The 57671-nt window shown below is 49.2% G+C and carries 55 protein-coding genes (2 of these 55 cut by a window edge); 36 read left to right on the top strand and 19 right to left on the bottom strand.

The genetic code is table 11. The annotated features are described in order from the left end of the window. The 3 genes from Undi14_RS12485 to mfd form a co-directional block, all read right to left on the bottom strand. Positions 1–552: the 5' portion of a phosphotransferase gene (locus tag Undi14_RS12485; protein WP_186885396.1), read on the bottom strand. Its footprint begins 522 nt before the window's first position; 552 of the gene's 1074 nt are visible here — the first part of the coding sequence; the start codon lies at positions 550–552; the stop codon falls past the left edge of the window. 313 nt (positions 553–865) lie between these two features. Continuing rightward, positions 866–1726 carry a phosphoserine phosphatase SerB gene (gene serB / locus Undi14_RS12480; RefSeq protein ID WP_200180602.1) on the bottom strand — a complete coding sequence of 287 codons (861 nt, stop codon included), beginning with the start codon at positions 1724–1726 and terminating at the stop codon, positions 866–868. 35 nt (positions 1727–1761) lie between these two features. After that, a complete protein-coding gene (gene mfd, locus Undi14_RS12475; protein ID WP_200180601.1) occupies positions 1762–5193 on the bottom strand; it encodes a transcription-repair coupling factor in 3432 nt (1143 codons plus the stop codon). A 117-nt stretch (positions 5194–5310) separates the two neighbouring features. On the opposite strand from mfd, the gene ispD reads away from it, so the two are divergent. From ispD to Undi14_RS12460, 3 genes are all read left to right on the top strand, one after another. Continuing rightward, positions 5311–6018, top strand: coding sequence for a 2-C-methyl-D-erythritol 4-phosphate cytidylyltransferase (ispD, locus tag Undi14_RS12470; protein WP_200180599.1), 708 nt, complete (start codon positions 5311–5313; stop codon positions 6016–6018). A 161-nt stretch (positions 6019–6179) separates the two neighbouring features. After that, a complete protein-coding gene (gene ispF, locus Undi14_RS12465; RefSeq protein ID WP_234030581.1) occupies positions 6180–6683 on the top strand; it encodes a 2-C-methyl-D-erythritol 2,4-cyclodiphosphate synthase in 504 nt (167 codons plus the stop codon). 49 nt (positions 6684–6732) lie between these two features. Continuing rightward, the gene (locus Undi14_RS12460; protein ID WP_186885391.1) at positions 6733–7005 is read left to right on the top strand and encodes a DUF4404 family protein; all 273 of its coding nucleotides are present in this window, start codon (positions 6733–6735) and stop codon (positions 7003–7005) included. A 111-nt stretch (positions 7006–7116) separates the two neighbouring features. On the opposite strand, the gene Undi14_RS12455 is transcribed toward Undi14_RS12460, so the two are convergent. After that, a complete protein-coding gene (locus Undi14_RS12455) occupies positions 7117–7692 on the bottom strand; it encodes an SAM-dependent methyltransferase (protein WP_200180597.1) in 576 nt (191 codons plus the stop codon). A gap of 22 nt (positions 7693–7714) precedes the next feature. Here Undi14_RS12455 and Undi14_RS18260 point away from each other — a divergent pair, with 22 nt between their 5' ends. From Undi14_RS18260 to Undi14_RS12425, 7 genes are all read left to right on the top strand, one after another. Beyond that, positions 7715–7948 (top strand): hypothetical protein, encoded by a 234-nt coding sequence (locus Undi14_RS18260; RefSeq protein ID WP_234030580.1) that lies wholly within the window; start codon positions 7715–7717, stop codon positions 7946–7948. Positions 7949–8032: 84 nt separating this feature from the next. Further along, positions 8033–8512, top strand: coding sequence for a peptidylprolyl isomerase (locus tag Undi14_RS12450; RefSeq protein ID WP_186885389.1), 480 nt, complete (start codon positions 8033–8035; stop codon positions 8510–8512). A 307-nt stretch (positions 8513–8819) separates the two neighbouring features. Further along, positions 8820–9098, top strand: a complete 279-nt coding sequence (locus Undi14_RS12445) for a DnaJ domain-containing protein (RefSeq protein ID WP_200180594.1) — start codon at positions 8820–8822, stop codon at positions 9096–9098. After that, on the top strand, positions 9095–9694 hold the full coding sequence (locus tag Undi14_RS12440) for a hypothetical protein (protein WP_200180593.1): 600 nt from the start codon (positions 9095–9097) through the stop codon (positions 9692–9694). The genes Undi14_RS12445 and Undi14_RS12440 overlap by 4 nt, the downstream gene beginning before the upstream one ends. Before the next feature lie 9 nt (positions 9695–9703). Continuing rightward, positions 9704–10462, top strand: a complete 759-nt coding sequence (locus Undi14_RS12435) for a hypothetical protein (protein WP_200180592.1) — start codon at positions 9704–9706, stop codon at positions 10460–10462. Between the two features lie 142 nt (positions 10463–10604). Beyond that, positions 10605–11828, top strand: a complete 1224-nt coding sequence (locus Undi14_RS12430; protein ID WP_200180591.1) for a hypothetical protein — start codon at positions 10605–10607, stop codon at positions 11826–11828. Between the two features lie 63 nt (positions 11829–11891). Continuing rightward, positions 11892–12686, top strand: coding sequence for a HEPN domain-containing protein (locus Undi14_RS12425; protein WP_186897358.1), 795 nt, complete (start codon positions 11892–11894; stop codon positions 12684–12686). Positions 12687–12856: 170 nt separating this feature from the next. On the opposite strand, the gene Undi14_RS12420 is transcribed toward Undi14_RS12425, so the two are convergent. The 3 genes from Undi14_RS12420 to Undi14_RS12410 all read right to left on the bottom strand — a co-directional run bounded on the left by Undi14_RS12420 (position 12857) and on the right by Undi14_RS12410 (position 15748). Beyond that, positions 12857–14014 (bottom strand): iron-containing alcohol dehydrogenase, encoded by a 1158-nt coding sequence (locus Undi14_RS12420; RefSeq protein WP_200180590.1) that lies wholly within the window; start codon positions 14012–14014, stop codon positions 12857–12859. Between the two features lie 63 nt (positions 14015–14077). Then, positions 14078–14830, bottom strand: coding sequence for an SAM-dependent methyltransferase (locus Undi14_RS12415; protein WP_200180589.1), 753 nt, complete (start codon positions 14828–14830; stop codon positions 14078–14080). A gap of 300 nt (positions 14831–15130) precedes the next feature. After that, positions 15131–15748, bottom strand: coding sequence for a Maf family nucleotide pyrophosphatase (locus Undi14_RS12410; RefSeq protein WP_234030579.1), 618 nt, complete (start codon positions 15746–15748; stop codon positions 15131–15133). Between the two features lie 187 nt (positions 15749–15935). Here Undi14_RS12410 and Undi14_RS12405 point away from each other — a divergent pair, with 187 nt between their 5' ends. The 16 genes from Undi14_RS12405 to Undi14_RS12330 all read left to right on the top strand — a co-directional run bounded on the left by Undi14_RS12405 (position 15936) and on the right by Undi14_RS12330 (position 28696). After that, positions 15936–16460: a DUF177 domain-containing protein gene (locus Undi14_RS12405; RefSeq protein ID WP_200180584.1), complete on the top strand. Its 525-nt coding sequence runs from the start codon at positions 15936–15938 to the stop codon at positions 16458–16460. 138 nt (positions 16461–16598) lie between these two features. After that, positions 16599–16781 carry a 50S ribosomal protein L32 gene (rpmF, locus tag Undi14_RS12400; RefSeq protein WP_162018712.1) on the top strand — a complete coding sequence of 61 codons (183 nt, stop codon included), beginning with the start codon at positions 16599–16601 and terminating at the stop codon, positions 16779–16781. A 245-nt stretch (positions 16782–17026) separates the two neighbouring features. Next, positions 17027–18097, top strand: a complete 1071-nt coding sequence (plsX, locus tag Undi14_RS12395; protein WP_186885379.1) for a phosphate acyltransferase PlsX — start codon at positions 17027–17029, stop codon at positions 18095–18097. Between the two features lie 4 nt (positions 18098–18101). Further along, positions 18102–19088 carry a beta-ketoacyl-ACP synthase III gene (locus Undi14_RS12390; RefSeq protein WP_234030578.1) on the top strand — a complete coding sequence of 329 codons (987 nt, stop codon included), beginning with the start codon at positions 18102–18104 and terminating at the stop codon, positions 19086–19088. 33 nt (positions 19089–19121) lie between these two features. After that, on the top strand, positions 19122–20054 hold the full coding sequence (fabD, locus tag Undi14_RS12385; protein WP_200180582.1) for an ACP S-malonyltransferase: 933 nt from the start codon (positions 19122–19124) through the stop codon (positions 20052–20054). After that, the gene (gene fabG / locus Undi14_RS12380; protein WP_186885377.1) at positions 20051–20803 is read left to right on the top strand and encodes a 3-oxoacyl-ACP reductase FabG; all 753 of its coding nucleotides are present in this window, start codon (positions 20051–20053) and stop codon (positions 20801–20803) included. Before fabD ends, fabG begins: the two co-directional genes overlap by 4 nt. A gap of 149 nt (positions 20804–20952) precedes the next feature. After that, positions 20953–21192: an acyl carrier protein gene (gene acpP / locus Undi14_RS12375; protein WP_008449912.1), complete on the top strand. Its 240-nt coding sequence runs from the start codon at positions 20953–20955 to the stop codon at positions 21190–21192. A 35-nt stretch (positions 21193–21227) separates the two neighbouring features. Continuing rightward, entirely contained in the window at positions 21228–22469 is a 1242-nt protein-coding gene (fabF, locus tag Undi14_RS12370; RefSeq protein WP_186885376.1) for a beta-ketoacyl-ACP synthase II, read from the top strand. A gap of 61 nt (positions 22470–22530) precedes the next feature. Continuing rightward, positions 22531–23010 (top strand): protein YgfX, encoded by a 480-nt coding sequence (locus tag Undi14_RS12365; RefSeq protein WP_200180580.1) that lies wholly within the window; start codon positions 22531–22533, stop codon positions 23008–23010. 93 nt (positions 23011–23103) lie between these two features. After that, on the top strand, positions 23104–23706 hold the full coding sequence (gene rpoE, locus Undi14_RS12360; protein WP_186885374.1) for an RNA polymerase sigma factor RpoE: 603 nt from the start codon (positions 23104–23106) through the stop codon (positions 23704–23706). Between the two features lie 45 nt (positions 23707–23751). After that, entirely contained in the window at positions 23752–24423 is a 672-nt protein-coding gene (locus Undi14_RS12355) for a sigma-E factor negative regulatory protein (RefSeq protein WP_200180579.1), read from the top strand. 5 nt (positions 24424–24428) lie between these two features. Further along, a complete protein-coding gene (locus Undi14_RS12350; protein ID WP_234030577.1) occupies positions 24429–25424 on the top strand; it encodes a MucB/RseB C-terminal domain-containing protein in 996 nt (331 codons plus the stop codon). A gap of 24 nt (positions 25425–25448) precedes the next feature. Continuing rightward, entirely contained in the window at positions 25449–26924 is a 1476-nt protein-coding gene (locus tag Undi14_RS12345) for a DegQ family serine endoprotease (protein ID WP_200180578.1), read from the top strand. Between the two features lie 44 nt (positions 26925–26968). Next, positions 26969–27313: a glutaredoxin family protein gene (locus Undi14_RS12340; protein WP_370589948.1), complete on the top strand. Its 345-nt coding sequence runs from the start codon at positions 26969–26971 to the stop codon at positions 27311–27313. Position 27314: 1 nt separating this feature from the next. Further along, positions 27315–27911, top strand: a complete 597-nt coding sequence (gene rnhB / locus Undi14_RS12335; protein WP_200180576.1) for a ribonuclease HII — start codon at positions 27315–27317, stop codon at positions 27909–27911. Continuing rightward, positions 27908–28696 (top strand): RNA methyltransferase, encoded by a 789-nt coding sequence (locus Undi14_RS12330; protein ID WP_200180575.1) that lies wholly within the window; start codon positions 27908–27910, stop codon positions 28694–28696. Before rnhB ends, Undi14_RS12330 begins: the two co-directional genes overlap by 4 nt. A gap of 75 nt (positions 28697–28771) precedes the next feature. Here the strand turns inward: Undi14_RS12330 and Undi14_RS12325 are convergent, their stop codons facing one another. Beyond that, positions 28772–29620 carry a pyruvate, water dikinase regulatory protein gene (locus Undi14_RS12325; RefSeq protein ID WP_186885369.1) on the bottom strand — a complete coding sequence of 283 codons (849 nt, stop codon included), beginning with the start codon at positions 29618–29620 and terminating at the stop codon, positions 28772–28774. A gap of 211 nt (positions 29621–29831) precedes the next feature. On the opposite strand from Undi14_RS12325, the gene ppsA reads away from it, so the two are divergent. From ppsA to Undi14_RS12310, 3 genes are all read left to right on the top strand, one after another. Further along, complete coding sequence (gene ppsA / locus Undi14_RS12320; RefSeq protein ID WP_200180573.1) at positions 29832–32249, top strand: phosphoenolpyruvate synthase; 2418 nt, start codon at positions 29832–29834, stop codon at positions 32247–32249. Between the two features lie 349 nt (positions 32250–32598). Beyond that, positions 32599–33033 carry an NfeD family protein gene (locus tag Undi14_RS12315; RefSeq protein WP_200180571.1) on the top strand — a complete coding sequence of 145 codons (435 nt, stop codon included), beginning with the start codon at positions 32599–32601 and terminating at the stop codon, positions 33031–33033. A gap of 59 nt (positions 33034–33092) precedes the next feature. Continuing rightward, positions 33093–34040 carry an SPFH domain-containing protein gene (locus Undi14_RS12310; protein ID WP_186885366.1) on the top strand — a complete coding sequence of 316 codons (948 nt, stop codon included), beginning with the start codon at positions 33093–33095 and terminating at the stop codon, positions 34038–34040. Positions 34041–34170: 130 nt separating this feature from the next. Here Undi14_RS12310 and Undi14_RS12305 read toward each other — a convergent pair whose 3' ends face one another. Beyond that, positions 34171–35283, bottom strand: coding sequence for an NADH:flavin oxidoreductase/NADH oxidase (locus Undi14_RS12305; RefSeq protein ID WP_200180569.1), 1113 nt, complete (start codon positions 35281–35283; stop codon positions 34171–34173). A gap of 500 nt (positions 35284–35783) precedes the next feature. On the opposite strand from Undi14_RS12305, the gene Undi14_RS12300 reads away from it, so the two are divergent. Further along, entirely contained in the window at positions 35784–36422 is a 639-nt protein-coding gene (locus Undi14_RS12300) for an NAD(P)H-dependent oxidoreductase (protein WP_186897371.1), read from the top strand. Between the two features lie 171 nt (positions 36423–36593). Here the strand turns inward: Undi14_RS12300 and Undi14_RS12295 are convergent, their stop codons facing one another. Continuing rightward, entirely contained in the window at positions 36594–37181 is a 588-nt protein-coding gene (locus Undi14_RS12295) for a hypothetical protein (protein ID WP_200180567.1), read from the bottom strand. 320 nt (positions 37182–37501) lie between these two features. On the opposite strand from Undi14_RS12295, the gene Undi14_RS12290 reads away from it, so the two are divergent. Continuing rightward, positions 37502–38359, top strand: a complete 858-nt coding sequence (locus Undi14_RS12290) for a zinc-dependent peptidase (protein WP_234030576.1) — start codon at positions 37502–37504, stop codon at positions 38357–38359. Between the two features lie 94 nt (positions 38360–38453). Here the strand turns inward: Undi14_RS12290 and Undi14_RS12285 are convergent, their stop codons facing one another. The 7 genes from Undi14_RS12285 to dapC form a co-directional block, all read right to left on the bottom strand. Continuing rightward, on the bottom strand, positions 38454–40442 hold the full coding sequence (locus tag Undi14_RS12285) for an ATP-binding cassette domain-containing protein (RefSeq protein WP_200180566.1): 1989 nt from the start codon (positions 40440–40442) through the stop codon (positions 38454–38456). A gap of 164 nt (positions 40443–40606) precedes the next feature. Next, complete coding sequence (gene prmB / locus Undi14_RS12280; RefSeq protein WP_234030575.1) at positions 40607–41542, bottom strand: 50S ribosomal protein L3 N(5)-glutamine methyltransferase; 936 nt, start codon at positions 41540–41542, stop codon at positions 40607–40609. 83 nt (positions 41543–41625) lie between these two features. After that, complete coding sequence (dapE, locus tag Undi14_RS12275; RefSeq protein ID WP_200180565.1) at positions 41626–42753, bottom strand: succinyl-diaminopimelate desuccinylase; 1128 nt, start codon at positions 42751–42753, stop codon at positions 41626–41628. A 2-nt stretch (positions 42754–42755) separates the two neighbouring features. Then, positions 42756–43142: an arsenate reductase gene (locus tag Undi14_RS12270; RefSeq protein ID WP_200180564.1), complete on the bottom strand. Its 387-nt coding sequence runs from the start codon at positions 43140–43142 to the stop codon at positions 42756–42758. 16 nt (positions 43143–43158) lie between these two features. Further along, positions 43159–44301: a PilT/PilU family type 4a pilus ATPase gene (locus Undi14_RS12265; RefSeq protein ID WP_234030574.1), complete on the bottom strand. Its 1143-nt coding sequence runs from the start codon at positions 44299–44301 to the stop codon at positions 43159–43161. Between the two features lie 113 nt (positions 44302–44414). Continuing rightward, positions 44415–45242 carry a 2,3,4,5-tetrahydropyridine-2,6-dicarboxylate N-succinyltransferase gene (dapD, locus tag Undi14_RS12260; RefSeq protein ID WP_200180563.1) on the bottom strand — a complete coding sequence of 276 codons (828 nt, stop codon included), beginning with the start codon at positions 45240–45242 and terminating at the stop codon, positions 44415–44417. Positions 45243–45325: 83 nt separating this feature from the next. Continuing rightward, positions 45326–46552, bottom strand: coding sequence for a succinyldiaminopimelate transaminase (gene dapC / locus Undi14_RS12255; RefSeq protein WP_200180561.1), 1227 nt, complete (start codon positions 46550–46552; stop codon positions 45326–45328). Between the two features lie 394 nt (positions 46553–46946). On the opposite strand from dapC, the gene smc reads away from it, so the two are divergent. The 5 genes from smc to def all read left to right on the top strand — a co-directional run bounded on the left by smc (position 46947) and on the right by def (position 55488). Next, on the top strand, positions 46947–50471 hold the full coding sequence (smc, locus tag Undi14_RS12250) for a chromosome segregation protein SMC (protein WP_200180559.1): 3525 nt from the start codon (positions 46947–46949) through the stop codon (positions 50469–50471). Beyond that, positions 50468–51562, top strand: coding sequence for a cell division protein ZipA C-terminal FtsZ-binding domain-containing protein (locus Undi14_RS12245; protein WP_186885356.1), 1095 nt, complete (start codon positions 50468–50470; stop codon positions 51560–51562). Before smc ends, Undi14_RS12245 begins: the two co-directional genes overlap by 4 nt. 17 nt (positions 51563–51579) lie before the next feature. Further along, positions 51580–53958 carry an NAD-dependent DNA ligase LigA gene (ligA, locus tag Undi14_RS12240; protein WP_200180556.1) on the top strand — a complete coding sequence of 793 codons (2379 nt, stop codon included), beginning with the start codon at positions 51580–51582 and terminating at the stop codon, positions 53956–53958. Between the two features lies 1 nt (position 53959). Continuing rightward, a complete protein-coding gene (galU, locus tag Undi14_RS12235; protein ID WP_200180554.1) occupies positions 53960–54835 on the top strand; it encodes a UTP--glucose-1-phosphate uridylyltransferase GalU in 876 nt (291 codons plus the stop codon). A gap of 119 nt (positions 54836–54954) precedes the next feature. Beyond that, positions 54955–55488 (top strand): peptide deformylase, encoded by a 534-nt coding sequence (def, locus tag Undi14_RS12230; RefSeq protein WP_200180552.1) that lies wholly within the window; start codon positions 54955–54957, stop codon positions 55486–55488. Positions 55489–55631: 143 nt separating this feature from the next. On the opposite strand, the gene Undi14_RS12225 is transcribed toward def, so the two are convergent. Further along, the gene (locus Undi14_RS12225) at positions 55632–56378 is read right to left on the bottom strand and encodes a pseudouridine synthase (protein ID WP_186885352.1); all 747 of its coding nucleotides are present in this window, start codon (positions 56376–56378) and stop codon (positions 55632–55634) included. Between the two features lie 60 nt (positions 56379–56438). Beyond that, positions 56439–57671 carry the 3' end of a [protein-PII] uridylyltransferase gene (locus Undi14_RS12220; protein WP_200180551.1) on the bottom strand. Its footprint extends 1320 nt past the window's final position, so 1233 of the gene's 2553 nt are visible here — the last part of the coding sequence; the start codon falls outside the window, past its right edge; the stop codon is at positions 56439–56441.

Below are 57671 nucleotides of genomic sequence, written 5' to 3'. Positions count from 1 at the left end.
TTTCGTCCAACGATCTATCTGGCGCGCAAAGTAATTGCCTGGCTTACCGTAATCCGCCAGACCGATAGCGGCATAGTCTATGGTGTGCAGCTGCGCTATGACGCGATTCATTTCATCATAAATTTCACCGCGTTGCGCTGGTGTCATGCCTGGCAGAGACTGATCCCACAACACACGGCCATCGACAAATTCCATGATGTAGAAAGCGCGGCCAATCACGTCTTCATCGGCGCACAGTGCGTATTGTCTGGCAGCCGGAAAGCCGGCTTTATTCAGCGCATTCATGACCTTGAATTCGCGTTCTATCGCGTGTGCAGATGGCAGTAACTTGGCAACAGGGCCAGGTTTGGCGCGCATCACATAACGTTGATTACCCGCGCTGAGTTTGAAGGTAGGGTTAGACTGGCCGCCTTTGAATTGTTCTACCACCAGTTGGTCTGCTAATGAGGCATCGAAGCCTTCGACATGTTGCCGCATATAGTCAGCAAGTGCGCCTATATCGAATTTCTGGCGATCAGCAACCGGCATGGTGCCCATGAATTCTTCAAACATCAATGTCTCCTGGCGGATATAAATTGTTATGTGATCTTAACCCCGGATAAACTTCGGAGCAGACGGTCAAAACTATTTTAACCTAAGTAATCGAACGTTCGTACTATTTTTTATTTCAGTTTTATTGCGGAAGAAAACAGACACCCAGAGAGCGCATCTCGGCATGTTGTTGTGACAGGTTCGGTGTGCTGTGTTGTGTTTCGGAACGCATAAGGGCTTCAAACTCTGTGTCTGAAGCCCTTATTCGTGAAAGCGTGAAAAATGAAATGGAGGGAGCCGCCGATGGGAAACTTATAGCGAGTTCAAAACGCGTTCAGAATAAATTCAACACACCATCCAGTCCGACAAAGTTCAATGCGACATCGGCTTGTGCGCGGACCACGGGTTTGGCGCGAAAGGCCACGGACATACCTGATATTTTCATCATTTTTAAATCGTTAGCACCGTCGCCCATCACGATGGCTTGATCTGGTGTGACGCCCATTTCTGCACAGACGCGTTCAACGGTTCTTTTCTTTTCATCTGCATCGACGATGCCACCGACGACTTTGCCCGTTAGTTTGCCATTCTCTATTTCGAGGACATTGGCATGGGTATGATCGAGCTGCAGGCGAGATTTCATGCGATCGGTGAAGAAAGTAAAACCGCCAGAGACCAGCAGGGTTTTCAATCCAGCCTGTTGAATCGCTTTCAGCATCTTGTCTGCCCCCGGCGATAGTTGCAAACGTTCATCGTAGACGCGTTGCAATGCTGAGGCATCCAGTCCTTTGAGTAGCGCGACCCGGCGCGTCAGGCTTTCGCAGAATTCAAGTTCACCGCGCATGGCAGCTTCGGTGATTTCTGCGACTTGTGGTTTCAGACCTTGCATATCCGCGATTTCATCGATGCATTCGATGGTGATCAGCGTCGAATCCATGTCCATCGCCACCAATTTAAAGTCACTGAGGGCGCGGGCTTGTTTTTGCGCGGTCACATCCAGCTCAGCGTCGAAGCATTGCTGCTGTATCAGCGCCCATGCCGTATCGTCAAGGCTGACGCCATTAAGACGCAGCGCGTAGTCATTTAACTGGCTGGATGTCGTTGCCTTGCTGTGATCGATAATTTCTTGCAGTAAAGCCTGATGCGGCCCATGAATGGGATGCACGCCTTGTATGGTCAATTGTGTGATGGTCATGAACGGATCGATAAGTAGGAAAATCTAGGTGATAATCAATGCAGCGCTTTAAGCGTGGTCTTGATTTGTGCAACCCGGCTCGCGAGGTCAGGCATGTTGGCAGTGATGCGCAGTTTGTCCTGACCATTCAAGCGGATGTGTTTGTTCTTTTGTACCAGCTCGATGATGCGCATCGCATCGATCGGTGGCTGCGGTTCAAATTGCAAAGTCGCCGCTTCGTTATGGGCATCAATCTTGATGATGCCCAGCGGCTTGGCGGCGACCCGCAGTCTATGGGTTTCCAGCAAAGACTTAACCTGTTCCGGCAGCTTGCCGAAACGATCGATCATTTCTTCCTGTATATCATCGATCGCACTGGCTTTGCTGCAATTGGCCAGACGTTTGTATATCGACAGCCGTTCGTGAACATCGCCGCAGAAGTCGTTTGGCAATAAGGCCGGGATATGCAGATTGATTTCGGTGGTTGACGATAAAGGTGCGGCAAGATCAGGTTCTTTGCCATTCTTCAGCGCACGTACCGCTTCATTGAGCATGTCGGAATACATCTGGAAGCCAATCTCATGCATTTCACCTGATTGATTATCACCCAGCACTTCACCCGCACCACGGATTTCCAGATCGTGCATCGCCAAGTAAAAGCCACTGCCGAGTTCTTCCATTTGCTGAATTGCTTCCAGCCGTCGGTTTGCCTGTTTGGTCAGTCCTTGCACATCATGTACCAGCAGATACGCATAGGCCTGATGATGCGAGCGGCCAACACGTCCTCGTAACTGGTGCAACTGTGCGAGGCCAAATTTATCGGCTCGATGCATGATGATGGTATTCGCGGTCGGCACATCGATACCGGTTTCGATAATTGTCGTACACAGAAGGATGTTATGCCGTTGCGCTACGAAATCGCGCATAACTTTTTCCAGATCACGTTCATGCATCTGACCATGTGCCACCACCACGCGTGCCTCTGGCAACAGTGCTTCCAGCATGGCCTTGCGGTTTTCTATCGTTTCCACCTCGTTGTGCAGGAAGTAAACCTGACCGCCGCGTTTCAATTCGCGCAGACAAGCTTCGCGAATCACTGAATCATCTTCGCTACGCACAAAAGTTTTGATCGCCAGACGTTTTTGCGGTGCGGTCGCAATAATCGAAAAATCACGTAAACCTTCGAGTGCCATGCCCAGCGTGCGCGGAATCGGTGTCGCGGTCAGTGTCAGCACGTCGACTTCGGCCCGCAGTGACTTCAGAGCTTCTTTCTGACGTACGCCAAATCGATGTTCCTCATCGATGATCACCAGGCCGAGCCGGGAAAATTTCACGTCATCCGACAAAAGTTTATGTGTGCCGATCACGATATCGACGGTGCCATCGCCCATACCTTTGATCGCAAGATTGATTTCCTTGCCGGAGCGGAAACGCGATAATTCAGCGATTTTGACCGGCCAGTTAGCAAAGCGATCGGCAAAGGTCTGTGCGTGTTGTTCAGCGAGTAGGGTGGTCGGTGCCAGAATCGCGACCTGTTTGCCGCCCATAACTGCCACAAAGGCGGCGCGCAAGGCGACTTCGGTCTTGCCAAAGCCAACGTCACCGCAAATCAGGCGATCCATAGGTTTGCCTGATGTCATATCACCGATCACCGCAGTAATTGCGGCGGCCTGATCCGGTGTTTCATCAAAGCCGAAACTCTCAGCAAAAGCTTCATAATCTTTGGCTGAATATTCAAATGCATGACCGTGACGTGCGGCGCGACGGGCATACAGATTCAGCAGTTCTGCTGCGGTATCACGGATTTGCTGGGCTGCTTTTTTCTTCGCTTTTTCCCACTGTCCTGAACCCAGCGTATGCAAAGGTGCATCGTCCGGTGAAGCACCGGAATAGCGCGAGATCACGTGCAGTTGCGAGACGGGTACGTACAGCTTGGTTTCTTTCGCGTATTCGAGATGCAGAAATTCGGTGTCGCCTTCACCCAGATCCATGCTGATCAGCCCCATGTATCGTCCGATACCATGATTGCTATGCACAACAGGATCGCCGATTTTGAGTTCGGATAAATCGCGCACCATGTGCTCGACTTGCGTTGTGGCTTCCTGCTTTTTGCGGCCTATGCGTTTGCCACTGCCTGCATATAATTCGGCTTCGGTGATAAAAGCAAGATCCTCTGCCAGCACGAAACCGGCATGCAAGGGTGCAACGCCCAGCATGAGTTTGGCGTTGGCAGTAACAAAGTCAGCGTAGCCTTCACACAGACTGAGCTGGATATTGTATTCATTGAAGTACTGCTGCAAGGTTTCACGACGCCCAGCAGTTTCTGCGCAAATCATCACGCGTTTATCGGTTTGCAGTAGGAAAGAACGCAAATTCGTAAGCGGATCGTCGGCGCGGCGGTTGACTGCGATATCTGGTGGGAAGCCCGATACTTCCGATGCCGCAGCGTTTTTTTCGGTGTCAGCAATGACCCAGCGCGCCTGCGTTTTGAGCGCCGCAAAAAAATCTTCATCGCGCAGAAAAACAGATTCAGGCGGTAATACCGGGCGCTCGCGATCCGATTTCAGAAATTGATAACGTGAGCGCGTATCAGTCCAGAAACGCTGTATCGTCTCGTCGATATTGCCGACCAGCGCGAAATGCGGCGCTTCTGGCAGATAATTAAACAGGGTGGAAGTTTGCTCGAAAAAAAGTGGCAGATAGTATTCGATACCGGCAGACGCAATGCCATTGCCTATATCTTTGTAAATGGACGAACGCGACGGATCGCCTTCGAATGTTTCGCGCCAGCGGCTGCGAAACGCAACGCGTGCTGGCTCATCCATAGGAAATTCGCGTCCTGGCAACAGGCGAACTTCCGGCACCGGATACAGCGAACGCTGGGTATCAGCATCAAAGGTGCGGATGGTTTCTATCGTGTCGCCAAATAAATCAAGTCGATACGGCAGTGCGGAACCCATAGGGAATAAATCGATCAGGCCGCCACGCACCGAATATTCACCGGGCGACATCACCTGGCTGACATGGCTGTAACCTGCCAGCGTCAACTGAGATTTCAGCTTCGCTTCATCCAGCGTGTCACCTTTTTTGAAAAAGAAAGTGTACGCGGCGAGGAATGATGGCGGTGCCATGCGGAGTAGGGCGGTGGTCGCCGGTGCCAGCAAGACATCGCAATTGCCATTCTGAATTTCATACAGACTGGCAAGACGTTCAGAGACCAGATCCTGATGTGGTGAAAATGCATCGTAAGGCAAGGTTTCCCAATCCGGCAGCAAATGGCAGCGCAATTCAGCGTTGAACCACGGTATCTCGTCCAGCAGCCGTTGGGCATCGCCGGGATTAGCGACGAACACGGTCAGCATGCGCTTTTCTGACCTCAGCGCTGTAGCGGCTTGCGCTAACGCGTACGCATCAGAAGAACCATGCAGATTGGGGAGTGCCAGACGATGGCCGGGTTTTGCTAAGGATTTACTGAAATCAAATGACATTGCGGCTAGACAGGAAGATGCCGTAAAACGATCTTACGGAACAGGATACGCGGTTAAAATGAGCGTTCAATTATAAACGAAGGGGCAGTTAGGCATTGAAACGCCACTGATCTGATTATGTCTGAAGAATTAAAACAACAGCAAGGCCAGTTGCCACGTTATGTTGCCCTGATTCCGGCAGCAGGTGTTGGTGCGCGTATGGGGGCGAACTCTCCAAAACAGTATCTGACCATCGCTGGTAAATCGATACTGCAACATACCGTGAATGCGTTTTTGAATTTTCCGGGTATCAGTCATACTTATGTGGTGGTCAGCGAAGAGGATGCTGTTGCAGATACAGCCTTGCTTGCAGCCGAACGCATGACCATTTTGCGGTGCGGCGGTGAAACTCGTCGTGACAGTGTGCGCAACGGCCTGGCATATCTGGCAGATAAGCTCGATGCTAATGATTGGGTGCTGGTGCATGACGCTGCCCGACCCGGACTGACATCGGCCTTATTGCAGAAATTAATCGAGCAGGTTGGCTCAGATGCGGTCGGCGGCTTACTCGCTTTGCCTGTCGTAGATACTGTCAAACGTATTCAGGATGGAAAAGTAGAAACCGTTTCCCGCGAAGGTTTATGGTTAGCCCAGACGCCACAGATGTTCCGTTATGCTTTGCTCTGCAAGGCGCTGGATCAGGCGGAGCAGGTTACCGATGAATCCAGTGCACTCGAATTAATGGGGTATTCGCCTGTGCTGGTCGAAGGCCACGCCTGCAATCTGAAGGTGACCTTACCCGCCGACCTGTTGCTGGCGGCGCAGTATCTGCAAAGAAATAAATAAGTAAATCAGGACCGACGCAAAACCGCCCCTGCGGCGTTATGGCTCTTAGCCGTACTATTCGTACTATCTTCGTCACCATGCCTTGCCTGGGTAAATTGCGTCAGTCCTGTAAATAAAGCAAAGCAGTAAAGAGTAGAGAATCAATAAATTAAGGTTATTTGATGAAAAATAAGATGCTTCCTTTCCGCATAGGGCAAGGTTATGACTGTCATGCACTCGTATCTGAGCGTCGGTTGATTATCGGTGGTGTGGATATTCCGCACACCAAGGGTCTGCTTGGCCATTCGGATGCCGATGTGTTGCTGCATGCGATTACCGATGCGATTTTCGGTTCCGTGGCGCTGGGTGATATCGGGCGGCATTTTCCCGATACCGATCTGCGCTTTAAAGGCGCTGATTCGCGTGTGTTATTGCGTGAGGCCGTGCTGCGTTTGCATGCGACAGGCTATGTGATCGGTAATCTGGACGCGACCATCATTGCACAGACACCGAAGATGGCACCGCATATCGCAGCAATGGTAGAAAATATCGCCGAAGACCTGCAGGTCGATGTCAATCAGGTCAACATCAAAGCCAAGACCAATGAAAAGCTGGGTTACTTAGGGCGTGAAGAGGGTATTGCTGCGGAAGCCGTGGTGCTGGTGTTTCATGCCGATAATCAGTAAGCTGTTCGGCTAAAGCTGAAATAGTTGGAATAAAAAAGGAAAACAAAAAATGAAACACGAAAATCTGAAACAGCTGCTGGCTGAAGCACATCAACAACTGGCCGGAACAGAAAAAGTCGACGATGAGTTAAAGGCTTTGCTGGAAAATTTAAATCAGGACATCCATCAGGTGCTGAGTTCCGATCAGACACATGATGTCTCTGTGTTTGACACGCTGAGCGAACGCTCTCTGGCCTTGTCGGCAAAATTTGCCGCAGAACATCCTAAATTGGAACCAGTATTGCGTGAATTAGGTTCTATGCTGGCGAAGATCGGCGTTTAAATCGGCTCTCTGAACAGGCAATACAAGAAAAAGCCACGATTTGTCATTGACGAAATCGTGGCTTTTTTGCGTTTTCGTTCAACAGCAAAGGCCGAATTTCATAAGCCGGGCTCAATCAAACCCGTATTCTTCCGGCGGTGCTTCGCCTGCGAGGGCGCTGGAATTCCACGGTAAGCCTTCACCTTTTCGTACCAGTTCATCCGCATATTCATACACGTTCGGGCAACCAGTTTCAGCGATCAGTGTTTTGACGATGGTTACTTTCCAGGCATCCACACATGCCGCCTGAAATTGACAGACCAGATAGCCAGGCTTGTTGCCGTAAAAATCGACCAGTAAGCCCGGCAACTGATCGGCTTCGGCATTAATCAGGCGTTTTGTGCTGCCCGCTTTGCTTTTTACTGCACGCGATTTCGCTAACGCCGCCTGAACCCGGCGTTTGATCATGGCGTGATCCACCGCTTCTTTTTCATCGAGCGTCCAGATCCGGGCTCGAATCTGTGATTTTGGGCTCCATCCTGCGCGTGCCAGAAACTGGCCGGAAGAGGAACGAACCAGCGCTGTTGCGCCGGATTTGATTCGCTCGCCAAATTTACCGTCTATGCGTTCGATGGCAGAAAGGTAAATCCAGGGTTGCCCCTCCAGCAATGCCTTTTCTTTGCCTTGTTTGATCGTGATGATGAGCATAGCGGTTCCGGATGTGGGTGAAATGAAAGGCGCGGAATATACCCTGTTTGTACTTTTCTTGCTGTTTCTTTTGCTTTTTTTATTTGTACAGTATCCGGATTGCGGCGGTTTTGCCATCGCAGGGTGTTTGCATACGGTCAGTTCAGCACTATTTCAGTCAGAAAAGCCGTCTCTGCTACAATACAGCCCCTGTTCCGGGTCGGGGATGCTGATTTTGATTGCAAAAGGGCGTAGTATTTTCTTTGCCTGTCTTTAAATCAGCGCTTTCGATGCTATCTGTGCAGCACGCTCTCAGCGTCGCCCTTGTTCAAATTTCACCCACACTTACACGATATACGCCATGCAAATTAAAGCCAACTCCGTTGTCAGCCTGAATTACACGATGTTCAATACGAACGGTGACATCATTGATCAGAACCGTGATCCTATTGTTTATCTGCACGGTGATTACGACAATATTCTGCCTGCCGTTGAAGCCGCGCTGGATGGTAAAAAGGTCGGAGACAAGGTATCTGTGGTGCTGGCACCGGAAGATGGCTTTGGTGAAATCGAGTCCGAATTCGTGCGCGAAGAAGACATCAGCGCATTTCCACCGGATATCGAAGTCGGCATGATGTTTGAAACCCGCGATCCCGAAACTGAAGAAACCATGCAATTCCGCGTGACGAAGATTGATGCTGGCGTTGTAACGGTGGATGGCAATCATCCGCTGGCGGGCATGACGATACGCTTTGATACCGAAGTGTTGGATATCCGTGAAGCTACCGACGAAGAAATCGTGCACGGTCACGTCCACGGCGAACACGGTCACCATCATTAATTCTGGAGACTGAACTGTTGTCGGAGCCGATCGTAGTCTGTCGGCGCAATCTGTCAGCTTACATATACTCCCCCGGGTATATGTAAACACCCTTGATTAATATAGGGGAAATGCCTGTTTTTGCCGCATACTCCCCAAAATCATCTCATTTTTGGCACTCAGGCGATGTTTTCGCGGATTCGCAGCCGCTGCTCATGCAGGTTGCGCCTGCTGCGCATGCAACGCTCATATTGCCGGAATTGCGAAGCCTGATGCCAATAGCTGCTATGGTTCCGCAAGTGTGATGAGAAATGGAAGCGAAAAGCAGATGAAAGATTATTACGTCATTCTCGGTATTGCGCCGAATGCCTCATTGTCGGATGTGAAAAAAGCCTTCCGCCAGAAAGCGGCAGAGTTTCATCCTGACCGGAACACATCGGAACTGGCGCCAGAAAAATTTCATGCGGTAAAAGAAGCCTACGACATTTTGTCTGACGATGCGGCGCGATCCGCTTACGATGAAAATCGTCGTCGTAACTTGCTCGATTCTCCGCTGGAAACAGCGACAGACATCTGGAAGCATTATTTATCAGGAGTATTGAAGTGAAATTGTCCCGTTTTTTTGAGGATCTGATGGCGGTGTATAACGCCGAAATCGAAGATTTGAAATCAGATTCCGAAGGCAAAAATGTCCTGAAGGCGCGTCTGCGTGAAAAAGGCGAGCAATTGCCTTTGTTGTTGCCGATGATGGACTCCAATCCGGAAATGCTGGCGTCCGCTTTTCATCTGGGATTTATATTTTTGAACCCGCTGGCGCTGGAAAACCTGACAACGAAAGAGGAAGCCAAACTGCCAACGTGGAAAAGTTTATCCGCTGCCGTCAAGCTCGAACCATGGGCGGAGCCGCTAAGCAAGATTGTGTTGCAAGAAGCAGGCGGAGAGAAGTTTTTGGTCATTGCGGCAGCGCTCGAATATCTGAATCGTGGTCAGCAAGCGCGCAAACACAGCGCCTCGAATACGCTGGAAGCCGACGACGAAGATAAAGAAATTAACGACGCCGATGAAGAATTGAAAGAAAACGGCGACCTCGATGGTAACTATGGTCGCCACGGTCGCGATGATGGCGATGATGGTGACGATTACGATCTTGACGAAGCAGGCGCAGACTGGCTGGCTGAGCAAGGTTTCGACCGCAAAGACTAAGGATACAAGATGAGCTTACCTGCATTAATTGAAGCGCAAAACCTGATCATGGCGGGCGATATCGCCGGCGCGGAATTCGCACTGGCAAATATCGCTGAAACCGAAGGCGACAAAGCGCTGGTCGCTGCGTTGGATGATTTTCCGGCAAAAGATTTATTGGCTATTATCCGTGAATACGATGCGTCTAAAGAGTCGCTGGTGAATTTGCTGGTGACGCCTGAGCAGTTCGCGCAAGCGGTCGTGCTGGAACGCCGTTATGGCGATCAGACGCATGAACAGTTACGCGGCATGATTAACTCTGTCATCTTCCGCGAAGGTGCTGATCCGGCAGAATTTTTATATGAAATCGCCGAAGTCGACGGTGGCTACGATGCACTGGTTGATTACCTGCTGGATCGTGCACCGATGGTCGAGCATTTTTATAAATATGCGACTTTCGATTTATACGAATATGGCGACGGCGCAAAAACCCAGGCGCAGGAAGACGATCTGATGAATCTGGATCGCGATACCGAAAGCCTGGCGTCGCCGCTCGATATGGCGAATCTGGAAGATCACGACTGGATGCAGGTTACCTATCTGCTGCGTTACGAATTGCCGGAAATTTTCCGCGAAGTGCTGATGAAGCTGCGCGCCCGCTATAAAGCATATCTGGCGAGCCAGCAAAGCGATGAACTCGAAGGCGGCGAGGGTGAGGCGGAAGAGGATGAACGTCCTAAAAACAATGATGATGGCGACGACAAGGATGACGAAGAATCCGCGTTGTAATTTGCTGTCGGCATTCTGAATCAATGCAGAGCGCGGCGACCGTGTTCTGCATTTTTTGTTAGTTTCCCTAATTCCGGTAAGTTGCTTACGGAAATTGACGTAAAGAGCGAGTAAAAACCGAGTAAAAGCGAGTGAAGATACGATGACAGCCTCTGTTTACGATATTGCCCTGATTGATAACCGGCCATTTTTTGAGTCGGCATTACGCTACGGCGTGCAAAAAGCCATCATTGCCAGCAGCAAAATTGCAGCGATCGAAGCCGAAGCACCAAAAGGCATGGTGCAGATTGCGGAAGCGTTTGGCAGTAAATATCTGCGCCCTGAAATCGAATTGGCACGCAAGCGCATCGTCAATCTGGCCAGCCTGTATCTGATCGAAACATCCAAAGGCGATCTGGAACTGGCGGCCAAACTGATACGTGATAATACTTTTCTGAGCCTGTCGCGTGGCGGCTCTGGCTTGTTGAAAGCCCTGTTTGCGATGCCGGAATATGCTTTGCTTGGCCGTGAAACCAAGGGCAAGGTGGAGGATTTTCTGGACGCTTGGTCGCTCAAAGAAAAGCCGCAGGAATACAGAAATGCGCTTGAACACCGTCAGTTAAATGCCGTGGAAATCGAAGCCGGATACTGGTTTGGCGAATGGCTGGGGCTGACGCCATCTTATCTGCAGGATGAAGATGTGGAAGCCGTGGGCGTCGTCCGCACCGCCTTGCTGGCGCACATGTTTGGCGGCCCCGATGCCACTATCGAAAATCAGATTCAGTTTGCGACCTTGCTCGAATCGATACGCGCAATGACACCGGCGAAACGCAATAAAGCGCTGGCATCAGCCGATTTATCGGAAGTGCCGCCTAAGTTTTTGCCGGTGGTGCAGCGTATCATCGACGAAATCAAACAACACGATCTGCCCTTGCTGCAAAACAAAACAACGCCACTGGCACAACTGGTGTTTGCGCTGAAAGAACGTTATTACCTTGGCGATCATGAAATTGAAGATACCTCGGAATACGATGCGCTGGTATCGAAAGAATGGACGCGCCTGACCAAAGGCAAGACCGACGTTGATTCGCTGATGACCCTGTTTTTATGTATCTCAGCGGGCGTTCCGCCGAAAACCACACTGACAGAAAAAGCCGCAAAAACCATCATCAAACAATTCCGCAACGAAGGTTTTGATCACGCGCTGGCGACCGCCTGGATCAATGAATCCGCGCCGCATGAAAAACAGGAAGGCTTGCTGGAAGACTGGCATAATTTCGTCGAAGAAGCCAACCAATACTTGCTCGACGACTGGGATACCTACCTCACCGGTGCAATCCGTTTTCTGACGATGCATTGCCATATTCAGAAGGCGGGGACTAAATAAAACTGCCAGATACTTTTTGTTGTTTCATCGTTCACGATCAACCTCTTTGTTAAGGAATCATGTATGTCAAACGATGTTTCCGATGTCGCTAACGATTTTGTCTATACATTTAAGGTAGAAAAGGTGTTTTCACCTTTTCGTCAACTGACAGAGGAAATACAGACATCGATTGAGCAAAATATCGTGAATGTTATTTATGATTCATTCGTCATCCCTGCCGACGAAGATTATTTAATGGCGAGGTTGCTGGCTCAGAAAAATCTCCACAGAGGCTTCTTTTGGTCTGCATCGCAGGCTTTGGAGAAGTATCTCAAAGCCTATTTATTGATGCATGATTATGGGATTAAGAGATTAAGTAATGGACATTCGTTGGAGCCATTGTTCGATGCGGTAATTACTATTGATCCTGAAATTAAAAATATTTCACTTGCGATTCATAATGAAATAAAGATGGATGCACAGATATTAGCTCAAGTAAAAGTGTTCACAGTTGCTGAGTATCTTCGCGAACTATCAGTTTTTGGGGCAGCAGCCAACCGTTATAACGCCTCTGGAGTGATTTTTAATACGGGACACTTATTTGCTTTGGATGCCTTCGTTTACCACCTTAGGGAAAGAGTTGGCGTTCCAGTTATTAAAAATTCGTTCAAAGGTATCAGTAAGGATTTGCTTGATACGTTTTATGATAATAACTACCACTTTGCGCACAATTCGGTAACTCATTCAATCGTCCCAAGTTCTAAATTCTCTATCCACCACTCGCTAAACTCAACCTGGTTGGGCTATCTGAAGAAACATCGAGAACAATATGCTCCGTCAATTGCATTGCAATGGCTAGAGGAAAAAATGAAGATTTAGTTTGTGGCTTAAACGAAGCCATTAAAAAATCGAAGGCGAGAATTAAATGGGGGGGGCTTCGTGATAAGCGGCCATCGAGACAGCAGCGCGTGCTGATCCATTAAAGGCGAAATAACTGCAAATAAAAAAAGGGGCGACTTTGATAGTCGCCCCTTTTTTGTTTTAGTTGCTTACAAACTCAATTCCAACACCTGACGGCTGACGTCGAGCGTGACGTCGCGTTTTTCGCCGATGGTCAACATGCGGTGGGTTTCCAGTGCGGCGATGACGGGGGAGATGTCGTCTGCGCCGAGGTGGTAATCGCTGAGGCGGGTTTTGACGCCCATTTGCTCAAAGTAATCCTGCATGCGGCTGATGGCGGTGTCGATGCGGCTGTCTTCGCTGCCTTCACGCAGATCCCAGATGCGTTCAGCAAATTGCAGCAGCTTCGCGCGTTTGGCTTCTTTGCGTACGCGCAGCATGCTAGGCAACACGATGGCGAGTGTCTGTGCGTGATCTATGCCATGCAGGGCGGTCAGTTCATGGCCTATCATGTGGGTCGCCCAGTCTTGCGGCACGCCGGTGGAAATCAGTCCATTCAATGCCATTGTGGCGCACCACATCAGATTGGCGCGTACATCGTAATCCTCTGGATTGGCGAGGGCTTTCGGGCCTTCTTCGATCAGGGTTTTGAGCAGGCCTTCGGCGAAGCGATCTTGCACTGGTGAATTGACCGGATAGGTCATGTACTGCTCCATCACGTGTACGAACGCATCAACCGCACCATTGCCAATCTGGCGCGGTGGCAGGGTGTAGGTGGTGGTGGGGTCGAGGACGGAAAATTTCGGGAAGCAATGGCGGCTGCTGAAGGCGAGTTTAGCCTTGATCGATTGACGCGTGACGACGCCGCCATCATTCATTTCTGAGCCAGTGGCCGGCAAGGTCAGAATGCTGCCGAAGGGCAGGGCTTTGCTCACGTTACGACCATGTTTTTCCATGATCGTCCATGGGTCGCCTTCAAACAGCGCTGCTGCCGCGATGAATTTAGTTCCATCAATCACTGAGCCGCCGCCGACCGCCAGCAGGAAATCGATGCTGCCTTGCTTGATGATGTCGACCGCTTTCATCAGTGTTTCATAGCTTGGGTTGGGCTCGATGCCAGCAAATTCGGTGATGCTGCGGTTGCCGAGTGCGGCGATGACCTGATCGAACACGCCGTTTTGTTTAATGCTGCCGCCGCCATACAGCAGCAATACTTTGGCATCTGCCGGTATGGCTTGATGGATGTCGGCGATGCGGCCTTTACCGAACAGGATGTGAGTCGGATTGTAGAAATCGAAATTCAACATGGGCGTCTCCTTGAGAAAGTCTTATCTTAGCGTAAATTCAAAAAATAGATCGGTCGTTCGCAATTAACTGGCGAGGAACAGGAATACGGTTGGTTTTTTATGGAAATCAGGGGCTTGACCAGCGGAAAGTCGCTTCTTCCATTCTGCTGCGGTGCGTGTTTGTATTGATTCGGTTGGCAATGTCAGATCGGTGGCGACGCAAATCAGGCTCTGTGCCTGACACTGGTTTGCCAGGGCTTCCAGCATGGCGGCGTTGCGATACGGCGTTTCTATCAGTAATTGCGTTTGCTTTTCTTTGCGCGAGCGCTCTTCCAGCTCTTTGATGCGTTTTGCGCGTAATGCGGCATCGGTGGGCAGATAGCCGTGAAAGGCGAAACTCTGACCATTCAAGCCGCTACCCATCAGGGCCAGCAGCAGGGATGACGGCCCGACCAGCGGTCTGACCGTGATGTTGCGCTGATGCGCGAGTCGTACCAGATTCGCGCCGGGATCAGCGACGGCGGGAACGCCAGCCTCAGAAATCAGACCGACATCATGTCCTTGCAGCAGCGGTTGCAGCAAGCCTTCGAGCGCCTGTGCCGGGGTGTTGACGTTGAGTTCGCTGATCTGAATATCCTGCATCGCCAGCTTTAAGGGGTGATGCTGACCGAGAAATTTCAGGTAGGCGCGGGTGGTTTTGGCATTCTCTGCAACGAAATAACTGAGCTGCGCGGACATGGATTGCACGGTATCGGGAATGATTTTCGCCAGCAAACCGTCTTGTTGCCCTTCGTTGTAGCCCAGTGTGTTAGGAATGAGGAATAGTGTGCCTGTCATGGGGAAATCTTTTTTAATATGAAGCTGAAATGAAGCTGAAAAATAGTGCTGAAAAATAAAGCTAAAAATAAGTTGATATGTTTTTTTATGCCGACACACAACTGTCGCAGCGACGATATCGTTCTTGTTTGTGGTGTTCTGCCGTCGTCGTACTTTACTGAAATATGCTTACCGGCGTCATATTGGTGCTTATAAATACTGGGGGGAGTATATTTTTACGCCCTTGTTTTACGCTGACAATAAGGCGAAAAAGGCAGATACTCCCCCAATTTAGCTAAAAACAGAGCTTTTTATGAGTCATCAGCGATAAAACTGAACGCCGGCCTTGCGCAGCATGTCTGTCAGCGCAATCAAAGGTAATCCGGTCAGTGCGGTTGGGTCGTCGCTTTGTATCGACGCCAGAATGCTGATGCCGAGCGCTTCGTTTTTCGCGCTGCCAGCGCAATCGTAGGGCTGCTCTATGCGCAGATAGGCATCGAGTTCGGCATCCGGCAAATCGCGGAAGCGGACGATGGTTTGCACGTCGCGCAATTGCACGGCGGGCTGCGCGCCGGGGCGGGTATCCAGCAGGCATAATGCGGTGTGGAAAACGACTTCTTTGCCGCGCATGAGTTGCAATTGCTTTAATGCGCTGGCATGATCGCCGGGTTTGCCGATGTGGATGCCATTCAGTGTCGCAACTTGGTCGGAACCGATAATGAGCGCATTTTCTGCGGGATGTGCAGCAGACGATGCTAACTGTCTGGCGATGGCTTCCGCTTTTTGTTGTGCCAGCCGCAGGGCGGTGGCGTCCGGTGTTTCGCCATGGTGGGCGGTTTCATCGATATCCGGCACCAGCGAATCGAATGGGATTTGCAGCCGGGATAATAATTCGCGGCGATAGACCGAGCTGGAAGCGAGAATCAGGCGTGGATTCATCAGGCTTGCGTTGTGCTGTGAGTGCGGTGAGTCAGACTGGTGCTTGATCATATTCAGGGAATTCAGCGGGAAATAGCAGGTGTAAGAGCTGGTGTAAGTCGTTTTGGCTTAAAAAATGCCTGTAAGCCTTTGACTAACAAGGCCGAGTGCTGTTATTATCGCAGGTTTTCTGGGTTCAAATAATCCTATGCAAGCTTTTGTGATTGACTCTTTCGCGTATTGTCGGCTCGAAGAGCAACGTTCGGGAAGCATTTTAGTCGCAGATTTACCCCGGCTTTCAGGCGAGAGTGCAAACACCGATGGTGCGTTGAACTGGTCTTTGTCTGGCGGTAAAGATGCACTGGGTCATCCACGGCTGGTGTTGAGTGTGACTGGTAGCGTGAATCTGATGTGCCAGCGCTGCCTGAAGCCATTTGCATATGAAATTGACTCTGAATCTGTATTGATACTCGCCAAAAACGAAGAAAATGCCGATGAAATTGACGCATTGCTTGATGATGACGAGGTCGATGTCGTAGTAGGCAGCAAAGCATTTGATGTCAATGATTTGATCGAAGATGAAGCGCTGCTCGCAATACCCCAATCGCCCAAACATGCAGTATGCCCGGATGTATCGTTGGCTTCAGCAAATACTACTGCAGCGATTGAAGCAGAAGTCAGTAAAAAAGAATCACCTTTTGCTGTGTTGAAGAAAATTAATGGGCGTACCTAGTGGCATTATTCTGAAAAAACACTCAGGTCGAAGTATTGTTAGGGATTCTTGGTTGGCGATGTTCGCATTGCGATGTGCGCATTCTTTAGCCAGGTGTGTAAATTTTTAGAAACATTTTTTGAAGTATTAGGAGTTATCATGGCAGTTCAGCAAAATAAAAAGTCCCCATCCAAGCGTGGCATGCACCGTTCCCACGATTTCCTGACTGCACCACAGTTAGGTATCGAGCCAACAACTGGTGAGACACATCTGCGTCACCACATCAGCCCTAACGGCTTTTACCGTGGTCGTAAAGTATTGAAAACTAAGAACGACGAGTAATCTCTGTTCTTGTTAAAGGAAGCGGCGTGACGAGTTTCGTACTTGGCGCCGCTTTTTTTACGCCTGTTTTTCCCGAATTCTGGTGTTCAGATTTGTCTGTGCCCTGATTTTATAAACACGTTTCTGGATCCAGACTGATTTTCTCTGTTTTTTCTTTTTTCATTTCTGTGTGGAAATGGAATTGACGGAAATTGCCTCTCCGTTTGGTACACTAGTCGTTTCGGATCGAAGTTTAGTAACACTACATGACAATAAAAATTTCCATAGACTGCATGGGTGGCGATCACGGCCCGTCAGTTACAGTGGCGGCGGCGGTTGCTTTCGCTCATCGCGAGCCTGATGTTGAATTTCTGCTGGTCGGGCTTGAATCCGTTATTCAGGCTGAACTTAAAAAGAATCATGCCGAACATCATCCACGCATGAAAATAATCCACGCCACCGAAGTGGTGGAAATGGATGACCCTATCGAGATTGCACTGCGCCGGAAAAAAGATTCTTCGATGCGTGTTGCCGTTACTCAGGTAAAAGACGGACATGCGCAAGCCTGCGTCTCAGCTGGCAACACAGGTGCTTTAATGGCGGTGTCGCGCTATGTCCTGAAGACCATGCAAAGCGTGGATCGCCCAGCAATCAGCGGCATGCTGCCAAATCAAAAAAATCTGCCAACTTACATGCTGGATCTCGGTGCGAACGTTGATTGCGAACCTTTGCATCTGCATCAGTTTGCGATTATGGGATCGGCACTGGTATCTGCGCTGGAAGGCAAGGAAAGACCGAGTATTGGTCTGCTGAACGTCGGTGAAGAGGATATTAAGGGTAACGACGTCGTTAAAAAAACCGCGCAGTTGCTGCGGGCTGATCACGAACGTGGCCTGTTGAATTTTTATGGCAACGTTGAGGGTAATGATATATTTAAAGGCACCACTGACATCGTTGTGTGCGATGGTTTCGTCGGTAACGTGACCTTAAAAGCAGCTGAGGGCATGGGGCGTTTCGTAAAGACGACCCTGACTGGCGCTTTTAAGAGTAATCCATTGAATATGCTGGGGGCGCTGATTGCACGTGGTGCTTTAAAGTCGATTTCGCAGACAATGAACCCTTCCAATTACAATGGCGGTTGTTTACTTGGTTTGCGCGGTCTGGTTTTTAAAAGCCACGGCAGCGCAGATAAATATAGCTATGAGTGGGCAATACAGCGCGCATTTGATGCGGCAAAAAATGATGTCCTGACTCGTATTTCTAATTCGATGGCGAAACTCATGCCAGTGGCAGACCTGGCTTCGCCTGAAGATAATAATGACCTGATGGCAAAATAAGCGCATGACAATTTTTAGCAAAATCATAGGTACTGGCAGCTATCTGCCAGCAAAAAAAGTCAGTAACCAGGAATTGGCTGACCAGTTGGCAAAAAAAGGGATAGAAACTTCCGACGAGTGGATCGTTTCCCGCAGCGGCATTTCATCACGCCATTATGCGGATGAAGGAGAGAAGTCCAGCGATATGGGTGTCGAGGCTGCAAAAAAAGCGCTGGAAGCAGCGAAGCTGACACCTGATGACATTGATTTGATTATTCTGGCGACGTCCACCCCGGATTTTATTGGTGGATTTCCGAGTACGGCCTGCGTGGTGCAGAATAAATTGGGTTTGACCAATGGTGCGCCCGCGATGGATGTGCAGGCAGTCTGCAGTGGCTTTATGTACGGCATGTCTATCGCTGACAGCATGATTAAATCCGGTGCGCATAAAAATGTACTGGTGATCGGTGCTGAAGTGTTTTCCCGTATCCTTAATTTTGATGACCGTACCACTTGCGTATTGTTTGGTGACGGTGCTGGTGCAGTGGTAATGAGCGCGTCAAATGAGCCTGGGGTGCTCGCTACCAAGCTGCATGCCGATGGTGGATACGCAGATATTTTGTCTGTGCCGGGTACTGTGCAGGATGGTGCCATTGCGGGGAGTGGTTATTTGCAGATGGATGGCCAGGCAGTCTTTAAACTGGCGGTATCTGTTTTGGAAAAAGTGGCGAATGAGGTACTGGCACAGGCTGGTTTGAACGCAGAGGATATTGACTGGCTGATTCCTCATCAGGCAAATCTGCGCATCATGCACAGCACTGCAAAGAAAATGCGCTTACCTTTAGAAAAACTGGTAGTGACGGTAGATCAGCATGGCAATACGTCGGCGGCGTCAATTCCTCTGGCACTGGATCAGGCTGTGCGCGATGGCAGAATACAGCCCGGCCATAAAATATTGTTAGAAGGCGTTGGTGGCGGATTTACCTGGGGTGCCGCCATTGTGCAGATGTAGTAATCAACATAACCAAAGAGAGACATAGATAATATGACCCAATTTGCATTTGTATTTCCCGGGCAGGGTTCGCAAGCGATCGGCATGCTGAATGGCTTTGCTGATAATCCTGTGGTTCAGCAAACGATCGCTGAGGCATCTGATGCCTTGCAGTTTGATCTGGGGAAACTGATTTCCGAAGGTCCGAAGGAAGCGCTTGATTTAACGACGAACACACAGCCGGTGATGTTAACTGCTGCGGTTGCCTGTTACCGCGCCTGGATCGCTGCTGCTGGTGCTGCACCTAAATTGGTGGCGGGCCATAGCCTCGGTGAGTATTCCGCATTAGTGGCTGCCGGCGTGATTGCGTTTAAAGATGCGGTACCTCTGGTAAGGTTTCGTGCGCAGGCAATGCAGGATGCTGTGCCTGTTGGTCAGGGGGGGATGGCAGCGATTCTTGGTTTGAGCGATGAGGATGTCATTGCTGCGTGTAACGAAGCGGCCGAGGGTGAGGTTGTAGAGGCGGTGAATTTCAATGCGCCGGCTCAAGTGGTGATTGCAGGTAGTAAGGCGGCTGTTGAGCGTGCCTGCGAAATTGCCAAAGCGAAAGGCGCCAAGCGCGCCCTGACGCTGCCAGTTTCCGCACCATTTCACTCGTCTTTGCTCAAGCCCGCATCTGACAAGCTGCGCGAATACATGGCTGGAATCGCATTTTCGGCGCCTGCGATTCCATTGATTAATAACGTTGACGTCGCGATCGTGACAGATCCTGCGCTGATCAAAGATGCTTTGGTTCGTCAGGCCGCGAGTCCGGTTCGTTGGGTTGAAACCATTCAGGCGGTACATGCAAGTGGTATACGCAACGTTATTGAATGCGGTCCTGGCAAGGTATTGGCTGGTTTGACTAAGCGTATTAATGCAGAACTGATCGGTGAGGCAATTTACGATCAGGTAACTCTGGAAAAAGTATTGGAATCTTTAAAATGACCCGACAATTAGAAAATCAAGTCGCTTTAGTGACCGGCGCGTCGCGCGGTATTGGTAAGGCAATCGCTATTGCATTGGCACAGGCTGGTGCAAAGGTGATCGGTACTGCAACCACTGAAGCAGGTGCTGAGGCGATTTCTGCCTATCTTGCCGATGTTGCCCCTGGTGCAGGCAAGGGCGTTGCGTTCAACGTGAATGATGTTGAGCGTTGTACGTCATTGGTGGATGAAATCCAGAAGGAATACGGTAGTCTGTCGATTCTCGTTAATAATGCGGGAATTACTCAGGATCAGCTTGCAATGCGTATGAAAGAAGAGGATTGGGATAACGTCATCACAACCAATCTGAATTCAGTGGCCCGTTTATCCCGTGCAGTATTGCGCGGCATGATGAAGGCAAAACATGGCCGCATCATCAATATCACGTCTGTGGTTGGTTCATCCGGTAATCCGGGGCAAATGAACTATGCTGCGGCTAAGGCGGGTGTGGCTGGCATGAGTCGTGCATTGGCGCGTGAGATCGGTAGCCGCAACATTACAGTTAACTGTATTGCTCCCGGATTTATCGATACGGATATGACAAAGGCGCTGACGGATGAGCAAAAGGCTGCAATTTTGGTGCAAATCCCGATGGCGAAACTTGGCCGTCCAGAAGATATTGCGGCAGCAACGGTCTTTTTGGCGTCGCCAGATGCAGGTTATATTACCGGTACGACCCTTCATGTTAATGGTGGGATGTACCTGGCATAATTTATTTAGCGATAGTTGGCGGTAATTTCTGCGAAAATAACAGGAGTTATTGCTAAAATCGTCAGGCTTGCTTTTTTTGCGTACAAACCTGCTAAAATGCGCGCACTTTCTGTAAGCCCTTATTTTTGATTTTTTCACTGGAGATACACATGTCCGATATCGAACAACGCGTTAAGAAAATCGTCGCTGAACAACTGGGCGTCGCTGAAGCTGACATCAAAATTGAATCCTCTTTCGTTGATGATCTGGGTGCTGATTCCCTTGATACCGTTGAACTGGTGATGGCACTCGAAGACGAATTCGAAATGGAAATCCCTGACGAACAAGCTGAAAAAATCACAACTGTGCAACAAGCGATTGATTACGCTACTGCACACGTTAAGGCGTAATTCGGTTACCACGTTTTTAAATCCAGGAGAAGCGCTTGAGTCGTACGCTTAAACGTCGTGTCGTTGTAACCGGACTTGGATGTATCTCGCCCATTGGCAATTCAATTGCTACCGCGTGGGATGCTGCAAAAGCTGGCAAATCTGGTATCGCTACGATTACCAAATTTGATGCAACTCCCTTTTCCACGCATTTCGCTGGAGAAGTGAAGGACTTCAATGTCGAGGATTACATTCCGGCAAAAGAAGCTCGTAACATGGACACTTTCATCCATTTCGGCATTGCCGCGGGGATGCAGGCGTTTCAGGACAGTGGAATGGTTGTTACCGAAGAGAATGCCGAGCGCATCGGTGTTATCGTCGGTTCCGGTATCGGTGGCTTGCCGCTGATCGAAGCAACGAAAGAGACCTTGATTGAACGTGGTCCACGCCGCATCAGCCCATTTTTCGTGCCAGCGTCTATCATCAACATGATTTCGGGTAATTTATCGATCAAATATGGCTTGAAAGGGCCAAATCTGGCGATAGTTACTGCATGTACGACCGGCCTGCATTGTATAGGTCAGGCTGCACGCATGATTGAATACGGTGATGCAGACGCGATGATTGCCGGTGGTGCAGAGTCAACGATTTCTCCGTTAGGTTTGGGTGGCTTTGCGTCAGCCCGGGCGCTTTCTTCCCGTAATGATGATCCGGCGACTGCCTCTCGTCCTTGGGACAAAGACCGCGATGGCTTTGTACTTGGCGAAGGTGCTGGTGTCATGATGCTGGAAGAATATGAACATGCGAAGGCGCGTGGTGCAAAAATTTATGCTGAAGTGATCGGCTTCGGTATGAGTGGTGATGCATATCACATTACTTCGCCTAGCATGGATGGTCCACGTCGCAGCATGATTAACGCAATGAAAAATGCGGGTATTAATGCTGATCAGATTGATTATCTGAATGCACATGGAACGTCGACGCCGCTGGGTGATAAGAATGAGACTGACGCGATTAAGGCAACATTTGCGGACCATGCATATAAATTGACGGTGAATTCTACTAAATCCATGACGGGGCATTTGCTCGGTGGTGCAGGCGGGATTGAATCTGTATTTACGGTATTGGCACTGCATAATCAGGTGTCACCACCGACAATTAATATTTTTAATCAAGATCCTGAGTGTGACCTCGACTATTGTGCAAACGTAGCCAGAGACATGAAAATTGACTATGCGATGAAGAATTCGTTTGGTTTTGGCGGTACAAACGGAACTTTGATTTTCGCAAAAATATAATTCATCAGTACATTAGAAAAAGGCACTTTGTTTCTTTGAAATGAAGTGCCTTTTTGTTTATATGACGATATCCGTTCGGGTCACCATTAAACCATCGAGGCTGCTGCTCTATCTGCTCTGCCTGATGGTTGTATTCGCAAACATAGGCTGGTATTTATTCCTATTAAATAGACAATTACCATCTATTTCATTTTTAATCGCAGTAGCTGGTTTTGCAATCGTAAGTGTTCTGTCGCTGATGATGAGGTCAAGAAGGCCGGTCTATGATCTTAGTGTGTTTAAGAGTGGCGATATTTTTCTTCAGATGACAGGGCAGATTGGTTCATCGATGGCGGTTAAGTTGCATCGCAGTAGCGTCATTTGGCAGTATGTGATGGCTTTACGTTTTGCTTCCGATGATGGAAAAATTCACCGTATTCTTATCCTGCCAGATTCAGTTAGCCTGGCAGCATTTCATCGATTGCGGGTGACTCTGTTATGGATACTGATGCATCATGATAAAGTGGCCGCAACGAATACGAAGGGGGCAGGGAACTTTTAAGCCGGATGCCCACTCATACTTGTAGACATTGATGCTGAATGCAGTTGTGCACATTAAACTAAAAATAAGATTAATCAAAAACGGGATGATTGAGTGACGACAGAGCGCGAGATAGACCAGATATTGGTTGAGCGCGTGCAGCGTGGAGATAAAAAGGCATTTGAGCTTCTGGTTTCCAAATACCAACGGAAACTAATGCGGCTCGTGTCTCGTCTCATCTATGATCAGGCTGAGGCAGAGGATGTGGTGCAGGAGGCATTTATAAAAGCCTATCGGGCTTTACCTAATTTTCGTGGTGATTCAGCTTTTTATACGTGGCTTTACCGGATAGGCATCAACACTGCAAAAAACTATCTGGTCACACAGGGACGCAGGGCGCCGACATCAACCGATGCTGATGTCGATGAGGCTGAAACTTTTGTTGATGCAGATGGACTAAGGGATATCAATACGCCTGAATCTTTATTGGCAAGTAAGCAGATTGCGGAGACTGTCAATGCAGCGATGTCTTCTTTGCCTGAAGAGTTAAGGAATGCAATCACTCTAAGAGAGATTGAGGGCTTGAGTTACGATGAAATTGCCGACGTCATGTTGTGCCCGATTGGTACTGTACGCAGCAGAATATTTCGTGCCCGCGAGGCGATTGCGGAACGATTGAGACCGATTTTAGGAACGAATCTGGATCAGCGTTGGTAGTTGATGTCAGATAATGAATTGAACAGGCATGATTTTTGTAGAAATATGATGACCGAAACCAGGAAAAACGAAAACATATCAGCATTGCTTGATGGCGAGATAGACGATGTCGCGCTGGATGCCATACTTACAGATATGGATTCGACTGAAAGCAAAGATGTTTGGGGGCTCTATCACCACATAGGTGATGTGTTGCGCTCAGATGATCTTGCCACGCCTTTAAGCGCAGATTTTAATCAGCGCTTTGCGGCACGTTTTGCCAGCGAACCAGCTATTTTGATGCCAAAGATGCACGTTAAGAATGAGGAGAAAGAGTCGGATAAGCCGCAATATCTTCGCTCATATCTGTCCGTTGCGACTGCTGCAGTCGCTGCTTTGTTTGCGTTCGTATTTGTGCCGCAGTTGCTGCAGTTAAATCAAAATCAGGTGCAGACCGCACAGGTATCTGAAATTGTCTCACCAAAATCAGCAAACAAACTGCAACTGGCGTCAGCATCGGTGACGCCTGATTTGTCGACGAAGGAGCTTGCACAAGTTGAGCCGGCAGTGGAATCCTCTAAGCAGGTAAATGAGCGTCAGACTGCACAGGTCGAAATGTTGCGCGATCCCAGAATTGATAGCTATCTGATCGCACATCAAAAATTTTCCCCGGCAATTAGTGCTGGTACGCAGTATGTTACCCGGGCGAATGCAGTTTCTGGCCCAGCGGAGAAGTAAGGATTATGTTGTTTTATCGTTTCCGATGGCCAGTTCTGCTGATGGGTTTGTGCGTTATCGGTCGCTCAGTTTATGCGGCAGATGATCAGAAGGCAGCGCAGGAAGTATTAAAGAGAATTCAGACATCGGCACAAAATCTGAATTATTCGGGTACGTTTGTTTATCAGCAAGCCAGTCAGATCAGAACTTCTAAAATCACGCATTTTGTAGATCAGCATGGCGAGTTGGAAAAACTTGAAATTCTGGATGGCAAACCGCGTGAATATATTCGCAAAGGTGATGAGGTATCTTGCTATCTTCCTGAAAGTAAAACGATACAGATCGAAAAAAATGTGACGCAAGAAGTTTTTCCAGCCTTGCTGACTCAGAATGCATCGTCACTGCCAGACAATTACACCATAAAAAAAGCCGATCTGAATCGTGTTGCCGGACTCACATGTCAGACCTATTTGTTGCAGCCGAAAGATGCTTATCGCTACGGCTATCGTCTTTGTGCGGAAAATCAATCCGGATTGCTCTTACGTGCACAGACAGTGAATGCAAAGAATGACGTCATCGAGCAGATTGCTTTTACAGAGTTGAAGCTGAACGATATTGATAAAAATAAATTGAAACCCAGTTTTCAAAATATCTCGCGCTGGCATATTGAAAACTTAACGGTGCAATCCAATATCAATTCCGGTTGGATAGTCAGATCACTGCCAGCCGGGTTTCGTAAAACCAAGGAAATGAAGCGGGTGATCCCAGCACCTCCGGCATCGGCAGGGAGCAAATCCGGCACCTCGCACCAGGTCATACAAATGATATTTTCTGATGGTCTGGCCGCTATTTCCGTGTTTATAGAGCCCGATAGTGAAAGCCGTACTGAAGGTAGTTTGCAGCAAGGCGCAATGACTATTATGGGAAAACGACAAGGGGCTTATTGGCTGACTGTCGTTGGTGAAGTTCCTGTAACAGCGATTCAACAAGTGATGAACTCGATTGAGTTTAAAACCAAGTAACAATCTAAGTAAGTGAGTGACCCCATGAAAACAAAAAAACTTTTTCCTTTAGAAAAATTGATTTCCACTATAGCGATCAGTGCTTGCGTGGGTTTTGTGGCGCCCTTAGCGGTGAATGCTATACCTGTCGCCCAGGCAGCGTCCGCAGTCACAGGTTTGCCTGATTTTACTGAGTTAGTCGAAAAGACCGGACCAGCCGTTGTCAACATCCGTACGACTGAAAAAATGCAACAGGCTCAGGGGATGAACGGAATGGAAGACGAGCAGATGCAGGAATTCTTCCGCCGCTTCTTCGGAATGCCGATTCCTAAGCAGGCTCCGGTGCCGAAAGGACGCAAACAGGCACCGCAACAAGAAGAGGAAGTTCCTCGTGGCGTTGGCTCAGGTTTCATCATTTCACAGGACGGTTATGTGCTGACCAATGCACACGTGATTGATGGTGCGACAGATGTCTACGTTAAACTGACCGACAAGCGTGAATTCAAAGCGAAAGTCATTGGCAGTGATAAACGCACAGACGTCGCAGTATTAAAAATTGAAGGCACGAAATTGCCGAAATTGACGATAGGTGATTCAGATAAAATCAAGGCTGGCGAATGGGTGATTGCGATTGGCTCGCCATTTGATCTGGACAATACTGTGACTGCGGGGATTATTTCTGCCAAGGCGCGTGATACTGGCGACTATCTGCCATTAATTCAGACCGATGTTGCGGTGAATCCCGGAAATTCTGGCGGCCCGTTGATTAATATGCGCGGCGAGGTTGTTGGTATCAATTCCCAGATTTACAGTCGTTCCGGCGGTTATATGGGCATCTCGTTTGCGATTCCGATTGATGAAGCAATGCGTGTTGCTGATCAATTGAAAGGCACAGGCAAGGTAACCCGAGGCCGTATTGGTGTGCAGATCGGTGAAGTCTCTAAAGATGTGGCCGATTCCATTGGCTTGCAAAAGGCGCAGGGCGCACTCGTTGTCAGAATTGAAGCCGGTACTCCGGCAGAAAAAGCCGGGTTGCAGGACGGTGATGTGATTCTTAAGTTCAATGGACAAGCGGTTGAAAAATCAACTGATCTGCCACGGATTGTCGGTGCGACGAAACCGGGCTCGAAAGCAACGATGACCGTCTGGAGAAAAGGTGCTATTCGTGAAATGACGATTACTGTCGCCGAAATGGAACAGGACAAAGTTGCTCAGAAATCCGAGAAAAAAGCGAAAAAGGAGCAAACTAATTTCCTCGGACTTGCCGTCGGTGATTTGAGCGATGCACAGAAAAAAGAATTGCCAGCAGGGGGCGTTGTGATTGAGTCAGCTGATGGCGCAGCCGCTGCAGCTGGCTTGCTGCAAGGCGATATTATCCTGACTTTAAATAATGTTGATGTGAAAGATGCGAAGCAATTCACCAGCATGGTTGCAAAACTGGATAGTAAAAAAACAGCGGTTGTTCTGGTTCGTCGTGAAAATATCTCTCAATTTATTCCGATTAAACCGCAAGCCAAATAAATTCAGCCTGCTAAATCCGGCATATAAAAAAGCTGCTCCTAAAAATGGGCAGCTTTTTTTATAAATATTGCTCGTGTTTTTATGCTTGGGAGTACTGTGGACTTATAATGCGCTACTTTATTTATGTCGCATTATTTATGATTGCTTTCACACTGTACTCGCGGAGTTACTGCCATCTTTGTGATGACATGCTGGAGCAATTGCAGGCTTACACAGCAGACTGTCAGTTTTCTGTTGAAGTCATTGATGTTGATACCGATGCAGAGCTGGTTCATTTGTATGATGAACTTGTTCCGGTGTTGATTGGCAAAAAGCCCGGTCATCCACCGCAAAAAATTTGCCATTATTTTTTAGATCAGAATGCTTTAAAGGCATTTTTTCAGGCTTGATATGCAAGAAAGTTTAGATTTGTTTGCCTACGACGGTGAGTTGATATGTGGCGTCGACGAGGCAGGGCGGGGGCCATTGGCTGGCCCGGTTATGGCGGCTGCGGTTATTCTCGATCCCGACCACCCGATTGACGGCTTACGTGACTCCAAAAAACTCAGCGAAGCGCGACGGGATGTGCTGGCTGAGGAAATCAAGAAGTATGCTCTTGCATGGTCAGTGGCTGAATGCTCAGAGCAGGAAATTGATGAGTTGAATATTTTGCAGGCAACCATGCTTGCCATGCGCCGTGCGGTTGAAGGCTTGGCAATCACACCGACACTTGCGTTAATTGATGGTAACCGTTGCCCGGTAATGTCCGTCAGATCTGAGGCTATAGTTAAGGGAGACGACAAGGTGGCCGCAATTTCTGCTGCATCAATTCTCGCAAAAACAGCACGTGATCACGCCCTGTACCAGCTTCATCTTAGTTATCCTCAATATGCGCTGGATCAGCATAAAGGTTATCCGACCGCGTTACACCTTGAACGTTTACGTGAACACGGCGTCGCACCAATTCACCGCAAATCCTATGCGCCTGTTAAGGCTTTATTGAAATGAAACAAATTACTTCGCGCGAAAATTCTTTGTACAAAGAATTGAAATTACTAGCGACCAGCTCGCAGGTCAGACGTAAAGCCGGGCGTACTTTACTTGATGGAGTACATCTGTGCGAAGCCTATCAGCAGCATCTCGGTGCCCCAGAGCTATGCATAGTCTCTGATGCCGCGTTAAATGATCCGGAAGTGAGTAAATTACTGGAATTGTGCGAGTCACAGCATATTCAGTGCATTAGCTTACCGGCAAATTTGTATCAGGCCGTCAGCCAGGTCGAACATGGTGTGGGTATTATGTTTCTCGTTAATACACCTAGTCCTGCGTTACCCGAAAATATTTCGGAAAACTCGGTTGCTCTTGATGGTTTGCAAGATCCAGGAAATCTGGGGTCGATTTTACGAAGTGCGGCTGCAGCTGGAATTAAAAATGTTTTTTGTAGTTCCGGCACCGTATTCGCATGGTCTCCGAAAGTCATGCGGGCAGGTATGGGAGCCCATTTTTTACTCAATATTTTTGAAAATATTGACCTCGACGTTGTTTTGAAGAATGCCAGTATTCCTGTACTTTCCACGAGCTCACATACAAAAACCACGATTTACCAGGCGGACCTCGCACAACCGCTTATCTGGTTATTCGGACATGAAGGGCAAGGGGTTTCCGATAGCCTGATGGCATTGGCAGACATGACCGTCACGATCCCTCAGCAAGCGGCAATTGAGTCGTTGAATGTCGCTGCAAGTGCAGCAATCTGTTTTTTTGAGCAAGTACGCCAACAATCTTTCCAATGAAATAAAAATCCCGGCTGCTTGCCGGGATTTTTTCAGACATCTGATCTGACAGTGCGGCAATACAGCCGTCTATCATTAATACAATTTAGTATCTCCTTTGATTTCTTGCAAAATAGTCGTCGATATTTCCTCAATGGATTTGGTTGTCGAAGACAGCCAGCGTATTCCTTCACGCTTCATCATTGCTTCGGCTTCATTCACTTCATAGCGACAATTTTCTATCGACGCATATTTACTTCCTGGCCGGCGTTCATTCCGAATCTCTGACAGTCGTTCGGGTGTGATGCTGAGTCCGAACAATTTATGACGAAATTCCGGTAGCGCACTTGGCATTTTTCCACGTTCGAAATCATCGGGAATCAGTGGGTAATTTGCGGCCTTGATCCCATACTGCATCGCCAGATACAAACTTGTCGGCGTTTTTCCTGAACGTGACACCCCGACCAGAATGACATCAGCGGCGGCCAGATTTTTATGTGATTGCCCATCGTCATGTGTTAATGAAAAGTTAATCGCCTCTATACGATTTTTGTACTCTTCTGAGTCTGTGATGTTATGGCTACGGCCTATCGTGTGCGTGGATTTCACCCCTAATTCTTGTTCCAAAGGCGAAACAAAGGTTTGAATTAAATCCATATGCAAGCCTTTGGATTTAAATACGATGGTAGCTAGTTCCTTTTTGACCAGTGTAGAAAATACGATGGGTCTGTTGCCGTCGAGGGCAAACGCATCATTGATTCGGCGCACTGCATCATGTGCTTTATCGACACTATCGACAAATGGCAGGCGAATCTGACGAAATTTGAGGTCAAACTGGGTTAAAACTGAATGCCCGAATGCTTCAGCAGTAATTCCTGTTCCGTCAGAAATGAAATAGACAGTACGGTTTGCTGGTGGCAAATTCGGGTTGGAGAAATCAGGCATAGGGGCGATCTTGAAAGTTTAGGTGAAATTGTGGCATATCGATCCAACAAAAAAGTAGGCAATTTCTTTTGCCACATGGCTCAATTTTGCGAGACACAATGTAAAATGCGTTAACAGGATATGAAAAGTCGCTAGCCCCAAGAATAACAAAAATCTGGTCAGCGACGAAGCAGTACTTAGCAAAGATTTCTTACCATCAAAAGAGGTTGTTATGTCCAACGCAGCAAATACCGAAGCGACTTATGTCGCTTCGTTTGAGCATTTACGCATGACGGATGTTGAATCCGTCGGCGGAAAAAATGCATCTTTAGGCGAAATGATCAGCCAGCTGGCTTCCGCTGGTGTTCGTGTTCCGGGTGGTTTTGCGACCACAGCACAAGCGTTTCGTGATTTTTTATCCTATTCAGTCGATGGCGGGCTTTCGCTTGCGCAGCGTATTGCTAACCGCCTTGAACATCTGGATATTGATGATGTCAAAGAATTGGCAAAAGCTGGTGCCGAAATTCGTCAATGGATTACGGAAACACCTTTTCAGCCACGTTTGCAAAAAGAAATTGAAGAATTTTACAACCGTCTGGTTGCAGATTCGACTGCAGAAATGTCGTTTGCAGTACGCTCTTCCGCTACCGCGGAAGATTTGCCAGATGCGTCTTTTGCTGGCCAGCAAGAAACTTTCTTGAATGTGGTCGGTATCGAAAACGTGCTGGAAGCGATGAAACACGTATTTGCTTCTTTGTACAACGACCGTGCCATTTCCTACCGTGTTCACAAAGGCTTTACTCATGCTGAGGTTGCCTTGTCAGCAGGCGTGCAACGTATGGTTCGTTCTGATCTCGGCGCAGCCGGTGTGATGTTTACGATCGATACCGAATCTGGTTTTGAAGATGTGGTATTCATCACCTCCAGTTATGGTCTGGGCGAAACGGTGGTGCAGGGTGCCGTGAATCCGGATGAATTCTATGTGCACAAACCGATGTTGGAGCAAGGTAAATTGCCGGTGATCCGTCGCAATATCGGTTCCAAACTGATCAAAATGGAATTTACCGGCGAAGCAAAAGCAGGCCGCTCGGTCAAGACTGTGGATGTTTCTGTCGAATTGCGCAATCGTTACTCGTTGAACGATACTGAAGTCGTTGAACTGGCGAAGTATGCGGTGATCATCGAGAAACATTACGGTCGTCCTATGGATATCGAATGGGGCAAAGATGGTCGTGACGGTAAGCTGTATATCCTGCAAGCGCGTCCTGAAACTGTGAAATCTCAGCAAAGTGCCACCGAAGCACAACAGCGTTTCAAACTCAAAGGTACTGGTACTGTGCTGACATCTGGCCGTGCGATTGGTCAGAAAATCGGCGCGGGTCGCGTACGCGTGATTCATGATCCATCTGAAATGGAACGTGTACAACCAGGTGATGTTCTGGTCGCAGATATGACTGATCCTAACTGGGAGCCAGTCATGAAACGTGCTTCCGCGATTGTGACTAACCGTGGTGGCCGTACATGCCATGCGGCGATTATTGCGCGCGAACTTGGCGTACCTGCGGTGGTTGGTTGTGGTCATGCGACGGATGTTCTGAAAGATGGAACATTGGTCACCGTCTCTTGTGCAGAAGGCGACGAAGGTAAGATTTATGACGGCTTACTGGAAACTGAGGTAACGGAAGAGTTGCGTGGCGATCTTCCTAAGCTGCCGTTGAAAATCATGCTCAACGTCGGTAACCCACAACTGGCGTTCGATTTCCAATCTGTGCCAAATGATGGTGTTGGTTTGGCGCGTCTGGAATTCATTATCAATAATAATATCGGCGTCCATCCAAAAGCGATTCTGGAATATCCGAACATTGACGCTGATCTGAAAAAAGCGGTTGAATCTGTGGCGCGTGGTCACGCATCACCAAGAGCTTTTTACGTTGATAAATTAGCAGAAGGCGTTGCTACCATTGCAGCCGCATTCTGGCCTAAGAAAGTCATCGTTCGCTTATCTGATTTCAAATCCAATGAGTACAAAAAATTGATTGGCGGTTCACGCTATGAGCCGGATGAAGAAAATCCAATGTTGGGTTTCCGTGGCGCTGCACGTTACCTTGCCTCAGATTTCCATGAGTCGTTTGAGATGGAATGTCAGGCGATGAAGCGCGTACGTAATGACATGGGTTTGACCAACGTTGAAATCATGGTGCCATTCGTACGGACACTGGGTCAAGCAGAGAAAGTCGTGAATTTACTGGCGAAAAATGGCTTGAAGCGCGGTGAAAATGGCTTGCGCCTGATCATGATGTGCGAGGTTCCTTCCAATGCGATTCTGGCAGAAGAATTCCTCGAATTCTTTGACGGTTTCTCGATTGGTTCGAATGATCTGACTCAACTTACGCTGGGTCTTGATCGCGACTCTGGTCTTGAGTTGCTGGCAGCAGATTTCGATGAACGAGATCCTGCAGTCCGCGCTTTACTTTCCAAAGCGATTGCTGCCTGCCGTAAGCTGAATAAGTACGTCGGTATTTGCGGGCAAGGCCCATCCGATCATCCGGATTTTGCTGAATGGCTGATGAAAGAAGGCATAGAATCAATTTCTCTGAATCCTGATTCCGTGGTGGATACCTGGCAAAAACTGGCAGCAGTCAGTAAGTAATTAATTAATTAATTTTTCTGATTTTGGTTGCTGAAACGCGAGATGAACAGTGATGTTCTCTCGCGTTTTTTGCATTTTTATTCCGTTGTTTCGTGTGCACATAGTTAATAAATTTATTGTTATTTTTTTGCGAATGGTTAAACTCTGAATCATTGAAAACGAAATAAAAATAAAATCAATTACATCAACACATCCGTAAAAAAGCCCTCGCTACCAACTGGTCGCAAGGGCTTTTTTTTATGGGTAAATTATCATATATATTACCGATGTTTCTTTTATTGTATTAAATCACAATGCAATACCTTAACAAGACAGCAATCACCAACGAACAACAAGGAGATAACAAAAAATGAATGCATGGATGATGTGGGCGGTCATTGCCGGACTGGTCGTCATACTTGAATTATTCACCGGCACTTTTTATTTGCTGATGATTTCTATAGGGCTGGCAGCAGGTGCAATTGCTGCTGTTTTCACACTGTCGACGTCATCGCAGATGATAATCGCTGCGCTGGTAGGTAGCCTGGCGACACTGGCATTACACAACAGCAAATACGGCTGGAAAGGAAATAAGAGTGTAGCGCACGATCCGAACGTGAATATGGATATCGGTCAGACATTGCAGGTGCAGGACTGGCAGGATCAGGGAAATGGTAAATACATTGCACGCGCGATGTATCGTGGTGCGATGTGGGATGTGGAATTGCAGCACTCCACCGGTTATCCGGGGATCTATGTGATTGATGAAGTGCAGGGCAGTCGTCTGATTGTCAAACCCTCGTAAGCAGGACAAGAAACGCAGACATTTTTGAGTAAATTTTCAATAAAAATTAAGGTGACTATATGGAAATAGGTAGCGTAGCTCTGGTGCTGTTAGTGCTGGCAATTGTGTTTGTGATCAAAACAATTAATGTTGTGCCTCAGCAGCACGCCTGGGTCGTTGAGCGTTTAGGTAAATATCACAGCACACTGGGGCCGGGTTTGAATATCGTTGTGCCGTTCATAGATCGGATAGCGTACAAACACATACTCAAGGAAATCCCGCTGGATGTACCGCCGCAAGTATGTATTACGAAAGACAATACGCAGTTGCAGGTCGATGGCATTCTGTATTTTCAGATTACCGATGCGATGCGTGCTTCGTATGGCTCGTCGAATTACATCGCCGCTATTACTCAATTAGCGCAAACCACTTTGCGCTCGGTGATCGGTAAGATGGAGCTCGATAAAACCTTTGAAGAACGTGACCACATCAATACCACGATCGTCAGCGCGATTGATGAGTCTGCCGCAAACTGGGGCGTGAAAGTATTGCGTTATGAAATCAAAGATCTGACCCCGCCAAAAGAAATTCTGCATGCGATGCAGGCGCAAATTACCGCTGAACGTGAAAAACGTGCATTGATCGCTGCTTCTGAAGGCCGCAAACAAGAGCAGATCAATATCGCCACGGGTGAACGTGAAGCATCGATTGCGAAGTCTGAAGGTGAGATGCAGGCATCCATTAACCGCGCACAAGGTCAGGCGGCGGCTATTCTGGCGATTGCCGAAGCGAGCGCGGAAGCGATCCGTAAAACGGCTGCAGCGATACAGGAGCCAGGTGGCTCTGATGCCGTGAATCTGAAAGTGGCAGAGCAATATGTCGGCGCATTCGGTAATCTGGCGAAGACAAATAATTCGATTATCGTGCCAGCGAATCTGGGTGATATGAGTGGATTAATCGCGACAGCGATGCAGGTTGTGAAATCACAAAAACCAGCAACGGTCGAAGCACCACGTCGCCCGGTATAAGGAGACCGTGACGCAATGTAATGCAACCTAAGGCAGCGATACCAATCAACTGGAGTCGCTGCTATTTTAAATTGAATCTAAAAAAGGACTGCCATGTGAAGGGCAGTCCTTTTTTTATTACTTACGTTGTTCAGCGACCGCCCATACGGGTTTCACCAAACAAGGTTTTATATTCGCGTGGTTGTGAGCGCCAGTATTGCGGCGGCACATCGACGCTCGCGCCTAGTTTTGCCGCTGCATGCCAAGGCCAGTGCGGGTCATACAGGATGCCACGGGCAATACCGATCATGTCCGCTTGCCCTTGATTCAGAATACTTTCTGCGTGTTCGGCTTCGGTAATCAACCCGACTGCAATCACTGGCATTGTTGTCACTTTCTTGATCGCTTCCGCAAAATGCACCTGATAACCGGGTTCCAGCGGAATCTGTTGTAAAGGTGAAAGGCCGCCACTGGATACGTGTATAAATGCGCAGCCCCGTTGCTCTAACTCTTTGGTAAAGACGCTGCTTTGCGCGACATCCCAGCCGCCGTCAACCCAGTCGCTGGCAGAAATCCGTATGCCCAGCGTATAGCCATCTGGCAGCGCCGCTTTGACCGCATCAAATATCTCTAATGGAAAACGCAGACGGTTTTCCAGGCTGCCACCGTATTGATCCGTGCGTTGATTTGACAATGGCGATAAAAACTGATGCATCAGATAACCGTGCGCGGCATGTAATTCAATCGCGTCAATTCCCAGTCGGTGTGCACGTTTGGCCGCATCAACAAAAGCCTGTTTGACGCGTTCCAATCCGGCTGCATCCAGCGCAAGCGGCGCGGTTTCTTTGGCGTTGTGTGGAATCGCAGACGCTGAAACGGTTTGCCAGCCACCATCCGCTTCGGCAATCAACTGGCCGCCATCCCAAGGGCGTTGGCTGGATGCTTTTCTGCCGGCATGTGCTAGTTGCACTGCGATTGGTATAGCCGAATATTGACGTACCGATTGTAAAACCTTACCCAGCGCGGCTTCCGTTGCATCTGACCAGAGACCGACATCGTATGGCGAAATGCGACCTGCAGGCTCAACTGCAGTTGCTTCGATAATTAACATGCCCGCACCAGAAGTGGCAAGACTGCCGAGATGCATCAGATGCCAGTCGCCGACTGCACCATCCACGGCGGAATACTGGCACATAGGGGCAATGATGATGCGGTTTTTTAGAGTGAGGTTGCCGAGTTTGACAGGAGAAAAGAGGGTGCTCATTTTTTAGATCCCAGGCAAAAAAAGAAAACAAATGGATGTGTAAAAAGGAATTCAAGGCCAAGACAACGGCAGCCCGAACTGAAAATCATCAGAGCCATTATGCCGAAAGATCAATAAAACTGCTGGCAGCATTTTTTTGTAGTCAGTATCCCGCCGAAACTTATTTGTGCTGAGCAATGACGCAGAGTCAGAAGTGCCTTAAAACATAGTGAAAATACTCCCGGGGAGTATTTTTATAGCACCTTATTTATCAAGGAGGTTATGGGGTAAAAAGCCATATACTCCCCAAAAAATGTGTTTTCTATAGAAAATATCGGCGCTATCGCTGACGATGCTCTCGTTCATATTTTTGCAATGGAACGAAAAAAGCCCTCTTGTGAAACAAATGGCGCAACCTGATATAGTAGTCCTAATCAGAACGAATATTCCATTGCGACGGGTTACTAAGTGCGATGGAAAGTCAGATCTGATCAAGATCAATCTCTTATCGAAAGCCAGTAATGTCCGATTTAATTCAAAAATTGAAATGGCGCTATGCGACCAAAAAAATGAACCCAGCCAAGGCGGTGCCACAAGAAAAAGTGGACCGTATTCTTGAAGCGATTCGCCTGACCGCAACTTCCAGTGGTTTGCAGCCATACGAAGTGCTGGTGGTGACGAATGCAGAAATCCGCGAAAAAATCAAAGCCATCGGCTGGAATCAGGCGCAGATCACTGAAGGCTCGCATCTGCTGGTGTTTGCCGCATGGGATAACTACACAGCCGAACGCATCAACATGATGTTTGATCTGACCAACGATGAGCGCGGATTCAAAAACGAAGGATGGGAAAACTATCGCAACATGCTGTTGTCGACTTACCCAGCACGTGATGCAGAAACGAACTACCAGCACGCTGCGCGTCAGGCTTACATTGGCCTCGGCACTGCACTGGTTGCGGCAGCCGAAGAACAAGTCGACAGCACACCGATGGAAGGTTTTGATCCAGCCGCGCTGGACGAAATCCTCGGTTTGCGCGCCAAAGGCTTGCGCAGCGTCGTGATCCTGCCATTGGGCTATCGCGAAGAAGACAAAGACTGGTTAGTCAATCTGAAAAAAGTCCGCCGTCCGACTGCAAAATTTGTCACCGAAGTCAAATAATCCATTTTGACGGAGCATCCGCATTGCTGTGAAAAGCATGCAGATAAAATAAAAAAAGCTGCGATTTTCATCGCAGCTTTTTTTATTTATCACAGTTCCTGTAATGGAACATCAAACCCGGGGATGTACACTTTGTACGGCGTGCAAACAGATAACAGACATTGGGTGAATTTAATTTCCCTGCAGATTTGTGATAATTTTAAACGGCCGGTATTCGCCAATTTTAGGGTCAAAAACGTCTTTGGTTTCGAACGAGATTTTCACAGTTTTGCCAATCAGGGTTTTGTATGAAGCGGCCAGATCCAGATTACTGTTCACCTGCGTCAACCAGATATATTTACTGACTTTTCCAGATGCTTCCTGCAAAGAAAATACGACAAAGTTGTCCGCTTCAACCTTATTGATTTTTCCGCTGACAGAGCCGCGTGCCTCTATCGCATCAGATGTTAACTTTATCAATGTCGCGGGGCATACGGATGCCATTCGTGCACCGACAAGCTCGCCCGTTTTTTGCCCATCTTTCATGGGATTATTCATATCAACCTGATGATCTTTCAGTATTTTCAGTTTGTCGTCCGGAGTAGCTGATTGCAATATGCAAAATCCTACCTGCATCGTTATCGACTGCTTATTGATATTTTCCGGAAGTTTTTCTACGCATTCGCAAGAGCGCTTTGCCATTGCATCGAGATAATCCTGCGCGTTGACATTGTGTACGGTGGCAAATGATAACAAAGCGGATAAGAGAAATTTCATCATAAAAATAAGTGTCCAGAAGTTGGAAAATGACAGTAGAAATAGCGTGGTAATGTGAATTTTACAATGCGACTTGTATGTTCAGATAAATATTTGCTGAGAATGGCGTCTGGCGTCGCTGTCACGTGTTGATCTATTCACCCACGTTACGTCGATACCGACGCCATGTTTTTCTGCTGCCAATATCTCTGTTCTCACACAAAGCAAATACAGCACTTGACTTCGTTCCACTCATGCCCATTTTGTATGAGGTATGCAATCAGCATGCAAGCATATTCCGCAGGGCTGGGCTGACAGGTATTTGCGGCCAGAGATGACGTTGAATGAAATGGAGCGCAAATATGGGGTGGTTGTTATTCATTACGGTGGCATTGATCTTGGGCGTATTCGTTGCGCCGCGCGCCCGGCTGCGGTACGTGTTGTCACGGGCGTTTCCTTTGAATTATTCAAAAATTCTGCGTAAAAATCTGCCTGTGTACAAACACATGCCAACGGATTTGCAGATGCAGTTAAAGCGCCGCATACGCAAGTTTTTATATCAGAAGACCTTTGTCGGTTGTGATGGTCTGGTCATCACCGATGAGATCAGGGTCACGATTGCAGGTAAAGCCTGTCTGCTGTTGCTGAATCGTGCCTCGGACGTGTATCCGCAACTGACGCATGTGCTGGTGTATCCGTCCGCATTTGTCGCGCCGCGCAAAGAGATGCATAGCGGCGGGGTGGTGACGCATACCAATCAGGGACTCAGCGGTGAATCCTGGAGCGATGGTCGAGTGATTCTGGCCTGGGATCAGGCGGCGCATAATGCTGAGACGGAAACGCGTGGGCAAGATGTGGTGTTGCACGAATTTGCGCATCAGCTCGATAGCGAAACTGGTAGTACAAATGGCGCACCGGCACTGCCGAATGCGGCGGCCTATCAGGCGTGGTCGCAAGTGATGGCGGCAGAATTCGCCCAGTTACAGCAAGCGATACAGTCGTATCACCCGCATGATCATCTACACCATCAGCAGCCTTATCCTGAAGTGATAGATCCTTACGGCGCGACGAATCCGGCAGAATTTTTTGCCGTCACCACCGAAGCATTTTTCAAGAAGAGTGCGGCACTGGCTTTGCATCATCCGGCCTTATTTGCGCAATTGAAAAGCTACTACTGCGTTGATCCGCGTGAGTGGGTCTGAGTGGGTTTTAGTGACTATGCGTGATTGGATGTAGATGTAAAAAAAGGGACGCGATGTGCGTCCCTTTTGACATGCTAAGCCATCACCATCAGTCTTAAACAGCGGCTTCCAGAAATTCTTGCTGCTCCAGCCAGTCGGCTTCGATCTGGGATAATTCTTTCACCAGATAAGCCTGATCCAGCAGCAAAGTTTTCAGCTTTTCTTTGTTGGCGTCGCTGTAGATATCGCTGTCTTCGAGTTGGACATCGATGTCTTTCTTTTTGCTATTGAACTTGGCCATTTCGTCTTCCAGACGTTTGATACGTGCCTCGATAGGCTTGCGGACATTCGCCAGACGCTGACGTTCCTCCGCATCACGTTTGCGCTGTTCCTTATCATCAACCTTGGCAACCGGAATCGATTTGGCGAGCGGCAGGCTGGCTTCTTTCTTTTCTTTTTGTGGTAATGCCGCAGGCGCGGCGGCTTTTTCCAGTTTGTTTTTAAATAGCCAGTCTTTGTAGTCGTCGAGATCGCCATCGAATGGCTGCAGTTTGCCATCGGCGACGATGATGAATTCGTCGGTGGTCGCGCGCAGCAAATGCCGGTCATGCGACACCACCACCAGCGTGCCTTCAAACTGTGCCAGCGCATCGGTCAGGGCTTCGCGCGTTTCCAGATCCAGATGGTTGGTCGGTTCATCGAGCAGCAGCAGGTTAGGGCGTTGCCAGACGATCATCGCCAGCGCCAGCCGGGCTTTTTCACCACCTGAAAATGGTTTGATCGGGCTGGTGACCATCGTGCCAGGGAAGTTGAAACCGCCGAGGAAATTACGTAATTCCTGCTCACGTACATCCGGCGCAATATGGGCAAGATGCCATAAAGGGGATTCGTCGTGGCGCAGCATTTCGACCTGGTGCTGGGCAAAATAGCCGATCGACAGACCTTTGCCAGTTTGCATGGTGCCATGCAGTGGCGGAATATCGCCGACGATGGTTTTAATCAGCGTTGATTTACCGGCGCCATTCACCCCGAGCAAACCGATACGCTGACCGATTTGCAGAGAAAATTTCACATCGCTGACGATGCATTTTTCTGTGAAGCTGTGATCGGTTGCCGATTCGATGCGATAGCCGCAATCGACATCTTCCATCACCAGCATAGGATTCGGTGCGCTGAGTGGTTCGCGGAATTCAAATGAAAATTCAGCGGCAGCCCGCAGCGGCGCTAATTCTTCCATCTTCGCTAACGCTTTGATCCGGCTTTGCGCTTGTTTTGCCTTGGAGGCTTTGGCAGCAAAGCGGCTGATGAAGGATTCCAGATGGGCGCGCTTGCGGTTTTGTTTCTCTATCGTTCCCGCTGCCAGAATCAGCTGCGCTGCGCGTTGACGTTCAAATGCTGAATAGTTACCGGAATAGCGTTTGAGTTTGCGTTCATCGATATGCACGATGACATTCGCCACGCCATCCAGAAAATCGCGGTCATGCGAAATGATGATCAGCGTACCGGCATAGCGTTTCAGCCAGTCTTCAAGCCAGATGATGGCATCCAGATCCAGATGGTTGGTCGGTTCATCGAGCAGCAGTAAATCCGATTTGCACATCAGCGCCTGCGCCAGATTGAGGCGCATACGCCAGCCGCCGGAAAAACTGGCGACGGATTCTTCGAGTTGCTCGAGTTTGAAGCCAAGGCCGATCAATAATTGTTCGGCGCGTGAACGCACAGTGTAGGCGTCGGCATCCGCCAGTGAGCCGTACAGATTACCAATGGCGATGCCATTGTCGTGGCTTTCAGGCTGGGCTTCGAGTTCGGCTAATTCGGCTTCGAGTTTGCGTAAAGTGACATCGCCATCAATCGCGTAATCAATCGCGCTGCGTTCGAGTGGCGGGGTTTCTTGCGCGACGTGGGCGAGTTGCCATTTGGCCGGAAATTCTATGCTGCCCTGATCCGGATGCAGCTCGCCGCGCAACATCGCAAACAAACTGGATTTGCCCGCGCCATTGGAACCGATCAGGCCGATTTTGTCGCCGGGATTGAGCGTGACATCGACGCTATCGAATAAAGGCTTGGTGCCACGGGCGAGAACGACTTGCTGCAAACGTATCATATAAACTTAAAATAAGGGGAGTATGTTGCTTTTTGCTGTAATTGTCAGCGTAAATAAAGGGCTTTTAAATATACTCCGGGGAGTATATTTAAGGCAAAAAGCGGGCAGAAAATACTGTATCCGCTTTTCGCGCTTGTTGTTACTCAGATCCGGCGTTGCTGCGATTAGCCCGCCTGCATCTGTATGGCAAACGCCGCCAGATCGCGTGCTTCGGCCAGAAATACCATATCGTCACCGGCACTGGTGGATAACCAGGTCATATTCAGACCGGCAAAAGCGGCTTCGGCAAACGCACGTTCATTGCCGATTTCTACCATCAGCAAACCATTCTTCGTCAAGCGTTGCGCCGCACCGGCGACAATTTTACGCACCAGATCCATGCCGTCATCGCCACCTGCGAGCGCAATCTGTGGCTCATGCAGATATTCTTTCGGCAGTGTATTCATCGAGCCGGAATTCACATACGGTGGATTCGTAATGATCAGGTCGTATTTTTTATCCGGCACATTGGTGTACAGATCGGATGCGATCAGCGTGATGCGATCCTGCAATTCGTATTTGCTGACATTACGTTCGGCAACGGCCAGCGCATCGGCTGAAATATCAATCGCATCGACATGCGCGTTCTGGAACATGTCCGCCAGCATGATAGAGAGGCAACCGGAACCCGTACAGAGTTCGAGTATGTTGCTGATATTGTCGGGATCGCTGACCCATGGTGAAAAGTGATCAGGAATTAATTCAGCAATGAAGGAGCGCGGCACGATCACGCGCTCATCGACGTAGAAATTATAGGTGCCCAGCCATGCTTCGTTGGTCAGATACGAGGCTGGCACGCGATCCGTGGCGCGGCGTTCTATCACGCGCAGGGCGACGTCGATTTCTGAGGTCAATAAATTGGCGTCTAAAAACGGCTCAATTTTATCCAGCGGCAGATGCAGTGTATGCAGCAACAAATAGGCGGCTTCGTCCAGCGCATTGCTGCTGCCATGACCAAAAAACAGTTGTTCTTTGGTGAAGCGGCTGACTGCATAACGCAACAAATCGCGCAGGGTTTTAAAAGTAGAGGCGGGTGTTGTCATAGGATTCTTTCTTGCCATGGCATCGCCTGAATGGTGTCGTTGTCGTTGTCGTGACGTGTTCAGTCGGATGCACGGTGATTTTCTGCTGAAATTACTGGAATTTATTTCAGCAGATTTTCTAAAGTACGGCGGTAAATATTTTTTAAAGGGTCGATATAGCGTAATTCTACGTGTTCATCGATTTTATGAATGCTGGCATTCGGCGGCCCGAACTCTACCACTTGCGGGCAAATTTTGGCAATGAAACGGCCATCGGACGTACCACCGGTGGTCGATAATTCAGTCTCTATGCCCGTTTCGGCGCGAATCGCATCTGCCAGCGCATCACTCAGGTTGCCTTTTGGCGTCAGGAAAGGATGACCGCCGATAGTCCATTTCAGATCATAACTGAGACCATGTTTATCGAGAATCGCATGCACCCGTTGCTGCAGGCTTTCCGCGGTGCTGGCGGTGCAAAAGCGGAAATTGAAATCGATGACAGCGTCACCCGGGATCACATTCGATGCGCCAGTGCCAGAATGCATATTCGACATTTGCCACGATGTCGGCAGGTAATATTCATTGCCTTCATCCCAGACTTCCGCCACCAGTTCTGCCATTGCCGGTGCGAACAGATGGATAGGATTTCTGGCTAATTGCGGATAGGCGATGTGGCCCTGCACACCTTTGATTGTCAGTTTTCCCGACATGGTGCCGCGCCGGCCATTTTTGATGGTGTCGCCCAGCACATCGACAGAGGTTGGTTCGCCGACGATGCAGTAATCCAGCTGCTCGCCACGGGCTTTGAGCTTTTCGCAAACAACGACCGTGCCATCGGTGGCTGGGCCTTCTTCATCGCTGGTGATCAGAAATCCTATCGAACCCTGATGATCAGGATGGGCGGCGATGAATTCTTCGGTCGCCACCACAAAGGCGGCAATCGAGGTTTTCATATCAGCCGCACCACGTCCATACAATTTCCCTTCCCGATGGGTCGGCGTGAACGGGGCTGATTGCCATTGCGCCACCGGGCCGGTCGGCACGACGTCGGTATGGCCAGCGAAGACGACCAAAGGCTGAGTATTGCCGCGACGTGCCCAGAGGTTGGTGACGTCGCCGGATTGTATGGTTTCGCAATGAAAACCCAGCGGTTCTAACAGGGAAATCAGCGTGCGCTGGCAACCTTTATCTTCGGGGGTGACTGAATCCAGTGCGATCAGTTGTTCGGTAAGGGCGAGGGTTTTACTCATCATTATTTTTTAAAAATATCTTCAAACTGTGCGGTGGAAAAACCAACCGATACATGTTGTATTTGCTGCCCCTGACTGATTTGCAATACCGGGCGTTTGATCAGCGATGGATGGCTCAGCATCAGGCTGATCGCTTGTTCACGATTGCTGGCAGCGTTTTTTTGTTCATCACTCAGCGCACGCCAGGTTGTACCTTTGCGGTTGATCAGCACATCCAGATTCAGATGCTGCAACCACTGTTCAATCGTGCTCTGATCCAGACCTTGTTTTTTAAAGTCATGGAAAACAAAATCAATTGCCTGTTCCTGCAGCCAGACGCGGGATTTTTTCACGGTGTCGCAATTCGGAATGCCAAAAACTGTGACTGAATATGTGCGGCTTTGTGTCATGTTGCGTGTATTGGCTTTATGCGTTCAGGGTAAATTCAGTGAAAGATGCTTCTTCTCTTTCTTCTGGCTCTGGCTCGGGTTGTGGCTGAGGCGTGCCTGAGGCTTCGTTATTCAGCAGCCACAACAGGTTATTGGCGGAGTCAGCATTTGCCAATCCTTCTTCTTTACTGATCAGACCTTGTTTAATCAGTTTCATTAATGCCAGCTCAAACGTTTGGGAACCCGGCGACAAGCTCTTTTCTATCGCTTCTTTGATTTGGAAAATATCGCCTTTTTCTATCAGCTCGGAGACATAACGGGTATTAAGCATGATTTCGATCGCGGGACAGCGGCCGCCATCAGTCGAGCGAATCAGGCGTTGAGAAATAATCGCCCGGATAGAGGACGCCAGATCAAGCAATAAGGCTGAGCGGTTTTCCATAGGGAAAAAACTGATGATACGGTTCAGCGCCTGGTAACTATTGTTTGCATGCAAGGTCGCCAGTACCAGATGGCCGGACTGCGCATAGGCAATCGCCGACATCATGGTATTCAGATCGCGAATCTCACCAATCAAAATACAATCCGGTGCCTGACGTAAGGAATTTCTTAATGCCGTTTCAAGACTGTCGGAATCGGTGCCGACTTCGCGCTGATTGACGATCGATTTTTTACTGTGAAACAGGTATTCAATCGGATCTTCGATGGTCAGGATGTGGCCTGTTTTGACTTCATTGCGGTAATCCAGCATTGAGGCAATGGTAGTCGATTTACCTGAGCCAGTCGCACCGACAACCAGGATCAGGCCGCGTTTTTCCATGATCAGTTCGGGTAATACAGGCGGTAAATTCAATGTGTTCAGCGCCGGAATATTTCCCGGTACAAAACGGAATACAGCTGAAAAAGAACCACGTTGGCGAAACGCGGAAAGACGGAAACGTCCGATACCCGGCGCACCGATACCGATGTTGAGCTCATTGTCACGCTCGAGTGCCGCGAGGTGTTCTGCGGAAACCACCTCTGCCAACAAAGACAGAATATTTGCCTGATCCATTTTTTGCTGATTAATCGGCAGCAGGTTGCCGTTAATCTTCAAATGCACAGGTGAATTGATGGCAAAAAACATGTCTGAAGCATGTTTTTCTTTCATCAGCTGAAATAAACGTTCCATTGCCGCCATGATGATTCCTTTTCTGAGAGTAAATTAGCCGGACCACCATCGTGACCCGGCTAATTTCTTCTTTCAATAAATGGTAAGACTCAAACCTGTTTATTAGTCAGTCCGTCAACGAATTAAGCGCCGCGCAATAATTCATTGATGCTGGTTTTGGATCGTGTTTGTGCATCAACGCGTTTAACGATCACCGCGCAATACAGACTGTATTTGCCATCCGCCGACGGCAGGCTACCGGAAACAACAACAGAACCGGAAGGAATGCGGCCATAGCTGACTTCGCCAGTGGCGCGATCGTAAATCTTGGTTGACTGGCCGATATACACACCCATGGAGATCACGGAGTTTTCTTCGACGATCACGCCTTCGACGATTTCAGAGCGGGCACCGATGAAGCAGTTATCTTCGATGATGGTCGGATTTGCCTGCATAGGCTCCAATACGCCACCAATACCGACACCACCGGATAAATGCACGTTCTTACCGATCTGAGCGCAGGAACCGACGGTAGCCCAGGTATCAACCATCGCACCTTCATCCACATACGCACCGATATTCACATACGAAGGCATTAGTACCACGTTTTTAGCAATGAAACTGCCACGGCGGGCCACTGCTGGCGGTACGACGCGGAAGCCGCCTTTAGCGAAATCTTCGGCTGTGTAATTCGCAAACTTGGTTGGTACTTTATCGAAGAACTGCATGTGATCGCCGGATGGCATGCAGATATTGTCTTCCAGTCGGAACGACAGTAATACCGCTTTTTTTACCCATTGATTGACATGCCATTGACCATCGATTTTTTGCGCAACGCGCAGACTGCCGGCATCCAGTTCGCTCAGTACGTGCGCAACAGCATCGCGGACTTCTGCAGGCGCAGATTTTGGCGAGAAATTAGCGCGGTCTTCCCATGCCTGGTCGATGATTTGCTGTAATTGTTGTGTCATGGTGATCTTCTTTTGAAAAAATGAATTGATGTAAAAATATTTTTTAAAATGTGCGTGTATCTGTGTGCTTGGTGTATTCGGTATTATTCTCTGGCCAGGTCTTTGCAAAACGCAACGATGCGCTGCGCTGCTTCAAGACATTCGCCGACTTCCGCGACCAGCGCCATGCGTATGCGGTTTTGTCCCGGATTGATGCCATGCGCTTCGCGGGCGAGATAACTGCCAGGTAAGACCGTCACATTATATTGTTGGTATAAGCGTCGTGCGAATTCGGTGTCGCTGATACCTTTCAGGTGATCAACTTTGGCCCATAAATAAAAGGCGGCATCGGGTAATTGCACATCCAGCACTTCTTGCAACAGTGGTGTGATCTGGGCAAACTTTTTGACATACTTGGCGCGGTTTTCTTCCACATGGGTTTCATCATTCCATGCTTCTACCGATGCGGCCTGTATCATCGGGCTCATTGCACTACCGTGATAGGTGCGATACAGCAGGAATTTTTTAATAATTTCCGCATCGCCAGCAACAAAACCGGAGCGCATGCCAGGTACGTTAGAGCGTTTCGATAAACTCGACAGAGTGATCAGTCGTTGGTAATCAGGGCGTCCCAATAGCTGCGCCGCCTGCAAGCTACCTAAAGGTGCTTCTTCCTTAAAATAAATCTCGGAATAACATTCGTCAGCCGCAATCACAAAACCATAGCGATCTGATAGCTCAAATAATTCTTTCCAGTCGTCCAGATTCAGCACGGCACCCGTAGGATTGCCCGGGGAACAGATAAACAATAACTGCACACGTTTCCAGATGTCTTCCGGAATGCTTTTGTAATCCGGGGCAAAATTGCGTTGCGGATCCGCATTCGCAAAATACGGCTCTGCGCCGGACAAATAGGCTGCACCTTCATAAATCTGATAAAAAGGATTCGGACACAATACCAGTGGCAGCCCGTCCTGACATTCTTCTGTATTAATGATCGTTTGCGTCAGCGAAAATAAGGCTTCACGTGAACCATTCACCGGCAAAATCTGTGTCGCCGGATTGAGTGCCGGAATCGCATAACGACGCGCAGCCCATTCTGAAATCGACTTACGTAACGCATCAGAACCAGTCGTTGCCGGATAACTTGCCAGCCCAGCCATATTGGCGATCAGTGCCTGTTTAATGAATTCAGGCGTAGGGTGTTTCGGTTCACCTATACCAAGGCTGATGGGCGTGTAAGCGGGATTGGGCTTGACATCAGCAAACAGGCGTTTGAGTTTCTCAAAAGGATACGGTTGTAACTTGGCGAGGTGAGGATGAAAGTGCATTTTTAGATTCGTTATCAATACGGAAAAGTCTCAGGTCGCTGCCTTAGTGAAGCAATATTTTGAGGCAATATTTGCTTTCACCGGATTCATTGCGCAATATCATGACCAGCATACGTTTGCCTGATACTGAATTGACAGAATTTCGTATTATAGCCTTTGCCAGATTCTTCAGAGGCAGGCTTTGAGGATATTTCATCACGCTAATTTGTAAGAATTCTCACAAAATAAAGTTAAAGTTAGCGATTTCTTAAACTTCAGGCATGAAAATTCCACAGATCAAATGGTATGATGCTGGGCTGATAGTCAGGTACTGGCAAGGCTTGGTGGTAGTGCCTTGCAAGGTGTCTGAGAGCAGTGACGGGTTTGTCTGCAAACGATAATAATATTTCATTAAGTGCGATTAACTTCTATTAAATTGTCGGGATTCAAATCTTTCGTTGAACCCACTCATTTTCAGGTGCCAGGTCAGTTGGTCGGTGTTGTCGGGCCAAACGGCTGTGGCAAATCGAACATCATCGACGCGGTGCGCTGGGTGCTGGGCGAATCAAAAGCATCAGAGTTGCGCGGCGAATCCATGCAGGACGTTATTTTTAACGGTTCCACCCACAGAAAGCCTGCTGGTCGTGCCTCAGTCGAATTAGTGTTTGATAACAGTCTGGGCAAAGCGGCGGGGCAATGGAGTCAGTATGGTGAAATCGCCGTTAAGCGGACACTGACCCGGGACGGCACTTCCACTTATTACATCAATGGTCAACCGGTTCGCCGCCGCGATATTCAGGATATTTTCCTCGGTACCGGCCTCGGGCCGCGCGCCTACGCGATCATTGGTCAGGGCATGATTTCGCGGATCATCGAAGCGCGCCCTGAAGAATTACGTATTTTCCTCGAAGAAGCCGCCGGTGTTTCCCGCTACAAAGAGCGTCGCCGCGAAACCGAGAACCGCATTCACGACACGCATGAAAATCTGGTGCGCGTCGAAGACATTTTGCGTGAACTGAACAATAATCTGGAAAAACTGGAAGCGCAGGCAGTGATCGCGAATAAGTTTCACGAGCTGCAATCGGATCAGGAAGAAAAACAAAAATTATTATGGCTACTGCGTAAGAATGAAGCCGCCAATGAACAAAAGAAATATTTTGCTGAAATAGAAAAAACTCAGCTCGATCTGGAAGAACAAACAGCTAAGTTGCGTCATGTAGAGCTCGAACTCGAGCAAATGCGTCAGGCACATTATGCGGTCGGCGATCACATGCATCAGGCGCAGGGGCATCTGTATCAGACGAATGCTGAAATTGGCAGCCTTGAGGCGCAAATCAAGTTTGTGATCGAATCGCGTAGTCGTCTGCAATCGCAGCTTCACTCCCTGACTGCTCAGCGTGATCAGTGGCAACGTCAGAGTCATCAACTGCAAGACGAGCTTTCAGAGGCCGAAATTCAGGTCGAAGAACTGGCGATGCGCGCTGAACAGGCATCGGAAACGGCGCAATCTCAACAAGATACTCTGCCTGCGATGGAGCAGGTGTGGCGTGAGTCGCAGCTGAAAACAACCGAGTCCCGTGCCCGGATTATGCAGATGCAGCAGCAGATTGAACTCGAATCTGCGCATCAGCGTAATGCCTCGAACATTCTGAACACGCTGGCGTCGCGTAAAGAGCGCCTGATGCAGGAAAAACAGGGTCTGGCGATGCCAGACTCCAGTCATCTGGATAATTTGTCTTTCCAGCTAGAAGAAAAAAAACAAATGCTGGAAGAGTTGAGTATGCAACTCGAAGAAGCACTGGAACGTTTGCCTGTGCTCGAAGACGAACGCAAACAGGCGCAGCAGCAGGTGAATCAGGATGCCGCTGAATTAGCGCAACTTGAAGCACGCCTGCTGGCATTAAAGCAGTTGCAGGAAAAAGTGCAGATACAAGGGAAAGTGCAGCCCTGGCTGGAAAAACACGAACTTGGACGCTTGCCTAAGCTATGGCAAAAGCTGCATATTGAAGCTGGCTGGGAAACGGCGCTGGAATCTGTCTTGCGTGAGCGTACCGCCTCGCTGGAGATGTCCAATCTTGATTGGGCAAAAGCATTTTTTAATGATGCGCCGCCAGCAAAACTGGCAGTGTACAGTCCGCAGATATTGGCAGATCAGCCGTTGGCGGCTCCTGGTTTAAAACCTTTCATCAGCCTGTTGCAGTTGAACGATGCCGGTATCCGCAGTCTGATGCAGGACTGGTTACATCAGGTTTACGTCGCTGAAGACGTCGCGTCTGCCTTTATTGATCGTGCGAAGTTGCCGCCGGGCGCGTCCTTTATTACTAAGCAAGGCCATGTGATTTCCCGCTCCAGTGTGCGTTTTTATGCCTCGGATTCCGAGCAGGATGGCGTGCTCGGGCGTCAGCAGGAAATCGACAATATCAGTAAGCAATGCCGTGCCAGACAATTGCTCGCAGATGAAGCGAAAGCGCGCTCGGTTCGTGCTGAATCTGTGTATAGCCAGGCGACGCAGCAGTTGCAGGAATTACGTCAGCGCGTTGGCACACTGACGCAAACAACGCACAGTCTGCAAATTGAATACATGAAACTGGCTGAAGTGCAGGAGCGTTTTAATCAGCGCAGCACACAGATCAGCACTGATCTGGCCGAAATCGCCGCGCAGGAAAGCGAACAACAACAGGCCAGAGCCGAATCCGAGCAAAAATTTGAAATGCTCGATATGGAACTGGCCGAGTTGCAGGAGTCGCATGAAGAAGGGCAGACGGCGTATCTGGAAAAAGAACAGCAGTTGAATCAGGCGCGCCAGCGTTTGCGTGATCTTGAACTGGCGGCGCAGGAAGCTGCTTTCGCTGAAAAATCGCACCGCAGTAAAATGGAAGAAATGCGTCGCAATATTGCGACAGCGCTGGAGCAATCTGCGCAATTATTTGCCAGCATGCAGCAAGGTCAGCTGGAGCTGGAATCGATGGACGACCAGACCGCGCAGGCGGGTTTGCAGGATTTGCTGGATCGTCGCAGCGATCAGGAACGTGCTCTGGCGGATGCTCGGCATGAGCTGGATCAGCTGACGCAGCAATTACGCCAGTATGAAGACAATAAAGCGCAGACAGAACGCGGCTTGCAGCCACAACGCGACCGCATCGTCGAATTGCAATTGAAAGAGCAGGCAGCGCGCCTCGCGCAAGAACAATACGACGAACAATTGCGCAATTTTGAAGTCGATGAAGCCGCATTGTCAGAGAAACTGCATGCAGATCTGAAACCTTCTTATTTGCAAGGTGAGGTGACGCGTCTGAATAATGCGATTGCGGCGCTGGGCGCAGTGAATATGGCGGCACTCGATGAACTGGTGCAGGCGAAAGAGCGCAAAACATTCCTCGATGCACAGCATGCCGATCTGACCGAAGCAATTACCACTTTGCAAGATGCAATCCAAAAGATTGATATTGAAACGCGTGAATTGCTGCAAGATACCTTTGATAAGGTCAATCATCACTTTGCTGAGCTGTTCCCGATTTTATTCGGTGGCGGTCAGGCGAAACTGATCATGACCGGCGACGAAATTCTGGATTCCGGCGTGCAGGTGATGGCACAGCCTCCGGGCAAAAAGAATGCGACGATACATCTGCTGTCCGGCGGCGAAAAAGCCTTGACCGCGACGGCGCTGGTATTTTCTATGTTTCAGCTCAATCCGGCTCCCTTCTGTCTGCTGGATGAGGTGGATGCGCCTTTAGATGATTCAAACACTGAGCGTTTCTGTAATATGGTGAAACGCATGTCGTCCAATACCCAGTTTTTATTTATCTCCCACAATAAGATTGCAATGGAAATGGCACAGCAACTGATTGGTGTCACCATGCAGGAACAGGGGGTTTCCCGAATTGTGGCGGTGGATATGGAGTCCGCCGTCAATTTTGCTACTGAGGCTCAAGCAGCATGACAGATCTACAATTAAGTTTATTAGCTATCAGCGGTACTTTGGTCGTTGGTGTGGTCGCCTTTAATAAATGGCAGGAATACAAAGCCAAGAAAACCGTCGAAAATGCATTCGATGACGGGCAGGATGACGTACTGCTCAATCCTGATCTGCCCGCAGACGTCACGCAAAGACATGAACCTGTTTTTGCTGATGAAAACATCCCTGTTACTCGCCCGGCAGAACCGGTATTGACAGACAGTGTTGAGTCGGAACTGGCTGCAGAAGTCAATGAGGATGCGAAAACAGTTTCTGTCGAAAAAGAATTGCCGGTTGATGAACTGATAGATTGCGTGATTCCGCTTGAATTTGATACGCCTGTCCGTGGCGAAAAAATTCTGGCAGAAATCGCAGACCTTAAGTATGTCGGTAAAAAGCCAGTGCATTTCATTGGTCAGACCCATAGCGGCGAGCGCGACGTAATCGCCATCGGCGGTGCGTACACTACCTTGTTCGCAGGCATACAGATGGTCAGTCGTAGCGGCGCCTTAAATGAACTGGAGTATTCAGAGTTCGTCATGAAATTACGTGCGATTGCCGATAACCTGAATGCCCACCCTGATATTCCAGACATGAATTCCGTGATTTCTCATGCGCGTGAATTACACCAGTTCGTGGCTGAACACGATGCACAATTGAGTGTCAATGTGGCTGCCACCGGCGCTGCTTGGGCACTTAATACGCTGATCGCTGCTTTGGAAAAAATGGGATTCGATCAGCGTCCGGATGGGCGCCTGATGATGCCGGATGGTGATGGCGGCAGTCTGTTTACCTTGTCAACCAATGTCGGCGTCAGCGAAGCCTTAACATCGCGCCTGACCTTGTTGCTGGATGTGCCTTGCGTTGCGCCGTCCCGCGATGGTTTCGGTGCGATGGCAGCGTGCGCCCGTTCATTGGCGACCCGCCTTGGCGGCACGGTCGTGGATGATGGCAATCAGCCTATTTCAAAAGCAGCCCTGGATGAAATCGCTGGACAGGTCAATGAATTCTATGCAGCGATGGCAGAGGCGCAGATTCCTGCCGGTTCAGTACGCGCGCAACGTTTATTCAGTTAAGCTGGCAGTTCTGTTTCATGCAAAATGATTTATTTGGAGCGCCAATTGAACCATCCTTCGCGACGGTGGCTGAGCGATCTGCTTACTTGCGTCGTGAAATTGAGCGCCACAGTCATGCCTATTATGTGCAGGATCAGCCGACTATTCCTGATAGTGAATACGATAAATTATTCGCTGAACTACAAAAAATCGAAACGGATTTCCCTGACTTAAGAACAGCCGACTCGCCGACCTTGCGTGTCGGTGGACAGGCTTTACCTGAATTCGGCCAGGTGCAGCACGCAGTTCCTATGCTGTCGCTGAACAATGGCTTTGAAGATGAAGACGTGCTTGCGTTTGATAAGCGGGTTCGCGAAGGATTAAATGCCAGTAACGAGATTGAGTATGCGATCGATCTGAAGTTTGACGGGCTTGCTATTAATCTGCGCTATGTTGATGGCGTTTTCACGCAGGCTGCAACGCGTGGCGATGGTTTTACCGGCGAAGATGTGACGGAAAATATCCGCACCATACGCAGCATACCGCTACGGCTGAATACGCCGCACCCGCCAGCATTGCTGGATGTGCGTGGTGAAGTTCTGATGTTTAAACGCGACTTCGAAAAATTGAATCAGCGCCAGCGTGATGCAGGGGCTAAAGAATTTGCCAATCCACGCAATGCGGCCGCTGGCAGTTTGCGGCAACTTGATTCCAAAATCACTGCGCAGCGTAATTTACGTTTTTTTGCTTATGGCATTGGTGCGCTTGACGGTGCTGAGTTACCCGCGTCGCATCGCGCGCTGCTGGCGTGGTACCGCGATCTTGGTATTCCTGTCTGTGATGAAAATGCGTTGGTGAGCGGTGCCTCTGGTTTGCTCGATTTTTATCGTGCTATACAACAGAAACGTCCTGCGCTGGCTTATGAAATTGACGGCGTCGTTTATAAAGTGAACGATTTTGTCCAGCAGACGGAATTGGGCTTCGTGTCACGCGCCCCGCGCTTTGCGCTGGCGCATAAGTTTCCAGCCGAAGAAGCAATGACCCTGGTGCAGGGAATTGATATTCAGGTCGGACGTACTGGCGCATTGACGCCAGTCGCAAGGCTGGCACCGGTATTTGTCGGCGGTGTCACAATCACCAACGCCACCTTACACAATGAAGATGAGGTCAGACGCAAGGATGTGCGGTGCGGTGACACCGTGATCGTACGACGTGCCGGCGACGTGATTCCAGAAGTGGTTGCTGTCGTGTTGGAGTGGCGACCTGAGCCTGCGCCAGCCGCATTTGAAATGACCAAATCTTGTCCCGTATGCGGTTCCCATGTGGTCAGGGAAGAGGGTGAGGCGATTGCGCGCTGCTCCGGTGGTTTGTTTTGTTCCGCTCAACGTAAAGAGGCTATTCGTCACTTCGCTGGTCGCAGGATGATGGATGTTGAAGGTCTGGGTGAGCGTTATATCGAGAATCTGGTTGAACTCGGCTATGTGCATGGTATTGCCGATTTGTACAAGCTGACGCTGGATAATCTGCTGGAAATGAAACAACGGGCGGATGAGCGCGACGGCATCACGCCTGAAACTGTTCAGCAAGGGAAAATCGCCACTAAATGGGCGGAAAACTTACTTACCGCGATTGCGGCCAGCAAGCAGCCGTCTTTAGATCGCTTATTGTTTGCACTTGGCATCCGGCATGTCGGCGAATCGACAGCGAAAACGCTGGCCGACTGGTTGGGGCAACTTGCTTTGATACGTCATGCGCCATCGGCCTTATTACGTGTCTTACCGGATATCGGCGCAACCGTCGCTGATGCGATCGCTGATTTTTTTGCAGAACCTAAAAATCAGCAGGCGTTGGACGCTCTTTTACAGGCGGATGTTTTGCCAAAAGACGAACATGCGCCCAGTGCGAAATTGCGTGAGCGCCTCGAATTTGCAGTGCTGCTGGCAGCGTTGGATATCCCGAAACTGACGGCAACCCGATGCAAACAATTGCAAGATCGCGGCATGTCGATGAAGAATCTGGCAGCATTGGGAGATGACGGTTTTACTGATCTTGGTTTGCCGTCGGATGTGCATGCGGCGCTGATGCAATGGTTGGCACTTCCCGAAAACCGGCAGCGTTTGTTGGGACTGGAAAAAATTGCGCAGGAATTGCTGCAGCAGTTGCCGCAGGCTGCAGAAGATGAGGGCGTATTTGCCGGAAAAACATTTGTCCTCACTGGAACCTTACCGACATTAACGCGCGATCAGGCGACCGCCATGATTGAAGCGGCAGGTGGCAAGGTGGCGGGATCAGTGTCGAAAAAGACCAGCTATGTTGTGGCTGGTGAAGAGGCAGGCAGCAAGTTAGTGAAGGCAAGAGAATTAGGTGTCGCTGTTTTGACAGAAGCAGATTTACTTCAATTATGTTCCAGGAGCTGAAATGAGAAAAATTAAAAAAGCCGTTTTCCCTGTTGCCGGTTTGGGCAGCCGTTTTTTACCGGCGACTAAAGCGCAACCAAAGGAAATGCTGCCTATCGTTGATAAGCCGCTGATTCAGTATGCGGTCGAAGAGGCGGTGGAAGCGGGGATTACAGAAATGGTGTTCATCACCGGCCGGAACAAGCGCGCGATTGAAGATCATTTTGATAAAGCCTACGAATTGGAAAGTGAGCTTGAGGCCGCAGGCAAAGAGGCTCTGCTTGATCTTGTGCGTAATGTGATTCCGAAAAGCGTCAATTGTATTTACATTCGCCAGCCAGCCGCGCTTGGACTTGGTCACGCGGTGCTGTGTGCCCGTCCTGTGATTGGCGACGATCCTTTTGCCGTTCTGCTGGCCGATGATCTGATGGATGCCGATGTGGGGCAGCCATCAGTCATGGCGCAGATGACGAAGCAATATGAGGCTGAAGGCGGCAGTATTATTGCGGTTCAGGATGTGCCACGCGAATTCACCCGTCAGTACGGTATCGTCAGTGGCACGCCATACAAAGACAGACTCGAGCGTATGCAGGGAATTATTGAGAAACCGATGCCGGATGTTGCACCTTCCACCCTGGCCGTGGTTGGACGCTATATCTTGTCCGGTCGTATTTTCTCTTACCTCGAAAATCTGGGCAAAGGATCTGGCGGTGAAATTCAACTGACCGATGGTATCGCAGCGATGCTGAAAGATTACCCTGTCTATGCATACCGCCCGGCAGCAACACGTTATGACTGTGGTTCTAAACTTGGTTACCTCAAAGCCAGCGTGGCACTTGGTTTGAAACACAAAGAAACCAGCGCAGAATTTACTGAATTCTTAAAATCGATCAAGTAATCAGCCACATAATTGCAGCGTGACCAGATCATTGCGATCTGGTCTTTTTTTTTGCGTCTTTTTTAAATTGATGTATCTTGGTTGTCGCGATAGCTATCAATCTGAAGTAAGGAAAAAATATGATCCATCCGATTCTGAAAATGGGCGATCCGCGTTTGTTGCGCGTCGCAGAGCCAGTCACTGAATTCGATACGCCGGAACTACATCAGTTGATCAGTGAGATGTTTGAGACCATGGCTGCGGCCAATGGTGCGGGTTTGGCTGCACCACAAATCGGCGTGAATCTGCAATTGGTTATTTTTGGCTTTAAATCGAATCCGCGCTATCCCGATGCACCCGTTGTGCCGGAAACAGTCTTGCTCAATCCCGAGCTGACGCCACTCAGTGATGAAACCGACGAGGCCTGGGAAGGTTGCTTGTCGGTACCCGGAATGCGCGGGCTGGTACCGCGTTGGTCGGCTTTGCGATATGAAGGCGTTGATCAGTTCGGCAAGCCTATCTGCCGTGACGTCGATGGTTTTCATGCCCGCGTCGTGCAGCATGAATGCGATCATCTGAACGGCATTTTGTATCCGATGCGCATCCGCGATATGAGGCAATTCGGTTTTACCGAAGTATTATTTCCGGAACTGGACCCGGCAGACGACGACTAATCCTGCATCTGGCTTTGGAGGGGCTGAATATACTCCCCCGGAGTATTATTTACAGCCCTTATTATTCAAGGACATGAGCTATAAAATGACAAAAATAGGGGGGAGTATCTGATTCAGTGATATCAGATCGTGTTTTTTAGCGATCAGAATTGTTCGTCTTCACGCAGATAGCGCCATTGCCCTTCGGGTAAATTACCCAGTCTGACTTTGCCGATACGCACTCGCTTTAAACCCAGGACGCGCAAGCCCACCATGTCGCACATACGGCGAATCTGACGTTTTTTCCCTTCACGCAAAATGAAGTGCAATTGATCTTCATTTTGCCAACTGACTTTGGCAGGCAGCAATTTTTTACCATCGAGCATCAGGCCGTGATTCAGTCGGCGCAGATCTGCATCGGGCAATCTGCCCGGTTTGGAATAAGCAACCCGCACCAGGTATTCTTTTTCGACGACCGTATTTTCACCGATCAGCTGTTTGGCAATCCTGCCATCCTGCGTCAGCACCAATAAGCCAACGGAATCAATATCGAGACGGCCTGCAGGTACCAGACTACGCAATTGGGTAGGATGAAATGCCGTATCGACCTTGCATTCTGACCAGCGGTTTTCCGGTTTGATCAGCGCAATCGCTGGTGTGTAGCCATCTTCTGCCTGACCACTGACGTAGCCAACTGGCTTATTGATCAGAACGGTCACGCGCTTGGATTGTTCAGCCGCCGCTTGTCGTTCAACCGTTACTTTTTGATGCGGCAATACTTTACTGCCGAGTTCGGAGATGACCTGGCCATCGACGCGTACCCAGCCGCGGGCGATCCATTCATCCGCTTCGCGGCGGGAGCACAATCCGAGTTCGGACATGCGTTTTGAGAGTCTTACTAATTCTGTCATGGTGAAATATCAGGCAGTGAATCCGGAAATGCAGGTCCGGATGGAAAAAAGGATGCGAGTTTACACCCGTAATGCGTCCAACAGATCAGTTTCAAACTGAATCTGGGTACGAGCGCCTTGCAGCGCAGCGCCATCAACGATAAACACGTCTTCAACCCGCTCGCCCAGCGTCATGATCTTCGCGGTGTGCAGATTGATTTTGTATTTCGTCAGTACCTCGGCAATCGAATACAGCAAACCATTTTTGTCATTCGCAGAGATCGACAATAAATAATACTGGCCTTTTTCATCCGGCCGTAAATCGACCGTCGGGACGATAGGGAAGTTGCGCGACATGCGCGATAACCGCCCGCGATTCGGCGGCGATAATGGCGTTTGCTGCGCCAGCGATTCACTCAGTTCGTGTTCGATCAGGTTAATGATGTCGCGATACTGATGCGCAAAGCTAGGCTCGCTGACCATGAAGGTGTCGAGTGCGTAACCGTTTTTACAGGTATGAATTTTGGCGTCGAGAATATCGAAATTTTTGCTGTCAAAATAATTGCAAATCCGAGCGAACAAATCCGGCTGATCTTTGACATAGACGGTGACCTGAAGGCCTTCGCCTATCGTTGATAAACGGCATTTCACTACTGGCGTACTGCTATCAATTCTGTCGTACAGTACTCTGGTTTGCCAGGCGATATCAGATGCGTCATGGCGCAGGAAATAGCCGACATCCAGTTGTTGCCAGAGTTTTTCATGTGCGTCCGGCGGAATGCCGACCAGGCGTAAGGCTTTCAGTGCATCGTTCTGACGATTTTTTAATACGCTGTCTTTTGATGGCGCTTCACCGCCAAGAACGCGTAAGGTCATACGATACAGGTCTTCCAGCAGCTTGGCTTTCCAGCCGTTCCATACTTTCGGGCTGGTGCCGCGGATATCAGATACGGTCAGCAAATACAGGGCGGTCAGATGACGCTCGTCTTTTACTAATTTGGCGAAATTCAGCACGACATCCGGATCGGATAAATCCTGCTTTTGCGCAACTTGCGACATGGTCAGATGGTTCTGTACAAGGAAAATCACCAGTTCCGTATTCGCGCGGTTCAGTCCGTGGTCGTAACAAAATTTCTTCGCATCGGCCATTCCAAGCACAGAATGGTCGCCGCCGCGACCTTTGGCGATATCATGGAACAGCGCTGCGATATACAGCACCCAAGGCTGATCGAAATTGGCGATCAACTGGCTGCAGAACGGATATTCATGGGCATGCTCAGGCATCGTGTAGCGGCGCAGATTGCGCACGACCAT

The sequence above is a fragment of the Undibacterium sp. 14-3-2 genome, assembly GCF_016595265.1.
Taxonomy (GTDB): Bacteria; Pseudomonadota; Gammaproteobacteria; order Burkholderiales; family Burkholderiaceae_D; genus Undibacterium; species Undibacterium aquatile.
Note: the sequence above shows the minus strand (reverse complement) of the source record. Positions and strands in the feature narration are given on the sequence as shown.

What these genes read in the sequence shown, in the direction of transcription:
- ispF (WP_234030581.1), top strand. Translation starts at nt 6,180, where the DNA reads ATGAAAAATAAGATGCTTCCTTTCCGCATAGGGCAAGGTTATGACTGT.
- Undi14_RS12305 (WP_200180569.1), bottom strand. Translation starts at nt 35,283, where the DNA reads ATGAGCACCCTCTTTTCTCCTGTCAAACTCGGCAACCTCACTCTAAAA.
- Undi14_RS12285 (WP_200180566.1), bottom strand. Translation starts at nt 40,442, where the DNA reads ATGATACGTTTGCAGCAAGTCGTTCTCGCCCGTGGCACCAAGCCTTTA.
- fabD (WP_200180582.1), top strand. Translation starts at nt 19,122, where the DNA reads ATGACCCAATTTGCATTTGTATTTCCCGGGCAGGGTTCGCAAGCGATC.
- Undi14_RS12445 (WP_200180594.1), top strand. Translation starts at nt 8,820, where the DNA reads ATGAAAGATTATTACGTCATTCTCGGTATTGCGCCGAATGCCTCATTG.
- Undi14_RS12450 (WP_186885389.1), top strand. Translation starts at nt 8,033, where the DNA reads ATGCAAATTAAAGCCAACTCCGTTGTCAGCCTGAATTACACGATGTTC.
- fabG (WP_186885377.1), top strand. Translation starts at nt 20,051, where the DNA reads ATGACCCGACAATTAGAAAATCAAGTCGCTTTAGTGACCGGCGCGTCG.
- Undi14_RS12355 (WP_200180579.1), top strand. Translation starts at nt 23,752, where the DNA reads ATGATGACCGAAACCAGGAAAAACGAAAACATATCAGCATTGCTTGAT.
- Undi14_RS12340 (WP_370589948.1), top strand. Translation starts at nt 26,969, where the DNA reads ATGGGCAGCTTTTTTTATAAATATTGCTCGTGTTTTTATGCTTGGGAG.
- Undi14_RS12405 (WP_200180584.1), top strand. Translation starts at nt 15,936, where the DNA reads ATGCAAGCTTTTGTGATTGACTCTTTCGCGTATTGTCGGCTCGAAGAG.
- Undi14_RS12365 (WP_200180580.1), top strand. Translation starts at nt 22,531, where the DNA reads ATGACGATATCCGTTCGGGTCACCATTAAACCATCGAGGCTGCTGCTC.
- ppsA (WP_200180573.1), top strand. Translation starts at nt 29,832, where the DNA reads ATGTCCAACGCAGCAAATACCGAAGCGACTTATGTCGCTTCGTTTGAG.
- Undi14_RS12460 (WP_186885391.1), top strand. Translation starts at nt 6,733, where the DNA reads ATGAAACACGAAAATCTGAAACAGCTGCTGGCTGAAGCACATCAACAA.
- Undi14_RS12350 (WP_234030577.1), top strand. Translation starts at nt 24,429, where the DNA reads ATGTTGTTTTATCGTTTCCGATGGCCAGTTCTGCTGATGGGTTTGTGC.
- dapD (WP_200180563.1), bottom strand. Translation starts at nt 45,242, where the DNA reads ATGACACAACAATTACAGCAAATCATCGACCAGGCATGGGAAGACCGC.
- def (WP_200180552.1), top strand. Translation starts at nt 54,955, where the DNA reads ATGATCCATCCGATTCTGAAAATGGGCGATCCGCGTTTGTTGCGCGTC.
- Undi14_RS12415 (WP_200180589.1), bottom strand. Translation starts at nt 14,830, where the DNA reads ATGACAGGCACACTATTCCTCATTCCTAACACACTGGGCTACAACGAA.
- plsX (WP_186885379.1), top strand. Translation starts at nt 17,027, where the DNA reads ATGACAATAAAAATTTCCATAGACTGCATGGGTGGCGATCACGGCCCG.
- Undi14_RS12300 (WP_186897371.1), top strand. Translation starts at nt 35,784, where the DNA reads ATGTCCGATTTAATTCAAAAATTGAAATGGCGCTATGCGACCAAAAAA.
- Undi14_RS12295 (WP_200180567.1), bottom strand. Translation starts at nt 37,181, where the DNA reads ATGATGAAATTTCTCTTATCCGCTTTGTTATCATTTGCCACCGTACAC.
- galU (WP_200180554.1), top strand. Translation starts at nt 53,960, where the DNA reads ATGAGAAAAATTAAAAAAGCCGTTTTCCCTGTTGCCGGTTTGGGCAGC.
- Undi14_RS12270 (WP_200180564.1), bottom strand. Translation starts at nt 43,142, where the DNA reads ATGACACAAAGCCGCACATATTCAGTCACAGTTTTTGGCATTCCGAAT.
- Undi14_RS12435 (WP_200180592.1), top strand. Translation starts at nt 9,704, where the DNA reads ATGAGCTTACCTGCATTAATTGAAGCGCAAAACCTGATCATGGCGGGC.
- Undi14_RS12420 (WP_200180590.1), bottom strand. Translation starts at nt 14,014, where the DNA reads ATGTTGAATTTCGATTTCTACAATCCGACTCACATCCTGTTCGGTAAA.
- rnhB (WP_200180576.1), top strand. Translation starts at nt 27,315, where the DNA reads ATGCAAGAAAGTTTAGATTTGTTTGCCTACGACGGTGAGTTGATATGT.
- ligA (WP_200180556.1), top strand. Translation starts at nt 51,580, where the DNA reads ATGCAAAATGATTTATTTGGAGCGCCAATTGAACCATCCTTCGCGACG.
- Undi14_RS12265 (WP_234030574.1), bottom strand. Translation starts at nt 44,301, where the DNA reads ATGGCGGCAATGGAACGTTTATTTCAGCTGATGAAAGAAAAACATGCT.
- rpmF (WP_162018712.1), top strand. Translation starts at nt 16,599, where the DNA reads ATGGCAGTTCAGCAAAATAAAAAGTCCCCATCCAAGCGTGGCATGCAC.
- Undi14_RS12345 (WP_200180578.1), top strand. Translation starts at nt 25,449, where the DNA reads ATGAAAACAAAAAAACTTTTTCCTTTAGAAAAATTGATTTCCACTATA.
- Undi14_RS12225 (WP_186885352.1), bottom strand. Translation starts at nt 56,378, where the DNA reads ATGACAGAATTAGTAAGACTCTCAAAACGCATGTCCGAACTCGGATTG.
- dapE (WP_200180565.1), bottom strand. Translation starts at nt 42,753, where the DNA reads ATGAGTAAAACCCTCGCCCTTACCGAACAACTGATCGCACTGGATTCA.
- serB (WP_200180602.1), bottom strand. Translation starts at nt 1,726, where the DNA reads ATGACCATCACACAATTGACCATACAAGGCGTGCATCCCATTCATGGG.
- Undi14_RS12290 (WP_234030576.1), top strand. Translation starts at nt 37,502, where the DNA reads ATGAAATGGAGCGCAAATATGGGGTGGTTGTTATTCATTACGGTGGCA.
- Undi14_RS12325 (WP_186885369.1), bottom strand. Translation starts at nt 29,620, where the DNA reads ATGCCTGATTTCTCCAACCCGAATTTGCCACCAGCAAACCGTACTGTC.
- dapC (WP_200180561.1), bottom strand. Translation starts at nt 46,552, where the DNA reads ATGCACTTTCATCCTCACCTCGCCAAGTTACAACCGTATCCTTTTGAG.
- ispD (WP_200180599.1), top strand. Translation starts at nt 5,311, where the DNA reads ATGTCTGAAGAATTAAAACAACAGCAAGGCCAGTTGCCACGTTATGTT.
- Undi14_RS12410 (WP_234030579.1), bottom strand. Translation starts at nt 15,748, where the DNA reads ATGAATCCACGCCTGATTCTCGCTTCCAGCTCGGTCTATCGCCGCGAA.
- Undi14_RS18260 (WP_234030580.1), top strand. Translation starts at nt 7,715, where the DNA reads ATGAAAGGCGCGGAATATACCCTGTTTGTACTTTTCTTGCTGTTTCTT.
- Undi14_RS12330 (WP_200180575.1), top strand. Translation starts at nt 27,908, where the DNA reads ATGAAACAAATTACTTCGCGCGAAAATTCTTTGTACAAAGAATTGAAA.
- mfd (WP_200180601.1), bottom strand. Translation starts at nt 5,193, where the DNA reads ATGTCATTTGATTTCAGTAAATCCTTAGCAAAACCCGGCCATCGTCTG.
- Undi14_RS12425 (WP_186897358.1), top strand. Translation starts at nt 11,892, where the DNA reads ATGTCAAACGATGTTTCCGATGTCGCTAACGATTTTGTCTATACATTT.
- Undi14_RS12430 (WP_200180591.1), top strand. Translation starts at nt 10,605, where the DNA reads ATGACAGCCTCTGTTTACGATATTGCCCTGATTGATAACCGGCCATTT.
- Undi14_RS12455 (WP_200180597.1), bottom strand. Translation starts at nt 7,692, where the DNA reads ATGCTCATCATCACGATCAAACAAGGCAAAGAAAAGGCATTGCTGGAG.
- acpP (WP_008449912.1), top strand. Translation starts at nt 20,953, where the DNA reads ATGTCCGATATCGAACAACGCGTTAAGAAAATCGTCGCTGAACAACTG.
- Undi14_RS12315 (WP_200180571.1), top strand. Translation starts at nt 32,599, where the DNA reads ATGAATGCATGGATGATGTGGGCGGTCATTGCCGGACTGGTCGTCATA.
- Undi14_RS12310 (WP_186885366.1), top strand. Translation starts at nt 33,093, where the DNA reads ATGGAAATAGGTAGCGTAGCTCTGGTGCTGTTAGTGCTGGCAATTGTG.
- Undi14_RS12390 (WP_234030578.1), top strand. Translation starts at nt 18,102, where the DNA reads ATGACAATTTTTAGCAAAATCATAGGTACTGGCAGCTATCTGCCAGCA.
- Undi14_RS12245 (WP_186885356.1), top strand. Translation starts at nt 50,468, where the DNA reads ATGACAGATCTACAATTAAGTTTATTAGCTATCAGCGGTACTTTGGTC.
- prmB (WP_234030575.1), bottom strand. Translation starts at nt 41,542, where the DNA reads ATGGCAAGAAAGAATCCTATGACAACACCCGCCTCTACTTTTAAAACC.